Raw genomic sequence first — 57,290 nt, 5'->3', positions numbered from 1 at the left:
CGGCAGATGGACCAGCGAGCGTGGTGAAGAGGCGGCGAGCTTCCACAGCCCGCCGATTTGCTGGGCGGCGTCCTGATCGAGGTAGGCGTCCAGGTGCCGATCGTGGTCGTTGAGCACTGCGTGGACCAGGGGCCGGGCTGGTCGGATGACTTTGAACTTCGTTGATCCCAGCTGTGCTTGGTGGATGGTGATGGGTAGCTTCATCGGTTCTCCGGGACGCGTGGGCTGACATTCGGCGGCATAACAGGCCCAGCCGCCGACTGATGTCTGTGCTCGTTCCGCCGAAGATCGTACGTGCGTCGTACGCACTGCGCCCCTGGTACCGGCGAGCCCGCATCCAGTTCCTGGACGTTGGCGAGCCAGGCGTCGCAGCCGGGGCTCCATACGCCTTGGACGTGCATGTTGCGGCTGGCTACGTGGCGTTGCTGCCTGTGCTCGACGCGGGTGCCGCGGCCGTCGTGGTTGAGTCGGTGCGTGAGGTCGGTGGCCGCTTGCGGCCAGGCCATGCCCAGCACACCGGCCGTCACCGCGGCGACACCTGCGCACGTCTCACTGATCCCGGTGCCAGTTCCCAGCCGGCCGGAGCGCCGCGCCCGCAGCGCCGCCCGTGCTCAGGCCGGCACCACCCTCCTCATCGCCCGCGCCGTCCAGGAAGAGGCGATGTGATGCACTTGTTCGATGAGACCCGGGCTACGGTGCGCTACGACTGCACCGCCTACCCGGGGCTGCCCGACATCCTGAAGAAGCCGTCCAAGATGGACCCCGACCAGATCTGGGAGGCGCGTCCCGAGTTCCACCACCCGGGCTACTCTTTGCGCGCCCCGGGCGATGTCCGGGTGACCGCGCTCGATGTGAACGCGACCTACCTCTCGGCGCTCCAGTGCCGGCTGAGCATCGGGAAGCTGGAACACAGCACCGGCAGTGATCATATCGAGCCGAAGCGCTTCGGGGCCCACCTGATCACCCCGCACCGTGGAAGCAGCACCCGCACTCGCACCTGCCCGACCCGATCGGCGATCGTGATGAACCCGGCGTCCTTCGGGGCACCAATAGCACGCTGCGCCTGCTCCAGCGCCTCTCCGGCCCGAAGTACTGCTTGACGGACGCGTTGTCGCTACCTGCATCCTTTGCGCTGGGTGAGTGCGGTACTCGTGCGTCGCCCGCTCCTCGGCCAGGAGTGCCGGGTTGTTCCGCGGCCCGGCAAGCTGCTGATCCGCATGAGGGCCGAGGCGTTTGAGGGGGCGAGAAGTCCTCATCGCGCGGCGTCCGCAATCCCCCCTCGCGCTGCTGGTACGTACAGGTGAGCCGGCGGCGACTGCTGCGGGCCACGGAAGCCCGGCGGTGACTGCGGGTGTTGCTCACATTCCCCAGTTCGTCAGCGGGGGAGGCCGGCCGGGCGAGGGCTGATCCAGCAGCGACCGTTGTGTGCGCTCGGCCTGCAGGAGATTCTCCGCGGCGTCGGCCGGCTCGGGCGGTGGCGGCGGTCCGGGGGCGGGCGGCGGCCCGGCGGGTGGTCCGGCTCCGCCGGCGGTCCAAGCCGTGCGGGCGAGTACCTCCGCGGACCCGGTGCGATCCGGTGGGTACGGCGAGGGCGTCCTCTCTTGGTCGCTGCCCGGGCTCCCATCCCTGTCCGGACCGTGCGTGCGCTGACCTGTTGACCGCACCTTCGCCGTCTCGGCAGGGGGCTTTCTTCGGTGTCGAAGGGCAACTTCGTCGTCAGCCGGAGAAGGAGTCGGTCTCGCCCGGCTCGGTCTCCATGGCTCGGCGATCGAACCGCAGCATGGCGAGGAAGAACAGGCCGCCCAGGAGGAGAAGACCCACCACGATCACGACCGAGACGAAGGCCTCTTTCGGGGTCACCAGAACGAACAATGCGATGAGTGTCCACAACAGAGCGAAGATGGCGACCGGCAGCTCGAAGCGTCCGAGGTCGAAGGCGCCCTTTCTGCGGCTCAGGCGCTTGCGCACCGTCAGGTAGAGCACGATGGTCGAGCCGTAGGTGACTGCGGGGAGGATCGTCGAGGCCGTGACCAGCTCCAGCAGCGCGGCGCCTGGCAGTGCGACCATCAGCACGATACCGAGGGCGAAGACCAGCACGGTCGCGGGAATCGGTGTCATGGTGCGGGGGTTCACCCGTCGCATCACCTGGTGGGCGGGGAAGCGTCCGTCGCGCGACATCGCGAAGACGAGACGCGAGCACGCGACCATCACGACGATCCCGGCACCGAAGAACGCGATGGTGATCGCGACCAGCAGCGTCCTCTCCATCACCGGACCGAGCTGGTCGCGCATGATGGCCGCGACAGGGGAGCCGTTCGCGCTGATGCGGGGGATGTCGTCGATCGCGACGGTGAGCGTGAGAACAGCAGGCCCAGGACACCGGCTGCCACGACCGATCCCACGATCGCGCGCGGGACGGCGCGGAACGGGTCCTTGGCCTCCTCGGCCAGGTTCGCGGCCGAGTCGAAGCCGACGAGGGTCGCGAGCCCCATGATCATCGCGAGCATCAGACCGCCGCCTACCGCGAAGTAGCCGGGGGTGTGTTCGACGACACCGCGCGAGGTGAGGTTGCCGACCGTGCCGTCACCCGTGACGGCCACGGCGATGACGAGCGCGAGGGCCACGATCACGACGAGCGCCAGTTCGAGCCCTACCGCGATCGTGTTGATCAGACTGACGAGGCGCGTGGAGGCCACGGCCAGCACGGTCTGGACGAGGAGTACCACGAGTGTGATCAGACGTGCGGTGTTCTCGTTCGGCTGGAGACCTGCGAGTGGCATGAACGCCTGGCTCGCGAGCGCGTTGTCGACCGCCACCACGCCGATGGCCAGGTAACAGAAGGTCAACCACCCGAACCACCAACCGATCTTCGGGGTGGCCAGCCGCGAGGCCCACTGGTAGGAGGAGCCGCTGAGCGGGATACGGGCCGCGAACTGCGCGACCACCAGTGCCACCAGGGTCTGTCCTACCGCCGCCACGATCCACAGCCAGATCCCGACCGGCCCGGCAGTCTGCAGGACTTCATCGAAGGTCGCAAAGATGCCGACGGCCACCGAGATGAACGCGAACGAGATCGCGAACACCTGGAAGGAGCCAAGGGTCCGCTTCAGTTCCTGCCGGTAACCTCCAGCCTCGACGGAGCCCGCATCATCGTGGGCATCGGATGACTCCACCATCGAGGCGACCTCACCTTCCAGGGCCCCTCCGGTGCCGAGGGAGGCGCAGGCAGGGGCCGATCAGTGCACCATTTTCACTGGCTTCGATGTGTATCTCCCTTTCGACTCGCGCAAAGCGGCCTTCCGTCGGTCGGCCCGTCCACCGTCACGACGGCGCGGGCGGGCAGTGGTGGCAGCTTGAGGCGCCGCTTGGGCTCATGCCGGCCTTGCCTGCAGCGTTCGACCCGCGGCAGGTGACGAGCGGATCTCGAAAGGCTCGTCCGAAGGTCCGGCTCCCCGACGGGCGGGCATCTGTGGACGCGCAACCGCTGTCTTCCTGTTATTCCGCCGCACAGAGAAGCCGTCGAACGCGAACGTGCTGTCGATAGGCAGTCGGTGGTGAGCAGTCAGTACTTGGATGAGGTCCTTGCGGTGATCGGCTGTGGGGGCGCCCGCAATGAGGTAGCGGTGGCGGCTGTCGCGACGTCCACGCGCCGAGGTGGTCCTCGTTTCCCGCTTGTGGCGCGGTGCGTTTCGTTGGGACCATCTCCGCATGTTCGAGTTGCTCCCCGAAGTCGGTCTTCGACTCCCCGGCCGTGCCGGCACCCTGCGCTTCGGCATCGACGAGCGCACCGCCCAGTGGGCTGTCGCCACGATCGCGGACGTTCGCGGTGGTTGGGTCTGTGGTGCCCGCTGGTCCTTCAGCGCGCAGTACCGGGGCCTGACGCTCGACGCATACGGCGACACCACGGATCGCCGCGGCCGGCACCAGGACACCCCTGGCCTGGCCGGCATCGCCCTCACCCGCGACCCCTTCACGCTCACTGGGCCGTCCGCCTGCCCCGTCGTCCTTGGCGGCGTCGATCTCTTCGGCTACCCGACCGCCGAGGTTTCGGATGTCCTCAGTGACAGCCTGCACCCGACGCTCCGGCTCAGCGGTGACGGTCTCTACCTCAAGGCCGTCTCGGTCCACGCGGAGCCCGTACCCGTCGAGAGCTGACCACGAAGGTGACCCGGACCGACGAGGCCGAGCACACTGCCGACGTCCTCGCCCGAAACCCGGCCCCTGCGACACGGCTCCGCTGTACACCCGAGATGCCACGACCGGCACCGGCCCGAGCAGAACATCGCCTTTCGCGCCGTGAGCGCGCGCGGGTGGAGACGTGTGTGTGGCCTCCATGTCTATCGTCAAGCCGCCTGGGCACCCGCACGGGTCTCCGTGAGGAGCGTCCGTTGCCCGCGGCCTTGTCGGACCGGTGTATTCACAGGTCCAGTCGGCCGAGCCGCCAGGACATGGTGATGAGTGTTCTGAGCTGCGAAAGTTGGCGCTGCACCAGATGAACAGGCTTGCTAACCGTAGGGGCACGAGTGGAACGGATCACTGAAGACCAGGTTGCGCGGCTGGTCGGTTTCGTGTCGGCACGCATCCCCGAAACGGCTTCCCTTCAAGGCGAAGCCCGCCGTACGGCTGCAGCCCTGCGTCTGGCCGCAGACAAGCAGATCGCGGCGGTGCGCTTCCAGCGGACCGCTCCGCCTGTAAGCGGGGGGACGACCGATTTGGCAGCCGCCGCGTGGAACCTTCTGGTCGCCTTCGCTGAGATCTGGCGCGACCACCCAGGGTTCCCTGCTGACGCCGCCAAGGAGACGTTCGAGTTCGACTGCGATTCGCCCCTCTAGCGGATCCCAAGCCACTGTGGCGGGCCGGGATGCGTAGAAGGTTCCGTCGCGGAGCATGGCGAAGAGGACGTCAGCGCGGCGTCCGGCGAGGCAGAGCAGGGCCTGTGTGTGGTGTTGGCCATGGGCGGTTTTCGTGTCGTGGTGGGCACGGGACGCTGGGTCACCGAGCGCCGCGAAACCCGAGAGGAAGAAGGTCCGTTCGAGTTGCTCGTCCCTCTCGGGGAAGGCTGTTCGCCGCGGATCGAGGAGCCTGAGCTCCGGGTTGCCGGGACGAGGGCGGCGTAGGCGGCCGCCATCAGGCGCGCACCGACCTCGGCCGCGAGTTCGGTGTCACCGATGTCGTCTCCGCACGTGCACGAAGGCATTGCGCGGGTGCAGGATCTGGCCGGTGGGTACGGCACGCACGTGGTCCTGGAGTGCGCCGGCGATGTGCCCGCTCACGAGCAGGCCACTGGGATCGTCCGGCGGGGGCAGGGTGGGTGAGGGGCCCGGTAGGGGCGCGTGCGGCACGTGGGGGCGCATTCGGATAGAAGATCTATTCGATTGCGCCCCCACGGGTGACGGGCTCTCATCCATGATCTTGGGGTTGTTAGCGTCCTTGCCGTGACGCATCCCATGCCTTCCGGCCCGGAGCCGGACCGCCTCGCTGTGCCCTCGCCCCGCCACGCGGGCGAATCGTTTCGCCCGGTGCTGTTGGATCTTTCGCAGTCGGCCGACGCAGCGGCCCTGGTCGAACTGCGGGCCTCGGACCGCCTGCGCGAGGTCCACGACCGGATCGAGGACCAGGTCGAAGAACTCCTGCGCTGCCGTACACCGCAGGATCCCTTCGGCGGCCAACCCCGTTCCCGCGCCATCGCCGACACGCTGGGCTCGCGCCCTGAGAACTACGGCAGGTGGGTCTGGTACCCGTGGTCCGGGCGCCTGGTCCACGTGCTGCCCCAGTCCGAGTTCCGCAGGGTCCGCACCGACCGCAACCGGGACAAGATCACTCGCGAGCAGCAGCGGGGTCTTCTGGACCGGCAGATCGGCATCATCGGCCTGTCGGTCGGCAGCAGCGCCGCACTGACCTGCGCCATGGAGGGCATCGGCGGGGCCTTCAGGCTGGCGGACTTCGACCGGCTCGGCCTGTCGAACCTCAACCGGCTCCGCAGTGGCGTCCACGAACTCGGCCTGGAGAAGAGCGTGCTGTGCGCGCGCCGCATGTACGAGCTCGACCCCTATCTCGACATCGAGATCCACCGCGGCGGCATCACCGAGGACAACATCGAGGACTTCTTCTCAGCCGGTGAGGACGGAAGGGGCCTGGAGTTGCTCATCGAGGAGTGCGACACCTCCTGGGTGAAGGTCGCCGCCCGTGAGCACGCGCGCAAGAGGCGGATCCCCGTCCTCATGGACACCAACGACCGCGGCGTGCTGGACATCGAGCGCTTCGACATCGAACCCGACCGTCCGCTCTTCCACGGCCGCACCGGCGACACGACCGCCGCCGACGTACGCGACCTCGACCAACAAGCAGCTCTCCGCCTCCTCCTCGACGTCGTTGACGAGCAGCGGCTGAGCCCGGCCATGGCCGATGCTCTGACCCGCGTCGGCCATACGCTCTCCAGCTGGCCGCAGCTCGCCAGTGGCGTCATGCTCGGCGCAGCACTCGTAACCGACACCGCCCGCCGCATCCTGCTCGGCGAACCACTGCTTTCCGGCCGCTACTCCATCGACCTCGAAGCGCTCGTCCCCGCACCGGCCACGCCTGGAGCCGGCCTGTGAACCGAGTCCCCGAACTGCACGGCGAACACCTGAGACTGCGGGAGCTGCACGCAGGCGACCATGACGCGTTCGCGCGGATCCTCACCCACCGTGTCCTCACCCGCTACCTGGGAATTGACCGCATGGACCCCGTCCAGGCACACGCCGCCTTCGCCCAGAGCCTCGCCCAGCCCCACACCCACCCGCGCCGCAAGTACACCCTCGCCGTCTGCGCTCCCCACGATGACACCCTCGTCGGCACCATGGGACTCCTTGTGGAGGACTACGGCAGCAATGCCATGCTCACCAGCCTCGCCCTGCTGCCCGGCGCCTCCGTCCGCGGCCACGGCCACGAGGCCGGCCGCCTGTTGATGGCCTACGCATTCGGACACCTGGGCCTGCACCGCATCTGGGCCGGGCACCGCAGCGACCACCACCACATGCCGAAAGTCATGCACGCCGCGGGCCTGCGCCCCGAAGCCACCCTCCACCAGCTCTTCCACACCCAGGGCAGCTGGCACGACGTCACCACCTACGCAACCGTCGCGCCCGAATGGAAACGCCAGGCCACCGACAGCGAACTGGCCGTCCTCGACGGAGCACCCCGCCTCGACCGAGTCTGACCCCCCAGCGGTAGGTGGCCGGCGGCGGTCCAGGTCGGCCAGAACATCGACAGGCACCTCGCAAGAGCCCCGGAATGGTTCCGGAAGAGCCGCTGTTCCACCGGCGGTTGTGGAGCACCGGCCGTACGCCCTGACGTGGTTCCCTCGCTCGCTCTCTCCGGGAGGAGGATCCAGAAGAGCACGAGATACGGGCCGTGGCCGATTCCCAGTTCACGGCACGGCTCCGTCCGGGTCCGGACCGGTATCCCGTGGCGGGACGTGTCCGTCGCGTACGGGTCGTAGGGCCGGGTTCATGACCTGTTCCGCCGGTGGTATCCGGCGCCGCGTCCTCACCCGGCTCCACGTCCCTACCCGAAGCGCAAGGCGCGATCACATGGGACTTGAGCGTCGACTCCACGGTCTGCCGCGCCCATCAGCGTGCGGCCGGGGCACGCAAGCAGGGTGACTTGAGGAAGGAACCACCGGGGTGGTGTATCTAATGAGCCCCGAGATCACGGACCGGGACGCTCGCGCGACGGGTTCACGACCAGCTGCACCAAGGGCAGAAGCCCATGGCGCTCGCGGTCACGGCCCGGGCAGCGCGACGACTCGCAGCAGTTCGAGCCCCTGCTGGAGAAGGCTCGCGTGCCTCGCATCGGGGGCCGGGCCGGCCACGCGTCCACCCCGACCGAGTCCGCGCGGACAAGGCGTACGCCTCCCGCAAGGCTCGTGCGCCTGTCTGCGCTGCTGCGGAATCCGCTGCACCATCCCGGACAAGTCTGACCGGGCGCACATCCGGAGAAAGCTCGGATCTCGCGGCGGCCGGCCACCGCGCTTCGACCCGGTCGACCGTCGCGAGCCTCATGCGGTGGAGTGCGGGAGAAACCGCCTCAAGAAGGAACCGCGCTGTCGCCACGCGATACGACCGGCTCGCGGTCAGCAGCGAGGCGACCGTCCTCGTCGCGGCCATGAACGAGTGGCCGTGACCCTCGCCCTCACGCGGTGGGATCCACGTTCCACGTCTCCGGCAGATCGCTGCCGCAGAAGACACAGACGAAGTCGTCTTCGCGCACGATGTTGTGCTCCTGGCAGCCGAGACACCGACGGAACACCACCTCGTGGGTGAAGCCGGAGGGCCGCGTGAGCCCTACGTCGTCCAGAGCGCGAGCGACCTCCGACCAGGAGCCGATGTCGGGGCAGTACCCGGTGGACTGATTGCTGATCTCGCTCACGGCCCACCGGTCCGCCTCGCGCATGAAACCGATCTCGCCGGCACTCAGCACCACGGCTCCGCCGGCACAGGCCACGTGCTCGCTCCGTCGTGGGGCCAGCCGAAGTGCACCGTCCACGCCGACCACGAAGGTGAAGGGCTCGGCCAGCTCCGCCGCCGCTCGCCCCGCGATCCACTCACCGAACTCAGATGCCGAGCTGATCCGGCACCCGCCACTGCCAGGCCGGACCGCAGCTTTCAGCTCGACCGGTCCGACGTATCGGTAACTCCGCCCCCGCGTACTCACATCAGCCAATCCAGAGCACTTGACACACGCCCCTGGAACTCGTCACACGACCGTGCTGGTGTGCACGGCCTGGCCCGGGCAGCTAAGTAGGCCGCTGCTTCTTGTGTCAAGGCCCTCAAACACTTCGCCGGAGTCATGCAGGGATGAAGCTCGGCCACCAGGGTGGGACGTCGGCCGGGCACAGCGGGGCGGGGTAGGAGTCCGGCAGGCCGAGCCATGTGACGAGGAACCAGGCGAACCACACGGTGAAGACGAGCCCTGCAGCCAGGGCTGTCCTGCGATGACGCTTCCCGAGGGTGCCGTGCAGGATCACCCACGGAACTGCAGTGGCGATCCATATGAGAGGCGCAAGAAGCAGCAAAGTCGTGCTGTTGGCTGCTGCGCCGTTACCGATGTCGCAAGCAGCCCAGGCCCTCCCAATGGCAGCAGTGGTCACCACCGCGGTCAGCCCACCGAAGACGAACCCAAGGCCAGTTCCTCTCAGCGGGCGGCCCGGAGGACTCGATGGCTCTGCTCCCACGATCATCTCCCCCGCGTCGCCGTAGATGCGGAGGGTACCAACGTTCTGAAGCAGCCCGTCGGAGCCCTGGCCTGCCCTGACGAGGCGGCCGACCCGCGGACGATCGACCCGCGCCGGGTGGGGGAGAAGACCTCGCGTTCGCAGGGGAGGGCACAGGCACGGGACAGCGCCCTCCTGACGGAGCCCTTGCGCAGAACCCCACCAACCGGAACCTCTGTTTCGCCGATACCTGCGGGCACGCCCCTGGGCGCAGGATCACCGCGGTTTCGGCGGTGGAGCTGATCGACCCTGGAGCCGGCCGACTGCGCCTGGCACCAGGGCCGATCAGAGTCGGGGCCCGAGGGACGGGCCGTCACCGCGACCGACGCGGTTCCCTGATCCCTGCGACGAGCCCCGACAGACGAACATCGTCGATCCTAAGGCGTCGCCCCCCGGCAGGACCGCCTCCGCGAGCCCGATCCGCTCTGCTGCTTCAGCATGATCACGACCAGATCGACGACGGAGAAGAGCACCGGTACCAGCACCCAGTCCGCCCATGTGGGGGGGAGGCCGGGGCCGGTGCGGGGGACGGGCGCACCGGCCCCGCGGCACTCGGCCTGGCCCGGCGGGGCCGGCGAGTCGTAGACCTACCGACTCCCGGCACCCGGCGACCCGCGACGTCGGCTCAACGGCTGTCCGGCACCCGCGACATGTAGTCCTGCCGCAGCGCGTCGAGGATCTGTGCCGCCTCCGGGAGGCCGACCCGCCGACAGCGTTCTGCCGCGGCCGTCAGCCGGGTGATGGCCTCCTGGAACCGGCGCAGCGCGTTGCCCTCGATCAGAGCGGCGATCCGGACCGCCTCGGCGCGCGCCGATTCCCCCTCCTCGCCGCCCTGTTCGTGGGCGGCGACGGCGGCCTCCGTCTCGGCCAGCGCATCCTCGAACCGCTCCGCCTCCGCCAGGACGCGGCCCCGGCGATAGTGCACCGCGCCCCGTTCGAACCAGGGCACGAAGCCCTCCGTACCCTCCGGTACGGATGCCGCCAGCGTGTCCGCCTCGGCGAGATGCTTCAGCGCCGTTTCCAGACCCTCCAAGCCGCGCGTGTTCATGACCAGACGCGAGAACTCGCGCATCATGTGCATGAGCAGGGACGGGTTCGGCGCCTGCGCGTGCGCCGCCAGGGCCCGCTCGTACGCCGTGCCTGCCGCGTCCCAGCGGTCTGCCAGCGCCAGCGCGATGGCCGTGTCAGCAGTCACCATCGTCCGGATGGGGGCGTCGTCGTCCTCCCAGCCGGAGACGGCGTCCGCCAGCCGCAGGAACTCCTCGGCCGACGGCAGGAACTCCTCCAGTTCCCGCAACCCGCGCGCCAGAATCAGCCTGGCCTGGGCGACCGTACGCTCGTCGAGCGCCGCCGCCGCCTCCTCGGCGACCAGCGACTCCAGAACCGCGACCGCGTCGGCCTGCCGGCCTGTCCGCGTCAGGACGTCGACCAGCTGCAGCCGCACGTCCGCCGCTTCCTGGGACGCTCCGGACTGATCGAACCGCGCGGCCGCCTCCGACAGGTGGCGCACCGCGCTCGCGTGGTCGCCCGTGTGCGAGACCGCGTGGCCGAGCATCGCGTACGTCGGAGCCATCGGGAAGTCCGCGTCGTCATACAGCACCGCGTCCGCGATCGTCCGGTGCAGCAGCTCCACCGCCTCCTGAGGCCGCTCCTGAGCCATCAGGATCTGGGCGAGCAGGGCACGCGGGCGTACACCGCGCCAGGGCTGGTCCGAGGCCTCCAGCTCCTTCAGCGCGGTGCGCAGGCCCTCCTCGGCGCGTTCCAGGTCGCCGTGGCGGCCGGCCACGTCCGCGGCGAATTGCCGGGCGTTGGCGACCTGGTGAAGGACGGCCAGCCGCTCCGCCTCGGTGTGCAGGGCCTGGACGCACGCCTCGAAGCGTTCCACGGCACCCGGGGAAGCCTCCGGGCCGCCGCGGCTCAGCTCGCGGTAGGCCGCGTACGTGCGCGCGTAGTGCACCATGAGGTACGCCAGCTTGCGCTCCCGCTCCAGGTCGTCGCAGGCCGCCGCCTCCGCCGCTCCGACGGCCTCACCTGTGAACGGGGCCTCGGTGCGCAGTCGTTCGGCCTCGTGCAAGAGCTCGTCGAGGGCGTTCCGGAGGCTGTCGGAGTCCGGTCTCTCGGCTCTCCGGGCGGGGTCGGCGTCCCCGTCGACCGACGGTTTCGTCCAGGCAAGGGCGCGGGCCCGCGTGGACAACGCCTGCCACGGCATGCCGAGCCGCTCGTACAGCTCCCCGGCCCGACGGACCTCCACCATGGCCTCGTCGTCGTGGTCCGCCGTCGCCAGCTCACCCGCCCGCTGCTCGGCGAGTTCCGCCCGCAGCAGCTCCTGGGGGCCGAGCACCTCGTCGTGCACCGCGCTGCCGTCGGCCAGACGCTCGGCGATCCGGGTCCACAGCCGGGCGTCCCCGGGGTGGCCCGCGCCCGCCATCCGTCGTGCCTCACGCACCAGGGTCACGAAGTCCTCGGGGACCGCGACGGTGGCAGGAGCCGTCACCGGCGCAGCCGCAGACATCGCCGGCCGGGCGACGGAGGTCCTCAGGCCCAGTGGCAGCGGGGCGTCGAGCAGCGGACGCTGCGACAGACGCTCCCGGCGGCGGCCCCCGACCGCCGTCGTCCCGTTGCGGGCGTCGAACGCGGCCGTCAGCTGGTCCGCCTGGGCGCGGACGTGCACGAGCAGTTCGTCCGCGGTCCAGCTCCGCCCCGGCGGGCCCGCGACGGCCGTGCCCGCGTGCCCCTCCTCCACGATCCGGGCGAGCAGCAGCTCGACGCCGGTCAGGAAGTCCAGATGGGCCAGCGGGGCGCCGGTCGCTTCGAACAGCGGCCGGTTCTCGGCGAGGATCTCCAGGCCGCGGCCCTCGTTGCGGGACAGCACGCAGAACTCCAGGTGCCGGCCGACCCAGGCCTGCATGCCGGTGTTGCCGCGGACCCGACGGTAGCCGGTCAGGTGGTGCGATCGGGCCTCGTCGAGCCTGCCGCAACGCAGGAGGGCCCCGAGCGCCAGCGCCTGGCTCATCTGCGGCTCCTCGTTGCAGCCGACCGCCTCGTCGAGGACCGGCCGCAGCGTGTCGAGCGCCCCCGGGTCGTCGCCCCCGTACATCAGGTGCGCGGCGAGGTGCCGGGTCTCGCAGGCCTCGCAGTCGCTCAGCTCGGTGCGCGGTCGGGTGGCCCACAGGTCGTACGCGTCGGCGACCCCCGCGCCCGTATGGGCCGCGAGGTGGTAGCTCAGAGCCGCCACGGGCTGCATGCCGTGCCCGGCCTTCTCGTACCGGCGCCGTGTCTCGTCGATCCAGCCGCGGATCGAGTCAGGCGACACCTCGGGCACCTCGATGAGCGAGGTCGCCACCCACTTGAACCGCCAGTAGATCTGGTGGGCCTCCCACTCGCTGAACTCCTCGGGAGACTCGTCCCACAGTTTCAGCAGTCGGCCGAAGACGACCGGCGACTTGCGGCACTCGCCTGTGAACTCGTATGCCGACATGAGCTCCAGGAGAGCGGTGACCAGGACGTCCGGCTTCTCGAACTGAGCGGCTGCTTCGACGAGTTCTTCGGCGGTGACGGTGTGTTGCGGTCCGTGCGGGCGGCCGTGGTTCTCACGCAGTGCCTCGACCACGGCCTCGGGGGTGTCCAGCATCAGATGTCCTTCCGGGGCCCGGAGCCGTCCGCGTCCGTGCCGGCGTTGTGCATGGCGTGGGTGAGCAGGCCGATGAAGGCCCGGTTCAGCAGGGCGCTCTCGCTCGCCTTCAGTGGTCGGCGGCTGAGCAGCAGGGCCTGCCCGTACAGCGCCTCGGCCGTGGTGACGGCCAGACCACGCTCGGAGATCGTGATCGCCTGGCGCACCAGCGGGTTGAGGTGGTTCAGGACCAGTTGGGCGCGCGGCGTCTCGTGCCGCAGGGAGCCCAGGATGTCGGCCCACAGACCGTCGCTCTCGGCGGCGAGGCCCGACCGGGTCCGCTCGTGGCGCGCCTCCCGGTTGTCGAGCAGCAGTGCCGGGGCGCTCACCGGCTGGAAGTCGCGCAGCACGACGTCGCAGTCGTGCACGCCGATCGTCTCCCGGGCGACGAGCAGGAACGCGGCCGCTCGCAGTTCGGCCGTGGGGTCGACCGCGTCCAGGTGGGCGGTAACCGTGGCCGGGTCGAGGTCGCTGACGGAGGTGCCGGGACGGATCTCGGGCAGCCGCTGCACGAGATCGCGGTCGTAGGTGTAGCCACCGTTGACCACGCCCAGCCCGGCCGCCGCGGCGATCGGGGCGACCTGCCGGAACTCCTCCACACTGCGGGTGACCAGCAGCGTCGGGTGCGTACGTGCGAACTCCTCCAGCGTGACGTTGCCGTCGGTGGTCTCGAACGGCAGCCACGGCAGCACCACCCGCAGCAGCTCGTCGTCGTAGCGTGCCAGCGCCTTCACCGCGAGGTGGTGGGTGTCGATGAACCGGTGCAGCAGTGCCGGGTCGCTGGCCGCGAGACCGGTGAGCCAGTCCCGGATCCGGTCGCCCAGGGCGTCCCGTACGGCGGACAGTGTGCCGTCCTCGTACAGCGACTCCCGCGAGGCCGTCGGTCGCAGGCTCGTGGTGTCGACCACGCAGCGCACGAAGAACGCCCAGTCCGGGAGCAGTTCGGGCGCCTGATCGGTGAGCAGCATGCCCTTCAGGTGCACCCGGTGACCGGCGCGCTGCGCCGGACTCATGGCCGTCGGCAGGACGTACGCGACACCGCGCAGCCCGGCCGCCGGAAGGTCCAGTTCGATGCTGTCGAGCGGCGTGAAGTCGAACCGGTCGCGGCAGTACGCGGTCAGCGCCTCGTGGTGGGCGAGGGGGGAGCGGTGGGACTGCTCCCAAGGCGGCGTGTCGTTGATCCGCTCCCTCTCGCCGTGCGGGTCCACGACGACGACCTCGTGCCGCAGCAGGCTGCCGTAGTGCCGGGCCAGGTCGACGACCCGCTGCGGGCTCGTCCACTCGGCTTTGTCGGCCCGGGGGACGAGCCGCACCGTGGTGCCCGGCTCCGGGACAGCCGAGGACGGCAGCGTACGGATCGTGTACCGGCCGTCGGAGTGTCCGCGCCACTCGACCGCGGGCGCCGCGGGGTCGGCCGCGGACCGGCTGAGCACCGTGATCTCGTCGGCGACGACGAAGCACGCCAGCAGACCGATGCCGAACTGGCCGATGAAATCGCCGCGGGCGGACTCGAGTCCGGCGCCGTCCACGGCGCCTTCGGCGGTCCGCTTGGAACTGCGTCCGATGGTGGCGAGGAAGCGGTGGACGTCGGCCTCGGTCAGTCCGATGCCGGTGTCCGTGACGGTGAGGGTGTCACCGGTGCGCACGGTGATCGTGCCGGGTGAGTCCGGGGCGACGGCCTGACGGGCGGTGATGGCGTCCACGGCGTTCTGCAGCAGCTCGCGCAGATAGACGCGGGGACTTGAGTAGAGGTGGTGGGAGAGCAGGTCGACCAGGCCGCGCAGATCGACCTGGAAGGTGTGGGCGGTCTCGGAAGGGGACACCGGACGAAATCCTTCACTGGCGCGCCCGCGCCGGTGTACGGCACGGACGGGAAGACGGGCGAAGAGGGGGCGGGGGAGGGCGGTGGTGCTCGTGTCGGAGTGCGCGCCCTGCGGGTCAGCGCCCGGCGGCCGAGCGGTGCTTGCGGTAGGCCGCGACGGGGTCGGAGCCGTTCAGGTAGTCCCACGGGGACTCCGTGACCCGCCCCTGCGTGGCCTGGAAGCACTCCCGCGCCGAGGTCCGGTCCCCGGCCAGCGAGAACGCCATCGCGAAGCTGTTCAGCAGTCCCAGCCAGGAACCCTCCGGCACGAAGTCCGGATGCCGGAACGAGTGGTCCGCTGCCTGCCTCAGCGACTCCGCCACCTCGGGCCTACGCATGTACGCGGCGTCAGGGCCCGAGTCGAGCGACAGCCACTCCTCGATGTGAGCGTCCGGCACCAGCCGGCCCAGCGGCGTTCCGCCGGGAGCCTTGAGGACGGAGTCACGGGCGAACGCGTGCATCTCCTCGTGCGACCCGCCCCACTTCTTGCAGATCTGCTGCAACAGCTGCGTGTGCGCCCCCAGGTGGTACGGATCCCTGCGCACGGTCGCCTCGAACCGGCGGCGCGCCATGACCTGCCCGACCTGCAGACCACGGCCGGTGACCTGGAGGACGTACCAGGGCGAGGTCCAGCCCGGCTCGAGCTCCGCGGCCTCGTACAGCCACTCCTCGGCCTGGCGCAGCCGGGAGTGGAAGACCTCGAACTGCTCGCGCGAGACATCCTTCGCGCGCGCCGAGGTCCGGGCCTCCCAGCCCCAGCTGACATAGCGGATTCCCGCCACGGTCAGCGCCAGCGCCGATGCGGGCTCCCTCCTCAGCACGTCGCCGATCCACCGCTCGACGCCAGCCGTGTCGCCGATGGCCCACAGGAGCCCTGTACGGTCCCGGCTCTCCGGTCGCGCCTCCAACAGGTCCCGCACGCAGGCCCAGTCCGCCGCGACGGCCGCCTCACGCACCCGTGCCACGTCCGGATCGCCGGAGTCCTTCTCCAGCCGTGCCCCCGGTCTGCCGGTCCATCGGCCCAGCGTGAGCCCCCGATCACGGAGCAATGCCATGGTCCCCACCCCTTGGTCTCTCTCACAGGGAGGCACGTGATCACCCCCTGGTGGAAGTAGTGAGTATCACGCGCCACTGACATTCGCACATTCGTTTAGTGTCGGCGCGGACCGGACCATGTCCCCTCTGACCTCGCCCTATCGTTGGCCTTAGCTGTTGCGGAGGGTGAGGGGTTGGGGAATGATCCACCGGTGTGACCATCCTTCTCGCCGTCGTACTCGGCGTGTTCCTCGTCGTGCTCCACCGGCTCCTCATCGTTCCCCGCCGCGGCGCAGAGCACTTCGTGGCGTCCGAATACGGCCTTCCTCCCCGTGAGCTGCTCGACTCGCGTCGCCCCGGCCCACCCCCGCCGGCCCACCGTACGGAGGAGCGGCAGGCCGTCGCCGAAGCGGCCTGGGGAGGAGACTGGCAGTCCGCTGAGCGGTACGTCCGGGCGGCGGGCGACGACTGGGACGAGCGCTGGAACCGGCTGGAGCTCCTGCAGCAGGTCGCACGGGAGGATGACGCCTGGCTCGATGCCTGGCGCACCTCGGAGCCCCGGAACTGCGACGCGGCAACCCTTCACGCGAGCATCATGGTCCACCGCGCCTGGGAGATCCGGGGCAGTGGGTATGCACACGAGGTCATGACCTCGGACATGAACCGCTTCGTCGCCATGCTCCTGGCGGCCATCGAGGAGGCACGGCAGGCCGCGCTGCTCGACCCCGCGAACCCTGGCCCCTGGGTGGTGATGGTCACGGCGGCGCGGGGAGCGAAGTACCGCCCCGCACAGTTCAAGCCGCTGTGGGAAGGGCTCGTGGCCCGCGCTCCCCACCACTACGAGGGGCACTGGCAGGCTCTCCAGTACTGGTGCGCGAAGTGGTTCGGCAGCGACCGTCGGATGATTCGGTTCGCCCGCCAGGCGGTCCGCAAGGCCCCGCCCGGCAGTCCGCTGGGCGGGATCTATCTCCACGCGCTGAGCGAGCGGCCCGGCGTCGGCGCGGCTGCCGTCACGCCGATGACGAGAAGCACGCTGAAGCGGATCGCGGCATCCTTCGACCACGTCGCGCCTGATGACGAGCGCCTTCCGGATCTGCGTCACCTGCTGGCCAACTACATGGTCCGGTCGATGATGTACGGGCCCGCCCTGGAGCAGTTCCGCCTGATCGGGCCGTGGTGCGGTGCCCAACCCTGGCGCAAGGACGGGGACCCGGTCGTGGCCTTCGAAACGGCTCGCGGCACGGCCGCGAAACTGTCCCGGGCCCGTCCCGCCCCGCAGCCGCCGGTTCAGAAGATGGGTCGCTAGAGGTTCCAGGCTTGCGCATGGGCCGGTTCGAAGTTGGCGAGGGGAGTGCGGGAGCGAGGAGGAAGCGGACCCGGCGGAGGGCGGGCGCCCGTGGTCTCTGCCGCGATCGCGTGGCTCGGGGGCCTCATCGGTTCTCCTCTCGCCGCAACCGACCTACGGCATGCGCGCGTCGAGTGGGACGCCGACTGGCCGACCGTACGCTGCTGACCATGCCGACCGGGTTCGCGAACCAGTCCGACACAGTCGCCGCTTACGGAGTGGTCCGCCACTGGGAAGACCGGGCATCGTCCGTCGCCCGGTAGAACGCCCTGCTCGAGGCGAAGCTACGCGCAGCCGGCATCGCCGTGCCGTGTCAGTGACAGCCGTTCCGCTCGATCGGTACTCGCGGGCACGGCGGCTTGGGTGAGGGCACCCCGAGCCCGGACGCGCGTTCAGACGCCTTTGGGGGGCCGTGTCGGGCCTCTGGACGAGCAGCTGCCTCATGACTCCGGCCACTCTTACGGTCCTCCAGCTCCCGCAAGTGCCGCGCCTGAGCAATTCCGGCATTCTGAATAGTGAGACGTGGAGTCTTGTTATGCGAGACGCGACTAGGCTTCAGATCGTCTGTAGACGGCGAACGAACGGAAGATGTGTCATGCCCAAGACGGTCATTCATGTGTTCCGTGACGACGATGACGCGCTTGTCACCGGGACGCGGGTGGCGCAGCGCATCCAGGAGATCGCCCCGACCATGGGAGTGGCGTCGAGGTCTTCTGCTTCGAGCCGGCTCAGCGGCGTCTCAGCGGTGAGGGTGGCGGGGAGCCCGTCGCAACCTTCAACCGGCAGGTCGACGAGCTGATCGCAGGCGGTGTCGTTGTGGGGGCCTGCGTCAATGCTGCCCGTGCCGATGGAACCGAAGGTGAGCTGATCAGGTGCGGGCTCAACCTCCGGGTCGCCCGGGACGAGTTCCTGCGTTTCACCCTCGAACAGGCGACTGTCATCACTTTCTGATGCTGCATCAGGGCAGCATCTTCCTGTGCCGATGTGACGCGCTGTTCGGTGCTGGTCCGGGCGGCACGGGGCGGCCCGGCTGGGCGGGTGGGTGAACGATTACGGGTGCGCGAGATCGAGGGCGGCGGGGGCCAGCTGCCTGCTCCAGGTCGTCCTGAAGAGCTCCGGGGCAGTGAGGGGGGATCGCCGAGGTGCCGTTCACCAGCCCACCTCGACCAACCTCCCCGGCCCCGCCCCGCCCCGTTCGTCCTCGGCCTCATCGACGACGAGGTCGACACCCAGCCCCCGTCGCCCCCGCCACCGTCGAATCCGCGGCTCTTCGATCCGGTGATGGGGGACCCACCAGGACAGCAGTGTGGCGCCCGGGGCGCCATGCCGCGTGAGGCCGCTTCAGGCGGCCATCTCCGGAATCGCGGGCTTGCTGGCGCCCTTCGGGTTGCCATAGATCTGGGCCATCTTGCTGGCGTGGTAGGCCAGGCTGATCATCTGGCCCGTGCCTCCCCTGCCTGAGCGGTGGTGCCGGCGATCACGACGTGGAGGGCGCCCAGCTTCGGGTCGAACAGCGGGATCCTCGCGGGGAAGCCGGAGACGCTGGTACATCGAGTTCGAGCGGTGGAGGGGCGCCGCGGTGTGCTCGAGGGCCTTGAGTCACTGTCGTGCGGTGAGCCCGCCTGCGTGCAGGTCATGCTGCACGACGAGGACGACGACCCTTCCGGCTGTGGCTGTTCCGCGGCGGGGCCTTCGTCGAGGTGGGCATCCCTGGCACCCAGCGAGTGCACACTGCTGCCTCGCCGTGGGACGCGGACCCCGGCTTCCTGGTCCGCACCGGCCTGGGCAGGGGGAGGCCGACACTCACCAAAGCACGTACAGGACCTGCGGTTGTGCTGGTGACACGGCCCCGACCCGCGGCCGGACACACGCTGAAGCCGCCGTTGCCGCCCTGAGTGTCGCGAGGTGCGATTGCTGACCGCCCCTCCCGGCCCCGGGCTCCAGCGCCACGTCGGCTCGTCGGCCGAAGCTGGTCCGGGTGCCTGTCGTCGGTGGTGTGTGAACCCGGCTCGGAGCTCTGATGCAAGGTTGTCGGGCGGGGCGCCGGTTATTCCTTGGCCAGGAGAGGTGTGCTCCGCGGACGAGTTGGGCGGGGCCGGGTGTGGCGGGCGCAGGGTGGATGGCCCGTTGCCGGTGCGGCGTCCGGATGTCCCCGGCAGGGCGCGCTGTCAGTCGGGAATGCGGGACAGGGCCGCCTCCAGGCCGAAGGTGAAGCGTTCGTCGAAGTTCTGACGGAGATGGGGCAGGACGCGCTGCAGCGCCGGGTGTGCGCCGCGCTCGACGGCCTGGGTAAGGCTCGCGTCGTCCTCCTCGGCCTCGGCCTGCTCCTCCTGGGTCAGGCCGAGGGTGAAGTAGCTGACCGTCCAAGCGGTCCATGCCGCCTGCCGCTCATCGGCGCCGGCTTCCAGGAACGCGTCGATGAGGCGGTCGGCGAAGCGCAGCGTGTTCGGTTCGGCCGGATAGGTGCCGGTGACCAGGGCGGCGCCGTCGCGACGGGCGAGCAGCGCGTGCCGGTATCGGCCGACGAGTTCGCGGGCGCGTGCCGGAGGGGCGTCGGGCAGGTCGTCGTAGCGGATGCCGGCGAGGACGGCGTCGGCCATCAGCTCCAGCATTCGCGCCTTGGTCTTCACGTGCCACAGCACGGTGTTCATCCGCACCCCGAGGCGGTCTGCGACCGCCCGGGTGGAGAGCCCGTCCAGGCCGCGCTCGTCGAGCACCTGCAGGGCGGCATCGATGACGGCGGCGCGGGTGAGCTGGCTCGCGGTGGGTTCTCCGGCTTGCTTCTTGGTCACTGACCTAGTTTAGTTCATGCCGGTCATTGGTCACCGACCAAGAGTCTGTGTCGAGAAAGAGAAAGATCATGAACTATCAGGTCGTCGTCGCAGGTGCCGGACCCGTGGGCCTTTGGCTCGCCGGCGAACTGCGCCGCGCGGGCATCACCGTCGCCGTGATCGAACCCCGCTCCGAACGCGACCCCCGCTCCCGCGCCCTGACCGTGCATCCCCGCACCATCGAGACCTTTGCCTCCCGCGGCGCGCACCAGCCCTTCCTGAGCGAGGGCATACCGCTGCCCGGCGGCCACTTCGGCGCCCTCGCCTCCCGCCTCGACTTCCACCGCCTGCCCAGCGCCTTCCCCCACACCCTCGCCCTGCCCCAGGAGCGCACCGAGGCACTGCTGGAGGGCCAGGCCCTCGACTTGGGCGCGCACATCCTGCGCGGACACGAGGTCACCGGCTTCACCGAACACCCCGAGCACATCGCCGTGCACACCGCCGGACCGCACGGGCCCTCCACTCTCCAGGCGGCCTACCTGGTCGGCTGCGACGGCGCCCGCAGCATCGTGCGCACCGCGGCCGGCATCGACTACCCCGGCACCCCCTCCACCGTGCTCGGCTGGCTCGGCGACGTGGTCCTGGGCAACCCGCCCGCCCCCGGCTACAGCTACTTCGGCCCTGCGGGCGCCCTCATGGCCGTCCCCATGCCCGGCGGCATCCACCGCCTGGTCGGCATCACCCCCCGCGACCTCACCACCACCTGGCCCGGCGACCTCACCCTGGACGAACTGCGCGAAAACGTCCTCACCATGGCCGGCACCGACTTCGGCCTACGCGACCCGGCCTGGCTCTCCCGCTACGGCAACGCCACCCGCCTCGCCGACCAGTACCGTAAGGGCCGCGTCTTCCTCGCCGGAGACGCCGCCCACCAGCACTTCCCCGCCGGCGGCGTCGGCATGAACGTCGGCATCCAGGACGCCGCCAACCTCGCCTGGAAGATCGCCGCCACCCTCAACCGCTGGGCGCCCGCAGGCCTGTTGGACACCTACCACGCCGAACGCCACCCCGTCGGCGCCGACCTCACCGCCACCAGCCGCGCCCAGGTCGCCCTGATGACCGCCTTCACCCCCGAAGGACTCGACCTGCGCGGCCTGCTCGCCCGGCTGATCACCGCCCTGCCCGACCTCAACGACCACCTGGCCACCCAAGTCAGCTCCCTCGCAGTCACCTACCCGCCCACCACCCCCGGAGGCCACCCGCTGACCGGCACCCGCGCCCCCGACCTCAACCTCGGCGACACCGGCCTGTTCGCGCTGCTGCGCGTCGACCGCCACCTCCTGCTGGACCTCACCGGCAGCGGCCGCCTCACCCGGTACGCGCACCGAAGACTGCACGTCCATACCGCCACGCCCTACCAGCCACCAGCCGAGTTCACCGACGTCCGCGCCGTCCTCATCCGCCCCGACGGCCATATCGCCTGGACAAGCGCAGAGCACGACGGCACCGCCCTCACCGACAGCCTCACCGCGGCCCTCGCCACCACGCACCATGAGTGAGCCAGCCCTGTGTCCGCCCGGCACATCGACCCGCCGGCCTGCACGCTGCCCCGGCCCCATCAGCCAACTCGCCGTCACTACCGGCCACGCGGCTCGTCCACTCCCGCGGGTCAGTCGCCTTCGACAGCCACGACAGCCACGACAGTCCCACCGACAGTGACCCATTGCGCCCAGGCCGCCGTCACCGCGGCCCGCCGGTGAACTTCATCCTCGCTGCGCTGCGCCGCCCCTCGCGTGCGCTGATCACCCGTACGTTCCCGGTAGATGTGGCCAGTCCTGGTGGTTCCGGGAGGTGACCTGGCGGAGTCCCGGTGTCCTGCCGCATTGAAGCCGTCGGATTCTCACCGCTTCTCGTTCGCGGTGTCGGATTCTCATTGCGTCGCATACTGAGCCGCTGTCACCTGATCCTGGGCCTGCCCCCATCCGCCCCGGCCCCAGGACGCTCTACCTGGCAACGACCGCCGAGCTGAGCCGACGATTCTCGCGAAACTACACCCCTCTTGGAACCCAGGACCCTCCCCAGAAGACTTTGCTTCTCTCCGGATCGCGACTGGGCCGGCAGCACACGAGGACGGCGAACAGGCTTTGTTCTTGGAGCAGATCAGCCGAGGGCTGTGTGATCAGAGCAGGGCGCGGATGGCGTCGCGCTGCTCCGGCAGGCCGGCTTCCCTGAGCCAGCGGACTTTATTGCCAACATTTCCCCAGCAATCGTCATTGGCGGCGACGGCCTGCAGAAGCTCTCGTTGCGCGGCTGACAGCTGCAGGCCAGGGCTGTAGCCGACAGGAAAGGCTTTGACGAGCAGCGGACCCCAGTCTCGGTCGACGGAGTAGTCGCTGGCGAGCGGTATCAGGGCCATGGCCGCCGGGGCCAGGTCCTCGAAGGCGTGGACGCGGTCAAGGACAGCCTCCAGGAGGGTGAAGCGGAGCCAGCCGTCGATCTGAGGGAGGGGGTCGGGGAACCAGCGATCGGCCTCGGCCGGATTCTGCAGGGCTTCGAGAAGGATGGCGGTGGCGCGGGGCACGCGCGCGCATCCAGTGGCCAGAGCAGCGCAGGCACGCACGGCTGGGTCAGGATCATTGAGAAGGCCAGTGGTGTCCTGGCCCCAGGCGCCCATGGCCAGAGCGGCGGAGGAGCGTTCTCGGCGGCTGCCGTCTGCTGCGAGAACGCGGCGCAGGCGGTGAGCGGCGCGGGGGACGAACTCGGCAAGGTCGGGTGCCTTCAAAAGGAGGGTGACCGTTCCGAGGGCTGCCTCTCGGGTGTCCGGATGCGGATCGTCGAGGAACGGTTCGACCGCGTCGTAGAGCTCGGGTCGGAGACTCCGGCATGCGCGGATCGCTTCGAGCTCGTCTTCGTCCTCGCCGTCGTACTCTCCCTCGCTGCCGGGGGCCTCGCCGTAGGAGGCCGAGTCGGCAATCCGACCGAGCCAGTCGAGCAGTGCGGCCCGCAGGGGCCGGGTCCGTTCGTCCCAGAGGAAGTGGCTCTCATGCTCGGCCAGAGTGCGGGGGTGGGTCAGGACCGCTGCGACGAACAATGCGGCCGGCGGGGTGGAGCTGTACACGGACCCCTGGTGAAGCACGGACATATCGAGCATCCCCAGCGCCTCGGCCTGTACCTCGGGATCCTCGTTCAGGAGCTGGCACAGGTACGTCGGGGTGTCCTCAGCGCTTCCGTATGCATGCTGCAGGGCGTCCCATTCGGTTGCCACGAGCAGCTCTCTGGCCATCGGAGGCAGCCCGGACCAGTTGGAGGCGCTGTGGTCCTCGTGTCGGTTCGTCACATGCACAGCCTGCCGAACAGGACTGACAACCGGTTGCACCGGCGTGCCGGAGGTTCCTTCATACCTGTCTCACCTGCTGTGGCCTTGGACAGTTCTACGAACCACCCTCCAGGATAGCCAGGGCGGTTGAGAATCCCGAGCCCCGTCCTCTCCATGTGCCTGGCATCCCAGCAGGTCGACGGCTCGCCAACGGACAGATGCGATTCGACGGGACACTCGGAGAAGCCGGCCCCCTGCCTGTCCACTGCATGGTTGACGCGTTCGATGTGGCTCGAGCTCTGCGCGGTGGGATACCCGACAGGGCGCGGGCCTGGGCCTTCGTCCGGGACTTCGCCGCAGCGTGGGCGGAGCCGCTCGCCGACGGCGCGGGCACGTGAGCGGAGGAGCTGGAGCAATCCGAGGAGACGCTGAAGCTCACGCTGCCATCGCCACCTCCCTCGACGCTGCCGCGGTCGACGGCGCGCCGACGAAAAGAACTGCTCCCCTGAGAACCGGCAGAGCCACGGGGCTGTGGGCGGCGTGCCCTCATGCGCATACGTCCCGTCTATCGAAGCAGCGCAGTGTGTGTCTCCTCCTGTGCCGTCGAAGTTGAGCGATATGGAGAAGGGGGGCTGGGTGGGGGATGGCGTGGCGCCAGGGTCTCTGGGCAGCGGTTGCTCAGGCGTGGGTTCAGTAGGTGACGACGATCCGGCGTGCCGGGCCGTCCACCCGTATTTGTCCTCCGACGGGAATCACGAGCTGCGGGTCGGTGTGGCCGATGTCGACGTCGAACACGGCCATGGTGTCGGGCGCGTACTGGTGGAGAGCCCGTAGGACGGCGTCTCGCTGTTGCCGGCGGAAGTGTGCCCTGTCCTGGGTGCTGAGCTGCTTTTCGAACGACCAGCTCTTCGCTCTGGCCATCAGCAGGGCGGGGAACTGTTGCAGCAGTCCGCGTTCGCCCATGCTCCGAAGGATCCAGTAGACGTCCTGGGCGCTCGGCATGTCCTCCGAGGTCTCCAGGAAGAGCACGTTCCCGGCGTAGTCGTCGACCGGTTGCACTGCGCGGTCGGCCATCAACAGCCAGGAGATGATCTCCAGGTTGCCGCCCCAGCTTATTCCTTCCACTACCCGGTCGCCGTTGTGCCAGCTCCAGCCGTCGGCGGGTTCCATCTCCGGTTCGGACTCGAAGGTGTGCGGGTCCTGCCAGGGGCGGTCGATGTCTCCGTAGGTGCTTGGTGGTGTGATCTCGTACTCGCCCGAGGTGAACAGCGCTGCCCGGAGGGAGTCCGCGGTCAGCGGATTCATCGCGCCGGGCCGTCCGAGCTCGACCATGACCGAGCCGCCGTGATAACCGACGATGCCCAGCTTCCGCAGGTGCAGCAGCAGGTTGGTGTTGTCGCTGTAGCCGAAGAACGGCTTCGGGTTGGCGCGGAGGATGCCGGGGTCGAGGTGGGGGAGGATGGTGATCTGGTCGTCGCCGCCGATGCTGGCGATCACTGCCTTGATGTCGGGATCCGAGAAGGCCGCGTGGATGTCCGCGGCCCGTTCCTCGGGCGTCGCACCCATCTTCCGGGTCGTCGGGTACTCGACTGGCTTCAGTCCGAAGTCGTCCTGGAGTCTGCGCAGCCCCCATTCGTAGGGCAGAGGTAAGAGGGCGGGCAGACCGGATGAGGGTGACAACACCGCGACCCGGTCTCCGGGGCGGGGCTTGGCAGGGTAGAGAGGGGTTGTCATCTGATGAGCGTAGAAGCCGGCGGGCCGGTGCCGCAGCGAATATTTCGGGGCCCCCGCAAGCTGCCCCACTGTCCATCCCGACGCCCACCACTCCGTCGGTCGAGCTTCGTTGGCCCAGCACAGGGCGACTGGGGAGGACCAGCGACCGGCCTCGGCACAATCAGGTTGTCGCCCTCGCGCAGAAGGACGTGGGTGTCGAAGACGGATTCTGCGAGTGGTTCCGGTGTCATGGTCCCTGGAATGGTGTCGACTGCGGTGAGACAGCCGACGCTATGGCCGAATCGGGGATCGCGTCGGGGATGCGTTCTAGCCGAATGGCGAAGGCACCGCGACGTACGCGGTCTCCGAGGTCATGGTGCGCCCGCAGTGGCGGAAGCAGGGCGTCTCGGACCGTCTGCACGAGGCCCTGCTGACGGAGCGGGGCGAGGACCTCGCGGTGCTCCTGGTCGACGTGACTCACCCGAAGGTCCATGCACTCTACGAGACGTGGGGCTACGAGAAGGCGGGCGAACAGCAGCCGTTCGCCGACTCACCGGTGTACGCGGTGATGGTGAAGCGGCTGCACGCCCGAAAGTGCACCGCCTGGCGCGAAGGCCGCGGGCACGTGGTCAAGGGCCGTTGTCAGAAGCGATTGGCAAGATTGCGGCCATGAACGTCACTCCTGTCACTCCGCCACGGCCGATCGACGTTGCCGCGGTCTTTCCCCAACTGGTGCCGCTGGCCCGCACGGCGACCCGCCTCCATCCCCGGCCTGGGGCGCCGACGTGGCACGACAGCTCGATCGGCGGGCCGCTGCTGTGGCCCGCTGAGGAGCCGTGGCCGCACTGCGAGGACCCGCATGTGGTGCATGGCAGCAGCCCAGCCCGGTCCCCGGCGGATCTGCGGCTGGAACGACGGATCTTCGCCGCCTCGCACGGCCGGGACCTGACTCCGGAGGAACGGGAGACTCTTGAGCGGATCCGACCCCCTCGGACGTATCCGGTGAGGCTGACGGTCCAGGCGTACGACGGCCCCATGGCGATGCTGCCTGTCGCGCAGCTGTACGTGCGGGATGTGCCCGATCTGAGTCCGCCGGAGGGCAAGGACCTGCTGCAGGTTCTGTGGTGCCCCTTCGATCATCCGATCATGCCCAGGACCCTGCTCTTCTGGCGTTCGGCAGCCTCCGTCACAGACATTCTTGACACGCCCCCTGAGCCGCCTGCAGTGGAGTTCGACGGTTATCTACCGGAACCGTGCGTGCTCGAACCGGAGCAGATCACCGAGTACCCCGACCATCTGGACCTGAGCGAAGAACTGCGGGAGCAGCTCAAGCAGTGGACTGTGCCGCAGGCAGCAGAGGAAGACATGGACCCGGACACGTACTACGACTGTGCGCTGTCCAACGCACCCGGCTGGAAGGTCGGCGGCTGGCCCGCTTGGAACTCCACCGACCCCAGCCCGCGGCCCTGCTCCGCGTGCGGCACCGGCATGGAGGTCCTGATGACCGTCGCCACGTTCGAGGAAGGGGACGACGCCGGGAACAGTTGGTCTCCGCACCCCCACCCAGGTGCTGGACCGTACCCCGGCCACCGCGGCTACAACGCGACCGGTGTCCAGATAGGCAGCGGCTACCGGCAGCACCTGTTCGTCTGCCCGGCGGAGCCCGAGCATCCGCACATCGAGTTGATGACGTAGGCGTCCGCAGTGTGCAGCCGGGGGCGTCACGGTGAGGGCATGCCCTGACGCCGGGCGGCCGCGAGGCTCAGGGTGCCTGCCTGCGGCCTGACATCCGAGAAGGTAGCGGGCCATCCCTGACACGACTGCGACGCATCGCCCCAGGTTGAGCGCGTCCCGGTGAGCTCGCCCGTCGGTAGGAGCGGCGAGCTGAAACGGTCAGCGCATCACGCCCCCACCACCGCGATCCACACCTGCCTCTCCTCCGACTTCCGAGCCCGCTCCCTGCGACTTGTCCTGGACGCGACCGTCGAGGCCTCTCTGCGGCCAGGAAGGCACTCCTGATGCCACGCCAGATCAGCTACCGGATGGCGCCTGCGCGACCTGATGGCCGCCTGCGGCATGTTCTCCGTCGCCGAGTTCATGCCGTACCTGACCGAATGCGGCATCACACTGTCCTCCTCCCAGGTCCACCGCCTGGTCTCCGGCACTCCTGAACGGCTGTCCCTGCCGGTGCTGGCGACGCTCTGCCACCTCCTCGACCGCACGCACACCGACCTGATCGTCACCTCGGCCCAGAACCTCCCGGCCCGCTGAGCAGCCGGTCAAGAGGCGCCGATCAACCTGGCCGCCCGCCGCCGGCCCATGCGGGTCCGGCTGACGCCGCACAGGGCGACGTCGAGCGGCCACAGGGCGGCGATCTGGTTCTCCGCGAGAGCCCTGGTGCGGTCGGGCGGTGCCGGCCGCCGCTCGATGCCGATCGTGGGATCGTCTTCGATCCAGCCCTGGCGCTGCCACCAGCCGACCCTCGCGGGCGATGGACGGTTCACGGATGACGGTGTCGGCGTCCATCTCGTCCGCCCGCGCGGCGGTGCACAGGCCGCGGCCCGGGAGATCAGTCCACGAACGTCTACCGACCGTGGCCCTCGTCCGGCGGCTGCGGCGCCGCCTCCGCGGCCCTTCGGGACCACGCCTGCGCCTGACGGGAGTGCCCCTGCCGCTCCAAGAGATTCGCCAGCCGGGCCATCGCACCGAGGTGCCCGGTCCCGGCGGCCTTCTCATACCACCCCTGCGCCGCTTGCAGATCACCCTCCCGCTCTCTGGAACGCCCCAGCGCGAGCATCGCGTTGACGTCCCCCTTCAGGGCGCGCTCGGTCATCCATGCGTCGAGTTCGGCGGCCAGCTCAGCGCGGCTGAGCAATTCCGCGAGCCGACGGGCGCCCTCGTCGTCGCCGGCCCTGGCCGACTTGCGATACCAGGACTTCGCCGCCTCCCGGTCGCCCTGTTCCAGCGACAGAGCGCCCAGGGCGTTCATCGCGGCGGTGGAACCCCCGTCCGCCGCCCGCCGGGCCCACCGTGCAGACTCGTCGACGTCACCCCGGCGGTACAGCAACTCCCCAAGGGCGTAAGCCGCGTCGGCGAGACCCGCCTCGGCGGCCCGGCGGAACCAGTTCTCGGCCTCGGGCTCGGCGCCCTGCTTCTGACTCAGTTCGCCGAGGACGGCCATCGCGTGAGGGTTTCCTCCCTCTGCCGAACGCCGGTACCAGCGAACGGACTCGGTGTGCTCGCCACGCAGCCTCAGGAGATACCCGACCATCTCCATCGCGCGCACGTGCCCGCCACCGGCGGCCTCACGCAGCAGACCCTCGGCCTCGACGTGCCGCCCCCACTTATGCAGCAGCACCCCGAGCGTTGCGGTCGCATCGGGGTGCCTCATCTCGGCCGCCAGACGCAGCCATCGTTCACCGCCCGCCTGGTCGTCGTGCGTACCGACGTAGAGGCCGTACCGGAACATCGCCTCGGCGTCCCCTGCCTCGGCGGCTTCACGAAGCCGACCGGTCCCGTCGCCGACCCGCTCGTCCCTCGAACCCTCCTGCATGAGCGTCCCCCTCCGGATTCCCGGCACTCGACTGTTCGCCACCGGTTCACGGCGACAGCACGAGCATGCCGCGCCTGGATGGTTACCTGACTGCCCAACAATCACCGTTCGGTAAGCAACAGTCGAACTCGTTTCGCTCCTGCGAGGTGAAGATGGGGTCGCGAACTGTGATCGTGCTTGTGGCGCTGGTCTGTGCACTCCTCGTCAGCGGTGCGCCGATCGTGCGGGCCAAGCCCGCCTGGGCGGCGCGCAGGGTGCCGAGGCCGAGGGAGGCGTAGGTCGCCGAAGACCGTCACCTGGTCGCGATTGCGGGCCCACTCCACGAGCTCGCCGGAGTCCGTGGTGTTCGGGAAGGACGCCTCCTCACCGCGCAGGGAGGAGACCCGATGACGGGGCCGGTGCGGCCGCTGTCCCGCCAGGCCTGCTCGGTCTGGGTGAGCAGATCCAGGGACGGGACGAGGATGAGCAGGCGGTCGGCCTCGAGCTCATCCGCACACCGGGCGGCGACATAGGCCTTGCCCGACCCGGTCGCAGTGATGACCTGGGTACGCAAGCCGCGGGCAGGGATCCTCGCACCGGGCGGCAGCTCCAGGGCGCGCAGGACCGCATCCACGGCCTCACGCTGATGAGCACGCAGTCGAATCTTCGCAAGGGTGGAACGCTCCATCGGCAAGAGGTCTCATGCGCGCACAGTCCGGCGCTCGATCTCCCCAGCCACGAACAGGGCCCACCGGTCGGCCCACGCCTGGTGGGCTTCGCCGCCGGCGGGGATGTCGACCAGGTTGTCCGGGACTTCGACGACGGCGGCGTCGTACTCGGCGGGATCGAAGAGGGAGACCTCGGACGAGCCGCGAAGAGCCCTTCGCGAAGCCGTTCTTCGACCGGTCGGTGCCCGCGGGCTGTAAGAAGCGCTCGGGTAGGGCTGTCGACGAGCGCGTACTTACCAACCCTCGCCACCACAGGTCTCTGAGCCGTGCGCTCTATCCCGCACAGAGCCATCCGCGGATCGCGGCTGGGTGCAGATCTCGGAGACCCGCTGAGGTCAAGGCGTAGACAATGCCAACAACACGGTGACTTCGATGGCCAACAAGAGGGTCCCCCACAGAAGAATGTCCACAACTGGTCGGACCGGCCGTCCTGCGTCTTCACGCAGCACGGTCATGTGGACGGCAAGGGAAGCCGGCGCCGAAATGGTCCAAAGCACACCCGCGAACAGCAACCCATCCATGGCGAGCTGCCGCCACTCATGGACCCCGCCCTGCAGCAACCGGACCACGGTGAGCAGGCCGACCGCGGGCAGAAGCCCCAGCGCTGTGCTGACCGCCACCCACCACCACCTTCTCCCGTGCCCTGCGCGCCGCCCGAACCAATGCCCCAGAACCACAGCCGGCAGGACGTACACGGTGGTCAGCAGCGCGCTCGCAGCCACCAGCACGGGCGGCCCGATCACCAGTATGAAGAGGAGGAACGGGAGCACGCCGTCGGAGGCGCTGACAAGCCATTCGGCCGCCGCCACTGTCATTGCGGTAGTGACCACGCACAGCACGGCGATCGAGACCGACCAAGGTGCCGCCCCCACCCGCTCGGCCACGCGTCTGCCTAACAGTTGCACCGTCTCGCCCCCTGATCGGCCCGCGTAAGCCGCACTACGAGGCATGCGGGCCCTCGACCGCCATCGTAGGCCCCTTACTGAACACGTTCAATGAAGGGGTGGAAGCTTGTGCCCGGCATCCGGGGGAGAGCTGGCCCGCTCCCGGAGCGTCACCTGCCCGGCGCCGTCTCAACAGCGGCCGCAATGTTCCATGCCCCCATCCACGGACTCCCGGCGCACGTACCGTAGAGGCATCAACCTCCCGGTTGGGACAAGCCGATGAGCGCGCAGCCTGACCACACCCCCGTGACGCCCTACGCCGCCACCCCAGGAGCTCAGGCCGAACTGCTCGCCCAGCTGCGCGCCGACCGCCGCTCCACGCAGTGGGTGCCAGCATTTGAGCGGAAATGGGCTGCAGCCCTCGAGGAATCGCGGCGGACGTTCTCCCTGGCCGGGCTGTACGCGGCCCATCCAGGACTGGATGCGCCGCCTCGCCTCCGTCCCTGCGGTCGACGCGTACGTCGCTTCCGGCTACGACGACAGCGAGTTCATCGACGTGCCCGAGCTCCGGGAAAGGTGACGGCGCCGCCGGTGACCGGACAGCAGCTGTACTCGGTTCGCCTATCCGCCCCGGCCGCAGAGCAGATCCGGCCCTGCTCTGCTGGGACCAAGCCGACCTTGAAGGCGGAGCTGTTCCGCCTCGGTAGGAGCCTCGGGAAGGCGGAGGGTCCAGCCAGCGATCGTACGAAGCGAAGGCGATGGTGCAGCGACCCGGCTATAGCCTATTGCTTGAGGGCAACGCCACCAGCGATGCACCGCTGCGCTACGTTGAGCGACTTGATGTGCGGGCCCTCGGGACGCCAGTCGACGCATCGCACCAGGCCTGGTGCGATCAGCTTCAAGCCGTTGAACAGCCTTTCGAGTTCAGCCGTGGTGGAGAAGGTGCCGCTGCCCATCATGCTGTGCAGGAATACCTCCTCCATCCTTCGGGCAGTCGCGCTGTACTCGTCTTCCGGGTCCAGGAAATGGCTGATCGCCACGTAGGAGCCAAGGGGTAGAGCGTCGATGTAGGAGCGCATGATGTCCTGGCGAGTCCGCGCGTGTTCGCCGTTGTAGTGGTGCAGGGTGCCCATGTGCAGCAAGGCGATGGGCGCGTCCCAGTCCAGCTGAGACCGCACAGTGTCGTTCTGCAGCAACGCCTCGGGATCGAAGATGTCTTCAGAGACGATCGCGGCACCTTTGACCTGCTCAAGCAAAGCTCGGCTGTGGGCGAGCACCAGCGGGTCATTGTCCACGTAGACGACCCGTGAGTCCGGAGCGATCCTCTGCACCACGGTATGGGTGTTCTCCGCTGTCGGAAGGCCGGATCCGCAGTCCAGGAATTGTGTGATCCCTGCTTGCTCGGCCAAGTACGTGCAGGCGCGGATCAGAAAGCGACGGTTTTCTACTGCCAGATCCGCAGCCTCGGGAGCCGTCTTCAGCACACTGCGGACAACCTCGCGATCCACCTCATAGTTGTCGGAACCGTTGAGGAAGCCGTCGTACACCCTGGCGATACTTGGCTTCGTCGCATCCACATACGGGGGAGCGGGCCTACCGGACGGCGCACCAGACATAGCGTCCCTCACAAGCGGTCTCGACACAGAGGACGGGCACCGGCACCGCAGAGCACTCCAGTCTCGCCGACTGCATACAGGGCCGGTCAGTTAAAGGACCCTATGCCCTCGGAGCCCTCAACGCTGCAGTCGCCTGCACCGAGGCGGCACGCGTCACCCATGTGTGCGACCTTGCATGCTGATCAAAGGAGTTGAGCCAGGACCTGAGATAGAGCAGCGGTTTGAAGCGGTTTGGGAGGCACCTGCGTACCGCGGAAGCAGCTCGGATGTTCCGCGAGTCCCGTCAGCAAGTATGAGCAGCCGCCTCTGTGGCAGCCGGTCAACCTCATGTCGATGGGACGGCAGCAGTCACTTGGTCACCACGTGACAGCCAACTGTCCCGGCAGCACGACCTGCCGCCAGGCACCAAGCACCCGCGCCGCTGAAGCCCATCGGCTGTCCTCGGCAGCCCCACTGACACAGACACAAGCGGCGGGGCGCAGGAGGGCTTGGGTCACGCGATTCCACTCTCGGTGGAAGCTACCCCGGAACGGGAAACGATGTTCGTGTCGGGCGCCGGCCTGGTGTCGGCGAGCCGAGGCTCGCATGGTGTGGCGTACATGGTCAGGCCCTTGGGCGTCGGCGTGAGCTCCAGGCTCACGCGGATCTTGCGGCCCGGCCGCGCCGGGCGCAGCGTGCGCGAGCTGGCCAGGGTCGCCAGGGCGACGGGCAGCATGACATCGGCCGCGGCTGCGCCGGGACAGTATCGAGGACCCAGGCCGTAGGCGAGCAGCGCGGCGGGGGCCGGTGGCGGCTCGGCGTGGGGGAGCCAGCGCTGCGGGTCGAACACGTCCGGGTCGGGGTAGCGGTTCCTGTCGCGGCGCAGGGCCCCCAGGGGCAGGGTGACCACGGCTCCGGCTGGGATCCGTACACCCCCCTGGCGGGTCTGGTGGCGGGTGCGGCGGACCAGGAACGGGATGCCGTGGAGGCGGGTGACTTCTTGGATGAAGGCGGTCGCGAGCGGGAGCTGGTGTGCTTGGAGGCGGCTCGTATCGGGCGCGGCGTCGGCTTCGTCCTGGAGCGCTTGCTGGTAGTGCGGGTGGCGGCCTAGTTCGTAGCAGGTCCAGGCGAGGGTGGAGGCGCTGGTCTCCAAGCCGGCGATCAGCAGAGCGCGAACGTCGCGCTGCACCACGTGAGGGTTCCCGGGAGCGGCAGCTTCGAGCAAGGAGATCAGGTCCTTCCCGTCCGGGTCGGGCCGGTGGTGGGCTTGCATCTGGTAGACGGCCTCGTCCAGTTCGGCGAGCGCGCGGCGGCAGGCGCGGCGCCGGGGCACGGGAACCCAGGGCCAGGGTGCGAGGGCGTAGCGCCAGAAGATACCGCTGGACAGTGTGGAGCGGGCGGCCGCGATCTTGGACAGGGTGTCGGGAGCGAGCTCGCTGTTGAGGACACAGCTGACGAGGAGGCCACAGGCGAGCCGGCTCATCTCCACTTGCATGTCGAGCGGTCGGTCCGAGGGCAGGTCAGCGAGAAGCCGCCGGGTACGGGCCTGGACGCTGGGCCCGAGAGCGGTGAGCCGGGACGCGGTGAACGCGGGCCTCATCACGGCGCGCCGCTTCCGGTGGGCGGCTCCCTCGAGGCCTACCACCCCGTTCTCGGCGAAGTCGCGCAGGCTCGGGTCCGGGCCCCAGAACCGGAAGGTTTCCTCATCACTGCCTACCTTGCGCAGCAGTGCCGGGTCGTTGACCTGGAAGGCCGTCGCCGGGCCGGTTCTGGTCCGGACGACCGGGCCCGCCTCGTCGAGGAGGGCCGCGAGGTTGGCCGGGTCCAGCCAGAACCGAAGGGCGCGGGAGTGGGCGAGTGCTCCCGCGCCGGGCGGCACGGGCGGTTGCCCGGGGCAGGCTGTCCTGTCCATACTCATCAGCTTCGCCGTCCTGTCCACGTTCGTTGGCCTCCGCGGCTCCGGCCGCCGGTACGCGTGGGCAACGATCAGCTGCGGGGGGCGGTCACGGGTGGGCCGGCCCTGTCCGTCGCGGAGTTCGCTCCGGCGATGATGGCCCGCACGGTGCCAGCACCGGCTGGGCTTGGCCGGCCCCGGGCCGTCATGCCGCCGCTGGGTGTTGCGTTCGCTCGACAGGGTGGGTTTTCCGGCTCCGTCGTCGCCGATGATGCCAGCCCTTTCGCCCGGCTTGGTACTGAAGGACGCGTCGTCCGGCACGCCGTGGTCGTCGTAGCGGCGGGTGACGTTCTGCAGAGACAGCTGTGCGGTAAGCATGGAGACCCCTGTTAGTCGGCCGGGTCGATCGGCACGGTGGACGGACGCGTCCGCGCACACCGGAAGCACTCCGGCGACGGCCATCCGCGACACCGCGTTTCCCGCGCGCGGCCAATCGGACGAAGAACTCACTTGCCCAGCCATTGAAGACTCTCTGCCACAGTCGGCCCGGGGGCAACAGAATCGCGCCTCGGCCGCGGTCGATGACCTGTCAGGTCATGGACCCCGCGCGCCTCTCAATGCCACGATCATCCGCGTACGAAGCCCGACCGACCGGAAGGACCCCCGTGCCCGCCTACGCCATAGCTCACCTGCAAGAGGCCGCACCACACCCGGAGATCGTCGAGTACATCGAGCGCATACCCGCCACCTTCGAGCCGTACGGCGGCCGCTTCCTCGTGCACGCCACGCCGCACGAGGTGAAGGAGGGCGTCTGGCCCGGGCACGTCGTGCTGATCGGCTTCCCCGGGATCGCCGACGCGCGGGCTTGGTGGGACTCGCCCGCCTACCAGGAGATCGCACCGCTGCGCTCACGGCACATCGAGGGCGACATCATCCTGGTCGAAAGCGTCCCCGAGGACTACGACCCGACTGCCACCGCAGAGGCTATGCGGGAGGCGCTGCCTGCCGATTGAGCCCGTGCCCGACGGTCTTGTCCTGGACGGCGAGTTCGCCGTCCTCGACCCCCAGCAGCTCAGGCGGCCGAGATGCCCGCCCGCTTCGTTGTGTTCGACGTCCTGCAACGCAATGGCCAGGGGCCGCTGGACGCCCCGTTCGCGCGTCGCCGCGAGGTCCTGGATGCCGTGTTCGCCGACCACCAGCTCGGCCCGCCGTGGACGCTGTGCCCGCGACCACGGACCCCGCGGTCGCGGGGAGTGGCTGCGCGAGTGGACCGACGTGCCCGATGTCGAAGTCGTGGTGGTCAAGAGCCTGACGGGCCGCTACCGGCCGGGCTTGCGAGGCTGGACCAAGGTCTCGCAGGAACACCACCGAAGCCCTCATCGGCGGTATCACCAGCTTCCTGCCCTACCCCCAGGTCCTGCTCCTGGGCCGCTACGACCCCACCGGCCGCTTTCGCCTGGTGGGTAGGACCACCCCGCCAAAATCCCGCCCGCGAGCTCGCCGACCGCCTCACCGCGGCCGGCCCCGGTCACCCATGGACCGGCGTCCGCTTCACCACGTCCTGGAACAACCGCCCCCTGAGCCGGTCCTCGTCGCTCCGGTCCTCGTCGCGGAGATCAGCGCCGACGTGTCACAGGACCACGGCGTGTGGCGCCACCCGCTGCGGTACGAACGGCTCCGACTGGACGCTGCCGAAGCTGATGTTCCGCTGTTCGGCGAGCAGGGAAGCCCAGGAGCGGGAGTGCCAGGAGCGGGCGCGGGCGGAGATGTCGTGGAAGATCCAGCCGCAGCGCTCCTCGTCGACGGCCCTGCTGCACCGGGGAGGGTGCGCCACCTATCCGGACCAGGGCGGGCTGATCTCCCGCGAGAACGCGATGGTTGCCCTGGCACAGCCGGACGTCGAGTCGTGCGAGGTCTGCCGACCGCAGACCGGACTGCAAGGCTGAACCGGCAGAACCCGCGCCGCACTCACCCCGCCACGCTCTACGCCGCCACCTACGTATGGCGCCCCGCTCGCCCCGCTGCGTACGGAGACCTCGCCCCAAGCGACTCGCCGGGATCGCCCAGGACCAGGGCGTCGCGGCGTTCCTGCGTCAGGCGGGGCTACGGACGCGGAGCGCGGCCGGCCCCGCGCAGTGGATGCCCACGGACGCCGCCTACCACTGCACCTACACCGCGACCTGGGGCGCAACGAAACTCCGCTGGGATCTCGCCGTGGACGACGCCGAGCGCCAGGCCCCGCTCGGCGCGGCCGAGAACTGCTCCAGCACCACCGTCACGTACGAAACTGCGCCCTGACGACCTCGTGCACGATAGGCATCGCTTCAGGTCAGTAGCTTACTTCTTTTCAGCCCACGAGCCGTTGACCTGCAAGGATGCACCGACGGCTCCTGTCGTACGCGAGGTCGTCAGAGGGCGTTCACCAGCATGACCACCGCTACGACCAGGAAGACTGCGCCCACGGCCCGGGTCATCGCGTAGCCGGCCGAGCTGGGCTCCGTGGCGTCATAGTTTTTGACGAATGGCGCCTGCAAGGGGCGGTTCATCTTCCAGAGGAGCTGCGGCCTGATGACCTGCACCAGCCCCATCACCACAAACAGACACAAGATCACGATGGTCATCGGTAATGCGCCCCTCTCCTGAAAGCCCCCACCACCTCGGGAGGATGAACGAACTTGTGCCCGCGAATCGCTCGCGCAGGCCTGAGGCAAGGTGCGCAGGACGTGGGCTGGGCGAGGGAGGTCGGGCTGTGTGGCGTTGAGATGCAGCTGGGCAGACCCGAGTACGACGTTCTGAGTCGCGGCCGGTCACGCGGAGACGAACACCAGGAGGTATGAGCGAGGAACAGACGATGTGGCACCCGGGCGAGACCGTCCCCAGGAGCGGGATCTATGAGTCTGACTGCGAAGCGGCCCACCACTGGAGCACCGATGTGAAGGGCCACCGCTTCCCACCGGTCCCCGCGGGCTGCCCGGGCAGCGCCTGGGCCCTGAAACGGACGCACACCCGGATACCTGACCCCGCCCTGGGACTCCTCGTCCTGTCCCGGCAGCAGCCGCCAGGCCGTCGGCCGGTGGGTGGATGTCCTGCATCACGTTTGCCTGGAACAGCGGGGCGTTCAGGTTCGCCTCCTGACCCTCTGCAGGGGACTGCAGACCGTCGGCGCCCGGTGTCTGAAGGGCGTGGACGGTGATCGTGCCGCCGTCCGACGGGCCCTTGAACGTGCAGACTCACTGATCGTTTCAGAATGAGTGGAGCTGTAGGTCTTGTGCTGGACGATCCTGGTCGGCAGGGTGTCCGGGGTGCGCGCTGATCCGGTCTCGGCAGATCGGCGGGTAACCCGCTCTGCACGAGCGGCTCGGCGGGACGGTGGAGTCCCGTGCTCCAGACAGCCTGCCCTCCCTGGCATTCACCGGGGAGGGCCACGTTCGCAGTTCAGTGCGGGGCCTGCAGGGCGTCGAGGATGCGCTGGGAGGCAGCGCCGAGATGGCTCTGTTGCGCTTTGGTCAGCGGGTCGAAAACCAGACGCCGCACCTTGTCGATATGAGTGGGAGCGGCGGCCCTGACCTTGTTCCGACCCTCATCGGTGAGTGTGGCCAGGGTGTATCGGCCGTCGGCGGGGTCGGGGCGTCGACGTACCCAGCCACGTGCTTCCAGAGACGGCTGACGACATTCGGCAGCCGTGAGAGCGTAACGCCTGCATGGTGAGCGACTTCGCTCATCCGCAGCGTGCGCTCTGCGGCCATCGACAGCGTCGACAAACCACGAAGTCGAAGCGGCTTATACCCGTGTCGCGCCGCATGGTGGAGCCCAGTGCAGTCGGCGACTGTGAGAGCACATGCGCGAACGTGTACCAGCAGTCTCCTCAGTAGAGTCGAAGCAACGCGGCTCCGTGCATTCCTGTCGATCTTCTATGCATCCACCGTATGCAAGAGTGAGGTGATTCCTGAACACTTGCATAGGTAAATGCATCCTCGTGGGCGGACGCTCGCTGGTGGGCAACAGTCGCAGAGGCTGCGGAATGGGCCCCCGGGACGTTACTAACTTCCGCGGCTTCTTCTGCGACGGTCCATTCAGCCTCTCCGCCACCTCAATGGCTGGAGTGGGCACGGGATTCAGCATCGACCCCAGGTCGCGCTGAATTCCGTGCCCGCAGGGGAAGAACAACCACTCGAAGTCTCTTTCCGGGGCGCAACCGCTCTCCCGCGGTCATACGTCATTAACGGCCGCTTCTGCGTCCGTATCTCATAGCGGCATCCCGCACGATCTACCGACGGTGCACGATACGAGCAGCCTGATCGCGTACCGTCACGCACAGCGCTCCACGGGTCTCCTCGCTCTGCACGTTACGTGCACGGCCGGCGCGCTCCGCCCGAGCCGAAAGGTGGACGCTGAGTCGTGTGGCCCCGCTGCCCGAGGCCGCCCGCCTGCGTCGGGCCTTGCTGGGCTCGACCTGGCGCGGTCCCTGCTCGCCTCCGGTCAGGTGGATTCCGCCCCGGCCGGTGGTCTGGTTCAGCTCGGAAGGGAGGGGCCGCCGACCCCCTTCCGGGCGGCCGGCGGCCAGGCATCAGGCCTTGTGCTGCATTGACGAGCGGGCCGGGTTGCCCTGCTCGCCCGCCTTCGGGTCCTTCTCACCGGCCTTCGCGCGGACGCCCTGCTCGACGCGCTTGCCGAGCGTGCTGTCGACGTTCGACCAGTACTGGAACGCCCGCTGGAGGACCGGTTCGCTGACGCCGTTGAGGAGGTGGCCGACGATGTTGTCCACCAGCCGGTCCCGCGCCGCGTCGTCCAAGACCTCGCGGACCATCGTGCCCGCCTGGCCCCAGTCGTCGTCCTGGGCGTGGTCGACGTACGCCGCCCGGGTGATGTCGCCGTCCGCGTACCAGCTCGGGGGGGAGCCGTAGCGCTCCGTGTCCGCCTCCGGGCCCCCCTTGGAGTTCGGGGCGTATACCGGGTCGGAGGTCTTCCGGTATGCCATCGCCCCGTCCTTGGAGTACGTGTACACCGGGACGACGGGGGCGTTGACGGGGAGCTGCTGGTAGTTGGCGCCGATGCGGTAGCGGTGCGCGTCGGCGTAGGAGAACAGCCGTGCCAGGAGCATCCGGTCCGGGCTCGGGCCGATGCCCGGCACGAAGTTGTTCGGCTGGAAGGCCGCCTGTTCGATTTCGGCGTGGTTGTCCGTGGGGTTGCGGTCCAGCGTCATCCGGCCGACCTCGATCAGCGGGTAGTCGCCGTGCGGCCACACCTTCGTCAGGTCGAAGGGGTTGAACCGGTAGTCCTTCGCGTCCTCATACGGCATGACCTGAACCTTCAGGGTCCAGCTCGGGTACTCGCCGTCGCGGATGTGCTCGAAGAGATCACGCGTGTGGTAGTCCGTGTCGGCGGAGGCCATCTGGTCGGCCTCGTGCTGGGTGAACGTCTCGATGCCCTGGTTGGTCTTGAAGTGGTACTTCACCCAGAACCGCTGGCCCTGCGCGTTGATCCACATGTACGTGTGTGAGGTGTAGCCGTTCATGTGGCGCCAGGTGCGCGGGATGCCACGGTCGCCCATCAGCCAGGTGACCTGGTGTGCCGACTCGGGCGAGAGGGTCCAGAAGTCCCACTGCATGTCGTGGTCGCGCAGGTTGTTGTCCGCCCGGCGTTTCTGGGACCGGATGAAGTGCTGAAACTTCATCGGGTCCTTCACGAAGAACACGGGGGTGTTGTTGCCCACCATGTCGTAGTTGCCTTCGCTGGTGTAGAACTTCACCGCGAAACCGCGCGGGTCCCGCCAGGTGTCCGGGCTGCCCCGCTCCCCGGCGACGGTCGAGAACCTGATGACCAGGTCGGTCGTGGTGCCGGGCTGGAAGAGCGCGGCCTTCGTGTACGCGGACACGTCCGCAGTCACCTCGAACGTCCCGAAGGCGCCGCTGCCCTTGGCATGCGGCTGGCGTTCGGGGATGCGTTCGCGGTTGAACTGGGCCATCTGCTCGATCAGGTAGGAGTCCTGGAGCAGGATCGGTCCACCCGGGCCGACGGTGAGGGAATGCTCGTCGCTCTCTGCCGGGGCGCCGGAGTCGGAGGTGGTCGGTTTGCGCGAGGTGTCGGTCATGTCGTCGTTTCCTCTTGTTTGTTTTCTGCAGACGCGTCGGCGATGCCTCCTGCTACGGCTGCCCTACTGGACCTATACCAATGTAGGCAAAAACGGTCGAATCGACTCGCCGAGAAGTTGATGGCGCGGACCGCCCGAGGGCGTGGGCCGGGTCGGCGTGAGCGCTGTACCGCGACCAGCCGGTAGACCGGCAGGACGAGGACCGAACCGACGACGGCGGCGATCCGCGTCGACAGGCTGAAGAATCCGTCGATGGAGTCGACGCCGAAGGTGGCCTTGCCGAGCCAGCCGCCGAGCAGCCCGCCCACGATGCTGATGGCCATCGTGACGAGGCAGCCCCCGGGGCCCTTGCCGGGGTCGGCGCCTTGGCGAGGAGCCCTGCGAACAGGCCGATGAGGATCCAGGCGATGATGCCCACGAGAGTCTCCCTTTTATATTGCCGACGCCTGGGGCCCACCACGTTACCGAGATAGCGAAGGCTTTCCCGTCCTTCAACGTGCCTCAATCTGAGATTGGAAATACCTCAGTGTCTGCGCACTCGGAGAGAACTCCGGCACGTGCGGTTAGCGGGCCGGCGGGAAGGCAAGAAGCGTTCCCGCCGACCCGCTAACCACACGGTGTCGAATCAGACACGCCGGTGGCGGCCGTAGTACTCGCCAGTCGTGCGGTGGAAGTCCGAATCGCCAATATGCTTGTCTTTGTCAAACTCGGGAGAGTTCTTTATCTGGTCCTTCGTGAGGTCGAGACGGACCTTCTTGTCGTCACTGTCGATCCGGCTCACCGTGCCCGCGGGAAGCAGAACGTGCTTTCCGAAGATCCATACGCCGGTGTCGACCACCAGATACGAGGAGGTGACGTCGTCGGAGTGCTTGTCGACCTTGCCGATGCTGCCGTCCGTCGCCTCGACCTTGTATCCGATCAGGTCGGTTCCGACGGTGTGGCCGACGCTCGGCTGGTAACCCCACAGGTTGTCACTCATGAAAGCTCCCTTGTTCGTATGGAAAGACAGGACTTATTTGAGGTGACCCCAAGGAGCGCTAGAGCCTTCCGCTCTGTTCCCCGCCCGGGCAATCCTTTCCTCGGTAATCGCTGACAGCCTCGTGCCCTGCCTCGTCCTGCCTATGCCCGCGGAATCGATTGCTCAGCGGTTTGCTGAAGAGATGTACAGACGAAGACGAAGCGCCCGTCTGTGCGCGGCGCGGACCTGAACGCTGGCGGTTCGAGTGCTTCGTGGATCCTGCGCGCGGCTGCCCACATGGTGCAGTCCAGGCAGGGCGCCCCGCTGGGACGCCGAGTTCTGTCCGCACCACGGAACCGCACGGACCGATCCAGCTTGAGCAGGTGTTCCGGTCGCGGACCCACCCCACCTTGGAGGCAGTCGATGGATGAACAGTTGCTGCCCGGCACCCACTGCGGGTCCGGAGATCGATGCCTCGACGAAGAGAAGCAGATCGACATGAGGATGCGGACGAGCACAGAGCCGCGATCCTGCGACGCTCTCCAGCGGTGTCCAGTCCCAGTGCGGTCGCTCCTGCTCGGCTCGTACGGGCCACCTCCCCGGGTGCGGCGGCTCGTCGCTTCCCACGTGCCGACCTGGACCGAACCGTGTGGACGTTCCAGCATGTCGAACAACCAGAACACCCAGTCCGATCGAGCGCTCCGAGCACGGTGAAGGCGAGTACGAACTCACCCGGGCCGAGTGGGAGCAGCCTCGCTGAGACTCGCCGCGCGGGCGACGCGGCCGGACTCCTCCCGGAGGCACGCTATGCGACCTGGGAGCGGAGCCCGTTCACGGGCGGGACTACGCGGGCTCGGTGCACCGTATGCCCTGAGACCGTGATCGTGCGGGGCGGAGGCCGACGGAACGGCCTTGGCCCCGCACGGTTCAGGTCGTCAGGAGCAGCTGACGCCGTTCAGGGTGAACCCGGTGGGCGCGGAACCGGGTGCCCCCGATCCCTGGAAGCCGAACGAGGCCGAACCGCCCGGCGGAACCTCCCCGTTGTGACCGGCGTCGGTGACGGTCACGACAGCTCCGGACTGGGTGACGGTGGCATTCCAGGCGCCGGTCACCTTCTCGGAACCGCTGAAGGTCCAGTTGAGGCGCCAGCCGTCCACAGCTGTGCTGCCGGTGTTCTTGACGGTCACGTCGGCGGTGAACCCGCTGCCCCACGACGAGCCGACCTTGTAGGTCACCGAGCAGCCGGCACCGGCGGACGGAGTCGAAGTCGGCGTAGGCGTCGGGGTGGGGGGTGCGGTCGGCGTGGGAGTGGGCGTGGGAGTCGGGGAGGGGGACTCACCGGGATCGCCGTCAGGCAGCTCACCCCACTGCTGTGACGTTCCGTCCAGCAGCACCAGCCTCGGCGCGTCCACCGGGGTGGAGCCCGGTGTCGTCGGCAGGCCCGCGTACGACCAGTCGTTCGACGGGTCCCAGGCGCCCGAGGAGGCGACCCGGAACTGCACCTCCTTGCGGTAGGCCGACTGCCCTGCCGGGGCGATCACGGTGTTCGAGCAGTCCACACTGATGTAGTGGACGTCCCCCTCGTACTGCTTGGCGCCGGAGGCCGCGCCGCACTGGTTGTAGTTGGTGGTCACCGTGATGTCCGCCGGCGAGACCCCAGGCTCCAAGGTGAAGTAGTAGCGCAGCGAGGCCTTGGCCAGCGGCCTGGCCGGCCAGGCCGACTTGTTGACCAGGTACGCCTTGATCTCGGTGAAGTTCGCCCCGGACGCGTTCACCGATGCCTGGGCCAGCACCTCGGGCCCGTCCGGTGTCTCGGCCCGGGGGAACGAGGCGAGCGGGGGACCGCCGTACTCGGCGTACAGCCGGGCGAGGGCACCGGTGAAGGCGGCGTTGTAGTCGGTGGCGACCTCGTTGTTGACGTAGTTCTGCCGGTCGTCGGTGTAGGAGTCGTCCGCCGCGCCCGGCCCGCCGACGAGTGCGCCGTACAGGACGTGGCGAGTCTCGACGGGGTTGGTCATCTGGTCGGTCCACGACCCGTGCGCGGTCCGGTGGTGCGGCTTGGTGGGCGGGGTGGCGCCGAAGCCGACGACATAGCTGGCCTTGCGCGGGTTGTCCCCGAGGGCGTAGTTGATCTGGCGTACCGCGAAGTCGTGGTAGCGGGCCTTGCGGGTCGCGTCACCGGTGAGCCAGTCGCTGTAGGAGAGCGCGGCGAAGGCCGTGTTCGCCGCGTAGCGCAGCGATCCCCAGGAGTCCAGCACGGCCTGGCCGCCGGGGGAGTACGCCACCTTGGCGCCGTTCACCCCGGTCGTCCACCAGTCGAGCCAGCGGTTGGAGTCGTCGATGTACCTCTGCTTCCCGGTGAGCTTGGCGAGCATCACGTACGAGCCGTACGAGGTGTCGTCCCAGGAGAGCGTCCACCGGTATGAGCGGGTGGAGGTCTGCTGTTCTGTCGACAGGCCGTCGTAGTAGGTCTCGGCCTTGGCCAGGTAGGTGGCATCACCGGTGGCCTTGTGGAGCCAGATCGCGCCCCACACCAGCTCGTCCTGGTAGCCGCTCCAGGAGTTGTAGTACGACTTAGCGTCTGTGATGCAGTCGCTGTACTTGCCGCGGTAGGTGTCGGCGAACGAGTAGAGCTGTTTCGCGTGGGTGAGGAGCTTCGCCGCGTACGCCGGGTCGTCGTCGGCGAAGAGCATCGAGGAGGACGCCATCGCGGCGGCCGTCTGCCCGGCGAGGTCGGTGCCGGGGCAGGACGCGTCGATCTTGTACGCGGGCCGGGGCATGGACATCACTTCGGCGGGGCCCCACCACTTGTGGTCGTCGCCGCCGTTGCCGACCTGTCCGTAGAGCACGTTGGCGGAGGGGTGGGCCTTGACGAAGTAGTCGTTGACGAAGCGCAGGTTGTCCTTCAGGCGAGCCAGCTGCCCGGACGCGGCGTAGGCGTCCCTCTGCTCGATACCGCCCCAGGCCAGCACCGTGGCGCTGTAGGCCATCGGGAGGCCGAACTTCACGTGGTCGCCGGCGTCGTACCAGCCGCCGGTCAGATCGAGCCCGACGTCCTTGCCGTCGTCCATGCCGGAGTCGCCACGCCAGGAGACACGGTTGTCCTCGGGGAGTTTGCCCGAGCGCTGGGCCTCGTAGAAGAAGAGCGACTTCTGCAGGGCCTCGCCGTAGGCGAACGCCGGGGCTGCCTGGGCCGGGGTGGCGGCCAGGGGCATGAGTCCGCCGGCGAGCAGCGCGGCCACGCCGGCGAGGGTGACCCCCAGGCGGGAGCGGCCGGTGGTGCTCGGCGGAGAGTGGCGGGATATCGATCTGTGGAACGCGCGGGGAAGGGAGGGCAGTCGCAACGGATCGTCCTTCGGTGCGGCGGGCGGCGTGTGGTGCCCGTGGTCGTACCGGACCGGCGGATGACATGCCGGACCGGGCCGACGGGGCGGTGGTGCGGCTCGTGCGGAAGTGCGGCGTGCGGGTGCTGAACGGTGCAGATGCGCGGCTCGTGCGACGGAGCCGGTGCGGGGTGACACCGGCCCACGCGGAAGCGTCGGCAGCCCGGAGTGACGTCCGGCGCGACGGGCGTGGGAGCGCTTCCACGGACGTGCTCATGAAGCCAGCACGGGCCCGCCCTGTCAACGGGGCGCGTAGCAAGAGAGTGGAATTGCGGGGGCGGGGCGCTCTTGGCCGGAGCTCGGCGGGCGTGGTTCGAGCGGGGTCCGGGGCGGCGGGACAGGGGGCGCCGGACGCCGGGGCCCGATGTCAGGAGTTCAGGATGCGAGCCTTCTCGGCGGCGAACTCCTCCTCGCTGAACACCTCTTGCGCAGTGAACTCGGCGAGCCGGGTGACCCGGTCTGTACCGGCCGCCGGTGCGGCTGCCTGCTGCGGAGCGGGTGCCGCAGCCGCGGCCGGCCAGGCGTACGTCTCACCGCTGTCGGTCGGAACCCGGTGATGCAGTGAATGCGGCCAGGCACCGTCGGGGGAGGCGCTGCCGGGCCGGGGGCCGTGCAGAGGCACGGACGTCAGTGGGTGCGGTTGCCCCCTCGCGGGGCAAGCATGTCATCGCTTGGCGTCGGAACATCTCCGGCACACAGATCGGTGAGCAGCTGCAGCGCGGCTGCGGAGGCCGACCCTTGTTCCGCCATGAAGACAGCGACCCGCTGGCCTTCGGTATGCGGCAACTCCAGGAGCTCGTTGTGGAGAGTGATGGTGCCGATGAGGGGGTGGCGGAATTCGCGGGTGCGGTGGGGGACGCACGGGTGTACTGGGTGTGCCGCCCACAATGAAGCGAATTCCGCGCTTTTCAGGGTCAGCTCCCTGATCAGTGCGGTGAGTTCAGGGTCATCGGGGGACCGCCCTGCAGTCAGTCGCAGGTCGGCCACTGTGTCTTTGGCCTTGCCGCGCCAGTCCGCGTACAGCTCACGCGTGTGCTCATCGAGGAACACCAGCCTGGCGACGTTGGGCCGCTGCCCGGATCGCGTAGGAGCATCGAACGGTAGCTGTCCGGCGATCAAGGCGTGCGCCGGCCGGTTCCAGGTCAGGATGTCGCTGGAGCGGCCGATGACCAGCGCCGGCGTGTCACGGAAGGAGTCGATCAGCATCTGCGCGCTGCGGTCCAGGTGTTCGGGGCGCCGGCTTCTGCGCGCCTTGGGCTGGGGGCGGGCGAGACTGCGCAGGTGTGCACGTTCGGCTTCGTCAAGCTGGAGAACACGGGACACAGCGTCCAGTACGGCGTCCGAGGCGTTGGGGCTCTGGCCCTGCTCCAGCCGCGTGTAATAGCCGGCGCTGACGCCGGCGAGCTGGGCCAGCTCCTCGCGGCGCAGGCCAGGGACCCGGCGGCGGCCCCCGTAGTCGGGCAGCCCCACTGCCTCCGGCCGAAGGCGTGCCCGCCTGGTCCGCAGGAATTCTCCCAGTTCGGATTTCCGCTCCATGGTTACCAGCATGCCCCTCGTGGTCGTCGCGTGCCTGCCCCTGTCAGATGCAGGGTCAGCCGACAGCCTCGACCAGTCGGTCGGTCCACTTCTCGAGGAGCTGCTGCAGTCCCAAGAGGGGGTATTTCTTGGCCGGTTGACGGAGTGAGCTCCTGGCCCGTGCACCGGACAGCTGGTCCTGCACCTGGCAGGGGTAGGCACGGCAGGGGTACTCCGGACAGAGGGCTGGGTGCGGGCACCCGCATGTCACAGGCTGGCCGCAAGCCGACTGACCGCAAGGCGAGGCGGCCACTTGGACGACTCGTAGAAGTGAGCGCCGTGCTCCGCCGCGATGTTGTCCGAACCAAGGGTTTCGCGTTCGCTCCGCAGCAGTGGCTCAGGCTGGCGCACCTGCGCGTCCCGCATCCAACTCACCCCGTGAGAGGCATTCCATGGCAGTAACCGAGAACCGGGAAGCGGTCCCTGGCGAGGAGGTCACGGACAGGCTCGGCGCCAAGGGTTGGCTCATCCTGTTCACCCTGTGCGGTGCCACTTTCATGACCGGTGTCGACTTCTCGGTCGTGACGGTGGCCCTGCCGGAGATCGGGCGCGACCTCGGCTTCGCCAGTACCGGCTCCCTGCAGTGGGTGGCCACGGCCTGTCTGCTGCCCACAGCAGGCCTGCTGCCGCTGTTCGGACGCGTGTCCGACCTGGTCGGACGTCGCCGGTTGTTCCTCATCGGCGTCACCCTCTTCAGCCTCTTCTCACTCGGCGCCGGTCTCGCCGGCTCCCCAGGTCTGTTGATCGCTGCACGCGCCGGTCAGGGGGTCGCGGCCGCGATGATCGCGCCGACGGCGATCGCACTGATGACGACAACATTCCCGGACGGTTCGAAGCGCACCCGTGCGCTCGGCGTCAACGGAGCCGTGCTGTCGCTCGGCTTCGTCCTGGGTACCCTCGGCGGAGGGGTGATCACCAGTGGCCTCAACTGGCGCTGGACCATGCTCATTCTCGTGCTCATCGGAGCTGTCGTGCTCATCGGCGCCCTGTCCGTGCTGCCGAAGAACGACACCCGCGTCCCAGCCACCTTGGACATCCCAGGTGCTGTACTGGCCAGCGTGGGCCTGTTCGCCCTGGTCTACGGGATCTCGACCGGGGCCGATGCCGGCTGGACCACCCTTGCCTCCCTCGTCCTGGCAGTTGTCTCGCTCGGTTCATTCCTGCTGGCGGAGAAGCGGCACGCAGCCCCTCTCGTTCCGCTGGGACTGCTGAATCGCCCCACCGTGAAGTGGAGCGGTCTCATCGGGCTCATCACCCTCGGCATGTGCGGCGGGACCACGGTTCTGCTCAGCCTCTACATGCAGGACGTGCTCGGATTCTCCGCCCTCGCCACCGGAGCAGGCTTCCTGGCTGAAGGCATCACCGCCCTCGTGGGCGGCATACTCGCCGCCCGCCTGATCACCGCCTGGGGCAAAGTGGGCGGCATGGCGACCGGGCTGACCATCCAGGGCCTGGGGACCGCCGCGATGTTCTTCCTGCCTGCCGAGGGCGGCCTCGCCCTTCTCCTCATCACTTCCGGCGTCATGGGCTTCGGTCACGTCTTGACCGTCGTCTCCTTCATCACCACCATGACCTCCGGTGTCAGCAATGAGGAGCAGGGAGTCGCGGGCGGGCTGTCCCAGCTCCCCCAGTTCGTCGGTGCCATCGGCACAGCCGGTCTCGCAGCCATCGTGACCGTCCGCACCGAGACTCTCTCGGCCACGACCAGTCCCACCCTCGCCACCCTCGGCGGCCTCCATGCGGCCGTCCTCACCGCAGGCATCATCTGCCTCGCCGGAGCAGCCATTGCCGTCGCGTTCCTGCGCCGCCCCGTCGCACAGGCCGGCTGACGGCACCCCAGGCCCGAGCCCCCGACCGGGCCCCACACCGGGTTCTACCTCGACTCTTGTAAGGGGAGCGATCACGTCGATCGCAGGAAGCGTCGAATGCCGAACCTGATCGGTGCGGGCATTCGGGAGAGGTTCCGCCAACCACGGGGGCAGTCAAAGAACCTGTGCCCCTGTAACGACTGACCTCAGCCATGGGTCACGGTCGGGCCAACCCGCCAACCCGCCAACCCGCCAACCCGCCAACCCGCCAACCCGCCAACCGCTGGGCCTCGTGCGCGACAGCGCGGAGAGCTGGCCGACGGACGCGTAGCGCACTTCCTCGCCCTCGAGGTCCTCCGCGTTCCACTGCCGGAAACCCCACGGGTCGGCGGCGGCGCCCAGGACGTCCCACACGGTGTCTTCGACGTGCTCGGGCAGGGTGTCGACCGACCCCGCACACCAAGAGGCCCTCGCCGAGCGTCAGGCGCCGAGCAAACCAGCCGTCTGCGGGCCGCTAGTAATCCGCGTCATCGGCCCCACAAGGCCCTGACGACACTCTCACACGCATCGTTGCAGGCCGGCGCGAGAACGCGCTGAGCCGAGTCGAACCGGGCCGATCTTGTGGCCGGGAAGTGCCCTGTCGACCAGGTCGGTCGCCGGGCATCCTGACGACACCGACCGGATATCTTCTCAGGAGGAACCTGTGCGAGTTCCTGGAAAAGTCTCAATGGTAAGGATTTTCTTCGCGGCCTCTGCGGCCTTCACCCTCACTGTCCCCGTCGCCAGTTCCGCCTCGGCGACGCAGAATCCCGTGGCGGATGCCACCGGACAGTACTGCGCGATCGACCTCACCGCGCAGAAAAAGTCCTGCTTCACCTCCGAGCAGGCCCTGACCGACTACAGCTCCACCCTGGCGTCACTCCCGCTCGTCGCGGTCTACAACTGGATTGACTACAACCGATCCGGCGGCTACAGCATCTGGTACGGCGATCGCTCATGTACGGCCACCACCACGGACGTCGATTACACGCTGCCCACCCTCGTCGGAGAGGCGTACGACTACAACAATCCCAGCGGGATCAGCGAGAACGACACCTATAGCTCGGTCAGCACCTACACCGCACAGTCCTGCGACATCAAGTTGTTCGACGGCACGAACAACAGCAGCTCCTCCTCGCCGTGGATCGACAGCTGTACCCATCTGGGCGGATCAGGAACCGGCAACTGCCCCTCCACCAATTGGTACGACCGAGCAAGCTCATTCCAGCTCAGCTGACACCGTCGTGCTCGCAGCGCCCGGCCGTCAGTGCCTGCATCTGGATCAGGGTCACCGAAGGCGGGCAGGACTACGCACCCTGCCCGCCACACATCTCCCCCGACCCCGAACGACGCGCCGCCTGGACCTGGGAGCGACCCCACGTCCTCTACAGCCCGGAGATCGTGATGTCGAGGGTCCGAAGCCCGGGGGAGGTGGGCTGTTCGTCCGATGCGTGGAGGGCCTCGTCGAAGAGCCGGGCGGTCACGCGGGGAGCCTTGGGCCGGATCAGCTCGATGAGCCTACGGCGGCCTCCCAGTCGCGGATTCGGTTGTCCTCGGGCTCGGTTCAGCAGCCGCCTCTTGAACGAATTCTTGATGGGGTGTGTGAACACCGTGTCGCCGGGCACAAGGCTATTGCACTGAGGTCTTGGCACTCGGAGCTGGTTGGGGTCTACCAACCAAATGGAACTTAGGCCGTTGTGAGGCTGTACGCGCCAACGTCTAAGTCGGATTGACGATAGGGTCTTGAAATGATCATTCTTGGTCTGATTTTGCTGATCATCGGCCTGCTGGTCGGTATGGGTCTGTTGACGACGATCGGCGGCATTCTCATCTTGGTGGGCGCCATTCTGTGGATCCTGGGTGCGACCGGTCGCGCGGTCGGTGGGCGTAAGCACTTCTTCTAAAGTCGGGGTAAACGGCCACATAGGAAAGCCCGGTGATAGACACCACCCTGGGCGCCTGATTACCGCTTATCGATTCGAATGGCAATCGATTTCGCGGACATGCGTTACCGCGGCACAGTGAACCGGGTCGACAGCGCCGAAAAGAAGGTCTGCTAGACCTCACCATGGGGCAGATCAAGGAATCACCCGAGTTCGACAAGGACAAGCACATCGGCGATGCGGACTTCCACCGCACGACTGGCGAGTACTACGGTCGCCACCGCCGTGTCTGACTCGGATCATCCGTGTGGACGGTGGGCGGGCGGAACGCCAGTAGCGTTCCGCCCGCCCACCGTCCACCCGTGACAGAGCTCCCTCAGACCGTCACCGGCTTCCGGGTGCGATCTCTCGGTTTCGCGCGAGGTCGACCCCTGCTCAGCTCCGACTCGGTGGTCATACGATCACCGCCGGCGTCGCCCTCCAGCTGCCGGGCAGCAAGCTCGGGAAGCCGGTCCAACCATGATGCGGCCGCGGGCTGCTCGGCCCGGGCGGCAGCCTGCTCACGCAGCTGCTCCAGCCGCGTCGCGAGCGGGTACTCCGCAGCGCGCGCCCGGGCGGAGTCGGCTGCCTTCGTCGCCGCGGCGACGGCATCCGCCCCGTTCGGGTTGTGCTGGAACCAGCGGCGGTTGTGCTCAGTTCTGTATGCCCGCCGAGCTTTCGCGTCAGCTTCCTCGGTCCGGCCCAGCCGGTGGGGGCGCTGTGGCGGAACTCTGGCAGTGCTTCCTCGACCGTCTGGAGCGCACCGTAGGCGAGGGCCGCAGCAAAACCGGTGGGGTTCTCGTTCTGAGCGTCCTGGTCCATGGCGTTCAGGTAGCGGGCGTGACCGGCGGCGACCTCGTGTTCCAGCGCCGCGCGCACGTCCGTGGTGACGGTGGCGATGGCGTCTTGGTCGGTCAGGTCGGCCGACCAGGTGGCCGCGACCATTCCGGCCTCTGCGATCAGGGCCTCGGTTCGGCGCCGGTAGCCGCACGCCTCGCACAGCCCGGCCGCCTGCTGCTGTCCGCAGTCCTCGCACGCCTGCGCCTGACGGACCTCGTCAGCGGCAGTTGCGGCCGCGCGCTCGCGCTCCGCCCGCTTCTGGTCGGCCGCACGGGCCTCATCGCGCCGGGACTGCTGCACGTGGGCCTCCTCCTGGCGCGCCGCGGAGTCTCCGCGGCGCGGGCAGCCTGATCGCGCAGCCGCTCCTCGATGACGCGACGGCGCTCCTCGTCGTTCAGTCGGGCAGCTCCCGGGCGAGCCGCGCAGTGGTCTTCGCCCGCCGGGCTCGCCGGATGTGCACCACGTTGCCGCAGTAGTTTGGATGCTGGTGGGCGGTAACGCTACGGGGCCGCCCCGTGCGGCCGTAGTCGCACGAGGCTGCCCGGGCGGTTCAGCTGAGGTGTGCCTCAGCGAAAAGCGGCGATGCTACGGGCGACCCAGTTGCTGAAGGGGCGCGGAGCGCGACCCAGGACTCGTTCCACGTCCGAGCTGATCCGCAGTTCGGCGGGGTTCGGGGCGGAGATGATGTCCAGGGTGTCGTCGGCGAGCTCCGGCGGCACGAACTGGGTCATCGCGGCTTTGGCCTCCTCGCGGCTGAGTTCGTGGAATCGCACCGGCGAGCCGAGCGCGGCGGCGATGGCCTCCGACTGCTGACGGGGCGTGATCACCTCGGGCCCGGTCAGCTCGAAGATTCTGCCGGTGTGCCGGTCGTCCAGCAGGCAGGCCGCCGCGACCTCGGCGATGTCCGCCGGGTCGACGATCGGAACCCCGACATCGCCGAAGGGTGCGGCGATCGTCCCTTGCGTGCGGACGGACTCCGCCCACGCCAAGGCGTTGGAGGCGAAGCCGCCCGGTCGTAGGACCGCCCAGTCCAGGCCTGACTCTCTCAACGCGTCCTCCACCGCGCGCATCGCGATCCGCGACGGGCCGAGCGGCCTGGTCGCCACGCCCTGCGAAGACAGCAGGACGACTCGGCGGACCCCGCTGGCAGCAGCAAGATCGATAATGCCGGTCGGCCTGGCTTCGGGGGCGTGCAGGTCGCCGGACAGCAGGAGGAACAGCGCCTTCGCCCCGTCCAGAGCGGGGGTGAGGCCCTGCGGCTCGGCCAAGTCAGCCGGCACGTGCCGGACGCCGTCCGGCATTGCCGCCGCATGCCGTGACACCGCCGTCACCCGCTCGCCCGCCTTGGCCAGGGCCTGCGTCAAAGGCTGGCCCACATTCCCGGTAGCCCCGGTCACCACGATCATGTTCAGCTCCTAGTCCGTTGTGCGCTGCGGCAATTGACGCTAGGAGGCAGGCTTACTTTTCGTAAGAACATACCCAGAGGTAAGCTCCAGATATGGGGGAAGGTGCGCAGCTGACGCAGGCCGAGGCGGGCCATCGGTATGAGGTGTTTCACACCGACTGCCCTGCGCGCGACGTGGTCGACCACGTGACCAGCAGGTGGGGAATCTGGGTGCTGATCTCCTTGCGGAGCACCGACCTTCGGTTTTACGAGCTGCGCGACAGCATCCAGGGCATCAGCGAGAAGATGCTCGCTCAGACACTGCGCGCACTGGTCCAGGACGACCTGGTCTGGCGGAAGGTCGAGCCGACGACGCCACCCCAAGTCACCTACGGGCTGACTGAGTTCGGCCAGGACGTCGGTGGGCCGCTGACGGACTTGTTCGACCGGATCACACAGCGGCTGGCACCCAGCGGGGCGTCCGCCACGGAGCGGCTGAGCGCAACAGGTCAAGCGAAGCAGCCGACCACCCCAGGCCCTCAACAGCTGCATCATCTCGACGACGAACACGGATCGTGACGGCGGAAAGGTTCGTGCGTACCCCCAGCACGGGCCAGTGGGAGAAAGGCCGCGCCGTCAGGACACTGTCCATGGAGAACCTGTCCCGGGTGTGGCTCACTCCAGCGAGTGAACAGGCTGCCCAGCCAGTCTAAGGGCGTGGCGGCGTCCATCCTGGAACCTCTGTCTCGTCTCGTACGGGATGGGTAGCCCAGGACGGCCGTCGGCCGGCAAGCAAGGCGGCTGTCCCGGGGGCACTACTGCCAGGGATTCGGTTGAGGACGCTCAGGACCTGGCGGTGCCGACACACCCGCAACGCGGTGCAAGGAGCGCGGTCCGGTGCCGAGCCCCTGGATCCTGACCCTCCGCAGGCGCGGCACAAGGCGTCGGCGCCCGGATCGAGGTCCCACGAGTGGCTGCAGTGGGTACATCGAGCGCGATCGAAGACATCGCCGGTTTCGGGGTTGCGAACCTGGTACTCCTCGGTGCGGCCGCCGTCCTGAGGACAGCGGAGCGTAGGTGCCGAAGCGGGAGCTGCCGGCCCACCCTCCGGTTCGGTGCCGTGGGCGCGGTCGCGTCGGGCGTCCAAGCGGGAGCAATGCGTGTGGACCTGGCCGTTGGCGCGGCGCACGGTGATCTGCCAGATCTGCCAGATCTGCCAGATCGGCCAGGACGGGCGGGGACCGGGGTCGACGTCGAGGACCTCGTAGGCAGTGGCGTCGTCACCGTAGTCGTAGTGGCCGCCGACGATGCGGGGACCGATCGGGGTGTTGATCCATTCCGCCCAGGTCATCTCGAAGCCTTCCTCTCCGTCTCCGAGGAGCTCCGCGGGCGTCGTGCCGCCGCATTCGTCGCACTCGCTGCGACCGACGGTGGTGACGGTGCGGCAGGCGGCGCAGGTCCACGAGGGACGCTGGCAGGCGTGGCAGCAGTCGTAGGTGGGCGGGTTGTCGGTGCCGCAGGTACATCCCCAGGCGCGGCCGGTGCGCTTGGCCTCGGAAAGATCGGTCTCGTAGGTCATGCGGTGCTCCTTGCCGGCGTCGGGTCGGTCTGCTCGGCCGCGAGGGGCGGTCGCGGCCAAGGGATGTCGGCGAGGTGGTGCCGGCCGTCCTGGAGGGGTGTTTCGAAGCTGTCGTGGTCCTGGTCGGCGTGGCTGGCACATTGGATGAGCAGCCGGTGGTCGCAGGTGGCGGGGGAGCCCGGGGCGGTGTCCAGGTCGTCCAGCGCCCTTGTCCGTCGGGGTGCCGGGCTTTCCGGTCTTGCGCACCGCCCCTGGCCCTCGTCTGCTCGGGCCGGGGACGGCACAGGGCCGTCAGGCCGGGTGAGGGATCAGAACGCCGGCCCGTTGGCGGTGGCCTCGGAGGGCATCGACACGGGCAGTGCACTCGCCTCCCCGGGCGCCTCCCTGGCCAGGGCTGCCCGGGCTCGGGCAGCCGCCTTCTTCTGGCTGATGAGGTACGGGAGGACGTCGCGGACGGTGAGTACATCCGCCGGGTCATCCGCGTCGCCGGTGAACAGGGTGAACTCGGGCTGGGCGCGGCGGTCGTCCTCGAGGCGGGGCCATCCTGATCGAGGCTGAGAAGTCCGCTACTCGGTGTGCTGAAGGCGTGTCACGCCCTCTTCACCCCCCCAGTGATCCTCGGGTCCCAGCCTGAACCACTACACCGATCGGGCGGATGGCCCGGGGCCTGCTGGTGAGGCGGAGCGACCCTGCGGCTTCAGCCCTGTCAGGTTATGGATTCCGGAATCGGGATGATGTTGTCCGAGACAACTGACGCCTCCCCTGACGCTTGAACACGCCCAATCATCAGGGAAGTGGCGCCCACGATCGTGGTCCGGGCTCGGGAGAGTCGCGCCTCCAGAAGCAGGTTCTGGATCTCGACGGCGACCGGTGTGGCGGATTGGTCCATCTCGTCGTCTTCCCCGTTGGATCCACGTGTTGAAGCGGATCGAGCAGGGGTGAAGGCGCGCCGGGTTGGCGTACGGTCTGGGTGCCGCGGGACCGCCGTGTGGTGGGGGACCGGGCGGATGTTCTGGCCAGTTGGGAGGACTTGGCCGTACGTGAGGATCGGTGGCCCCTGCGGCACGGGGAGCCGGCGGGGGCGGCGCAGGTGAACATCGGGGCAGGCATGCGATTCCACGAGCTTGAAGTAGACGAGATCGACCCGTGCGACGACGCAGCGCAGCAGTCGGCCGCAGCCAGGAACTGAACTGCTGCAGCGCACGTCTCCCGCACCATGATCTCAAGCGAGCGCCAAGAGCACGCGATTTCCACCAAGCTGGTCTCGCCGTCCGCAGTGAGTGTGGATCCGCCGAAGACCAGCGACTACAACAGCTTCGCCGAGGCGTACACGGCCGCAAACGAAACCAACCTGGTCAATGCCTACTACGAGCGGCCCGCGATGCTGGCCCTCGCTGGAGACGTGGGCGGCCGGCGGATCCTCGACGCCGGCTGCGGCTCGGGGGCCCTGTTTGCCGCGCTGCGCGACCGTGGCGCCATGGTGAGTGGCTTCGACACGAGTGCTGGGATGCTGGAGCTGGCCCGGCAGCGGCTCGGCGACGGTGCGGACCTGCGGGTGGCGGACCTGGGCAGCCCGCTTCCTTACGCTGATGACACGTTCGACGATGTAATGGCGTCCCTGGTGCTGCACTACCTGGAGGACTGGGGGCCGGCGCTGGCCGAGCTGCGACGCATACTCAAGCCCGGCGGTCGGCTGATCGCGTCTGTCGACCATCCTTTTGCCGTCAACCTCATACACCGCGAGGCCGGTCGCGAGGCTGAGTACAACTACTTCGACACCACCAAATGGACCGTAGAGTGGACCGTGGGCGGCCAGACCGCTCTGGTGAGCAGATGGAACAGGCCGCTGCACGCGATGATCGAGGCTTTCAGCGGGGCCGGTTTCCGCATAACGGTCATCAGCGAGCCGGATCCTGATCCCGCTGCCCGCGAGATGTTCCCCGAGGCGATCGCGGCCGAGCCGCGCTTCCTGTGCTTCCTGTTCTTCGCCCTGCAGGCCGAGTAGCAACCAGAACGACCTGACCGCTGGGAAGCGGTCAGCTGTTCTCGTCGTCGGCCGCTTTCTCGATGAGGCCGCGGACCTTGCTGATCATCTCAGTTCAACACCCTGAACTTGACAGAGAAAGTCGTCCGTGGCGAGCTCATGACATCGGTCCGGACACATGCGCCAGCTGTCCGGCCAGCGTGCGGCGAGAGTGGACTTGCCGCAGACAGGCGGCCCGACCAGGACGCACGAGGCGCTGGCCGGGAAGGTGCGGGAAGTACATCGGGTCGTCCTTTCGTCCGGAGCGGGCAGCCCCAGCCGGTCCGGCTGGGGCTGCCCGCGATTACGGCTTCTGAGGCACGGCGCGGGGGCAGGCACCGGTGGCCTCCCGGGTCCGGCGGACGTAGCCGATAGCGCCGGCGACGCGGCTGTTGCTCATCGGGCTGCCGCCGTCGTCGATCTGGTCCCTCAGCGTCTCCAGCCGGGCCAGGCCATCGTGAGATGCTCGGTCAGCCACACCTGGTCTCGTCGTCCGCGGCGCAGTTCTTGATCGCGGCGAGACGGTCGGTGTCCGGGAGGCTTACGGCCGGCTTGCCTCGATCCGGCGCACCTCGAAGGCGGTGAACTCCTCCCGCATCCGCGGTTCCACCTCCGCTTTCAGGATGCCGCCGTAGCGCGCCCCGCTGCGGATATCGACGGCCAGGCGGGCGAGCTCCCAGTCGCTCCAGCCGTCCTTGCTGGTGTACTCGCGGTAGGTCATCGGCTTCCGTCCGCAAGAGCCAGGAACTCCGCAGCAAGATCCGGCGCGGAGAGGATGGTGCGCAGGATCGAGGCAATCCCGTCGCGCTCGGCGGGGTCGAGCGGTCCCACACCGCGTGGGTGGCCGGGGCCGGGGGAGTGGAGTAGGCGGCGCGGGTGGCTTTGGTGCCGTCGAGGGTGAAGTCGTCGTGCACCTGCTGGAGGGCCGGAGCGGCCATGCCGGTCCGTAAGGGACCGCGGTCCAGGCGGGTAGGGGAGCGGCTGATCACCAGGTGGTCGCCTTGGGCACTGTTTCTCGCATCTCCTGACGTGGGTCGGGCGTTGGGGCCAGGCTGGCTTCATAGGTCGTGGGGATCTGACGAATGCGGAGTGGGATCGGCTGGAGTCGTTCTTGCCTCCTGGTGGTGCGCGTGGTGGCCGGTGGACCGACCACCGTCGGGTGATCAACGGGGTCCTCTATCGGGTGCGGACCGGTGTGCAGTGGCGGGATCTGCCGGAGCGGTTCGGGCCGTGGGAGACGGTCCACAAACGACATCGTCGCTGGTCAGCGGGTGTGACCTGGCAGATGCCACTGTCTCGCATTCAGGCAGCTGAGGATGCGGCGGGCAGGAGCGACAGGGACGTGTCGGGGGACTCGACAGCAGTACGAGCCCACCAGCACGCCGCCGGCGCGAGGAAGGTGTCCCCGGCCGCCGTTGCTCAAAAGGGGGCCGGGCAGGGGACGAACCAGGTCGATCCGGTACTTCCGGAAACTGGCCGCCCGCCTGGAGGAGGTGGTCAGATCGGCGAATGCCTGGGACGTTCCCGCGGCGGATTCACCACCAAGATCCACCTCGTCGCCGGCGGACGATGCCGACCCCTCGGTTTCGTCCTGACACCCGGACACTACGGCGACGGACCCCAGCTCGAGCAGGTCCTGGAGCAGGTATCGGTGCCCCGCACCGGAGTCGGCCGGCCCCGCACCCGACCACGTCCTGGCGGACAAGGCCTACTCACCCCGCAGAAATCACCGCTACCTGCGACGACGCGGCATCCCGCGCACGATCCCCGAACGCCTCGACCAGCAATGACACCGCAACATCCGAGGCTCCCGGGGCGGTCGACCCACCGGCTTCGACATCGAGCGCTACAAGAAACGCAACACCGTCGAACGCACCATCAACCGCTCAAGGTCCTCCGGGCCGTCGCCACCCGCTATGAGAAACGCGCCTACATCTACCTGGGCACCGTGACGCTCGCAGCCCTCGTCATCTGGCTCCGCACATGATCCGAGAAACAGTGCCTGGGGCCTCTCGTCTGGATCATGCCGGGCCCGTGTCCCGGGGCGGGAACGGCTGCGTCCGCGTCCGGGCGGCGGTTCAACCCGCCCGG

49 protein-coding genes and 6 pseudogenes (2 of these 55 only partly in view) are annotated in these 57,290 nt (G+C 68.7%); 23 read left to right on the top strand and 32 right to left on the bottom strand.

What is annotated here, in order from left to right; all coding sequences use genetic code 11:
* A protein-coding gene (locus OG488_RS01105; protein ID WP_329224977.1) for a hypothetical protein crosses the window boundary here: on the bottom strand, positions 1–204 show its 5' end (the start). 450 nt of this gene lie to the left of the window's left edge; the window shows 204 of its 654 coding nt (coding positions 1–204); the start codon lies at positions 202–204; the stop codon falls past the left edge of the window.
* A 300-nt stretch (positions 205–504) separates the two neighbouring features.
* Between OG488_RS01105 and OG488_RS39200 the strand changes: the two genes are divergently transcribed.
* Positions 505–666 (top strand): hypothetical protein, encoded by a 162-nt coding sequence (locus tag OG488_RS39200; RefSeq protein WP_405697617.1) that lies wholly within the window; start codon positions 505–507, stop codon positions 664–666.
* Positions 666–1,100: a hypothetical protein gene (locus OG488_RS01100; protein ID WP_443074196.1), complete on the top strand. Its 435-nt coding sequence runs from the start codon at positions 666–668 to the stop codon at positions 1,098–1,100. Before OG488_RS39200 ends, OG488_RS01100 begins: the two co-directional genes overlap by 1 nt.
* Before the next feature lie 616 nt (positions 1,101–1,716).
* On the opposite strand, the pseudogene OG488_RS01095 reads toward OG488_RS01100, so the two are convergent.
* Positions 1,717–3,176 (bottom strand): annotated as a pseudogene (locus OG488_RS01095) (APC family permease).
* 532 nt (positions 3,177–3,708) lie between these two features.
* Between OG488_RS01095 and OG488_RS01090 the strand changes: the two are divergent.
* Complete coding sequence (locus OG488_RS01090) at positions 3,709–4,155, top strand: hypothetical protein (RefSeq protein ID WP_329224975.1); 447 nt, start codon at positions 3,709–3,711, stop codon at positions 4,153–4,155.
* A gap of 368 nt (positions 4,156–4,523) precedes the next feature.
* A complete protein-coding gene (locus OG488_RS01085) occupies positions 4,524–4,832 on the top strand; it encodes a hypothetical protein (protein WP_329239326.1) in 309 nt (102 codons plus the stop codon).
* A 33-nt stretch (positions 4,833–4,865) separates the two neighbouring features.
* On the opposite strand, the pseudogene OG488_RS01080 reads toward OG488_RS01085, so the two are convergent.
* Positions 4,866–5,155, bottom strand: a pseudogene (locus tag OG488_RS01080) (transposase); the annotation flags it as partial.
* Between the two features lie 364 nt (positions 5,156–5,519).
* Between OG488_RS01080 and OG488_RS01070 the strand changes: the two are divergent.
* Positions 5,520–6,596, top strand: coding sequence for a ThiF family adenylyltransferase (locus OG488_RS01070; protein WP_329224973.1), 1,077 nt, complete (start codon positions 5,520–5,522; stop codon positions 6,594–6,596).
* On the top strand, positions 6,593–7,198 hold the full coding sequence (locus tag OG488_RS01065; protein WP_329224971.1) for a GNAT family N-acetyltransferase: 606 nt from the start codon (positions 6,593–6,595) through the stop codon (positions 7,196–7,198). Before OG488_RS01070 ends, OG488_RS01065 begins: the two co-directional genes overlap by 4 nt.
* A 974-nt stretch (positions 7,199–8,172) precedes the next feature.
* On the opposite strand, the gene OG488_RS01060 is transcribed toward OG488_RS01065, so the two are convergent.
* The gene (locus tag OG488_RS01060; RefSeq protein ID WP_329224969.1) at positions 8,173–8,694 is read right to left on the bottom strand and encodes a hypothetical protein; all 522 of its coding nucleotides are present in this window, start codon (positions 8,692–8,694) and stop codon (positions 8,173–8,175) included.
* Positions 8,695–8,827: 133 nt separating this feature from the next.
* Entirely contained in the window at positions 8,828–9,007 is a 180-nt protein-coding gene (locus tag OG488_RS01055; RefSeq protein ID WP_329224967.1) for a hypothetical protein, read from the bottom strand.
* Between OG488_RS01055 and OG488_RS01050 the strand changes: the two genes are divergently transcribed.
* Positions 8,975–9,496, top strand: coding sequence for a DUF6009 family protein (locus OG488_RS01050; protein ID WP_329224965.1), 522 nt, complete (start codon positions 8,975–8,977; stop codon positions 9,494–9,496). The genes OG488_RS01055 and OG488_RS01050 overlap by 33 nt on opposite strands.
* A 382-nt stretch (positions 9,497–9,878) precedes the next feature.
* Here the strand turns inward: OG488_RS01050 and OG488_RS01045 are convergent, their stop codons facing one another.
* The 3 genes from OG488_RS01045 to OG488_RS01035 form a co-directional block, all read right to left on the bottom strand.
* A complete protein-coding gene (locus tag OG488_RS01045) occupies positions 9,879–12,884 on the bottom strand; it encodes a hypothetical protein (protein WP_329224963.1) in 3,006 nt (1,001 codons plus the stop codon).
* Positions 12,884–14,746 (bottom strand): HSP90 family protein, encoded by a 1,863-nt coding sequence (locus OG488_RS01040; protein ID WP_329224961.1) that lies wholly within the window; start codon positions 14,744–14,746, stop codon positions 12,884–12,886. Before OG488_RS01040 ends, OG488_RS01045 begins: the two co-directional genes overlap by 1 nt.
* Before the next feature lie 115 nt (positions 14,747–14,861).
* Positions 14,862–15,839 carry a hypothetical protein gene (locus tag OG488_RS01035; RefSeq protein WP_329224960.1) on the bottom strand — a complete coding sequence of 326 codons (978 nt, stop codon included), beginning with the start codon at positions 15,837–15,839 and terminating at the stop codon, positions 14,862–14,864.
* 194 nt (positions 15,840–16,033) lie between these two features.
* On the opposite strand from OG488_RS01035, the gene OG488_RS01030 reads away from it, so the two are divergent.
* Positions 16,034–17,125: a hypothetical protein gene (locus OG488_RS01030; RefSeq protein ID WP_329224958.1), complete on the top strand. Its 1,092-nt coding sequence runs from the start codon at positions 16,034–16,036 to the stop codon at positions 17,123–17,125.
* 2,207 nt (positions 17,126–19,332) lie between these two features.
* On the opposite strand, the gene OG488_RS01025 is transcribed toward OG488_RS01030, so the two are convergent.
* On the bottom strand, positions 19,333–19,956 hold the full coding sequence (locus tag OG488_RS01025) for a TetR/AcrR family transcriptional regulator C-terminal domain-containing protein (protein WP_329224956.1): 624 nt from the start codon (positions 19,954–19,956) through the stop codon (positions 19,333–19,335).
* Positions 19,957–20,024: 68 nt separating this feature from the next.
* Here OG488_RS01025 and OG488_RS01020 point away from each other — a divergent pair, with 68 nt between their 5' ends.
* The gene (locus tag OG488_RS01020) at positions 20,025–21,494 is read left to right on the top strand and encodes an FAD-dependent monooxygenase (RefSeq protein WP_443074195.1); all 1,470 of its coding nucleotides are present in this window, start codon (positions 20,025–20,027) and stop codon (positions 21,492–21,494) included.
* 620 nt (positions 21,495–22,114) lie between these two features.
* Here OG488_RS01020 and OG488_RS01015 read toward each other — a convergent pair.
* Positions 22,115–23,218 carry a HEAT repeat domain-containing protein gene (locus OG488_RS01015; protein ID WP_329224954.1) on the bottom strand — a complete coding sequence of 368 codons (1,104 nt, stop codon included), beginning with the start codon at positions 23,216–23,218 and terminating at the stop codon, positions 22,115–22,117.
* 302 nt (positions 23,219–23,520) lie between these two features.
* Between OG488_RS01015 and OG488_RS01010 the strand changes: the two genes are divergently transcribed.
* Positions 23,521–23,649, top strand: coding sequence for a hypothetical protein (locus tag OG488_RS01010; protein WP_329224953.1), 129 nt, complete (start codon positions 23,521–23,523; stop codon positions 23,647–23,649).
* A gap of 292 nt (positions 23,650–23,941) precedes the next feature.
* On the opposite strand, the gene OG488_RS01005 is transcribed toward OG488_RS01010, so the two are convergent.
* Positions 23,942–24,985: a S66 family peptidase gene (locus tag OG488_RS01005; RefSeq protein WP_329224951.1), complete on the bottom strand. Its 1,044-nt coding sequence runs from the start codon at positions 24,983–24,985 to the stop codon at positions 23,942–23,944.
* Between the two features lie 310 nt (positions 24,986–25,295).
* Between OG488_RS01005 and OG488_RS01000 the strand changes: the two are divergent.
* The 3 genes and pseudogenes from OG488_RS01000 to OG488_RS00990 all read left to right on the top strand — a co-directional run.
* Positions 25,296–25,550, top strand: a pseudogene (locus tag OG488_RS01000) (GNAT family N-acetyltransferase); the annotation flags it as partial.
* 83 nt (positions 25,551–25,633) lie between these two features.
* On the top strand, positions 25,634–26,659 hold the full coding sequence (locus OG488_RS00995; RefSeq protein ID WP_329224950.1) for a hypothetical protein: 1,026 nt from the start codon (positions 25,634–25,636) through the stop codon (positions 26,657–26,659).
* A 366-nt stretch (positions 26,660–27,025) separates the two neighbouring features.
* Entirely contained in the window at positions 27,026–27,235 is a 210-nt protein-coding gene (locus tag OG488_RS00990) for a helix-turn-helix domain-containing protein (RefSeq protein WP_329224948.1), read from the top strand.
* An 8-nt stretch (positions 27,236–27,243) separates the two neighbouring features.
* Here the strand turns inward: OG488_RS00990 and OG488_RS00985 are convergent, their stop codons facing one another.
* The 6 genes from OG488_RS00985 to OG488_RS00955 all read right to left on the bottom strand — a co-directional run bounded on the left by OG488_RS00985 (position 27,244) and on the right by OG488_RS00955 (position 33,621).
* Entirely contained in the window at positions 27,244–27,468 is a 225-nt protein-coding gene (locus tag OG488_RS00985) for a hypothetical protein (protein WP_329224947.1), read from the bottom strand.
* A gap of 80 nt (positions 27,469–27,548) precedes the next feature.
* Positions 27,549–28,517, bottom strand: coding sequence for a tetratricopeptide repeat protein (locus OG488_RS00980; RefSeq protein WP_329224945.1), 969 nt, complete (start codon positions 28,515–28,517; stop codon positions 27,549–27,551).
* Positions 28,518–28,809: 292 nt separating this feature from the next.
* The gene (locus tag OG488_RS00975; RefSeq protein ID WP_406460368.1) at positions 28,810–29,184 is read right to left on the bottom strand and encodes a DEAD/DEAH box helicase family protein; all 375 of its coding nucleotides are present in this window, start codon (positions 29,182–29,184) and stop codon (positions 28,810–28,812) included.
* Between the two features lie 375 nt (positions 29,185–29,559).
* Positions 29,560–30,108, bottom strand: coding sequence for a hypothetical protein (locus OG488_RS00970; protein WP_329224943.1), 549 nt, complete (start codon positions 30,106–30,108; stop codon positions 29,560–29,562).
* A gap of 782 nt (positions 30,109–30,890) precedes the next feature.
* Positions 30,891–31,724, bottom strand: coding sequence for an SAM-dependent methyltransferase (locus tag OG488_RS00960; RefSeq protein WP_329224942.1), 834 nt, complete (start codon positions 31,722–31,724; stop codon positions 30,891–30,893).
* Positions 31,725–32,217: 493 nt separating this feature from the next.
* Positions 32,218–33,621: a cytochrome P450 gene (locus OG488_RS00955; RefSeq protein WP_329224940.1), complete on the bottom strand. Its 1,404-nt coding sequence runs from the start codon at positions 33,619–33,621 to the stop codon at positions 32,218–32,220.
* Between the two features lie 641 nt (positions 33,622–34,262).
* Here OG488_RS00955 and OG488_RS00950 point away from each other — a divergent pair.
* Positions 34,263–34,610 (top strand): DUF1330 domain-containing protein, encoded by a 348-nt coding sequence (locus OG488_RS00950; protein WP_329224938.1) that lies wholly within the window; start codon positions 34,263–34,265, stop codon positions 34,608–34,610.
* Positions 34,611–35,227: 617 nt separating this feature from the next.
* On the opposite strand, the gene OG488_RS00945 is transcribed toward OG488_RS00950, so the two are convergent.
* Positions 35,228–35,431, bottom strand: a complete 204-nt coding sequence (locus tag OG488_RS00945; RefSeq protein ID WP_329239323.1) for a hypothetical protein — start codon at positions 35,429–35,431, stop codon at positions 35,228–35,230.
* On the opposite strand from OG488_RS00945, the gene OG488_RS00940 reads away from it, so the two are divergent.
* Positions 35,364–35,543 carry a DUF6233 domain-containing protein gene (locus OG488_RS00940; protein WP_329238331.1) on the top strand — a complete coding sequence of 60 codons (180 nt, stop codon included), beginning with the start codon at positions 35,364–35,366 and terminating at the stop codon, positions 35,541–35,543. The genes OG488_RS00945 and OG488_RS00940 overlap by 68 nt on opposite strands.
* 55 nt (positions 35,544–35,598) lie before the next feature.
* Positions 35,599–35,895, top strand: a complete 297-nt coding sequence (locus tag OG488_RS00935; RefSeq protein WP_329224936.1) for a hypothetical protein — start codon at positions 35,599–35,601, stop codon at positions 35,893–35,895.
* A 110-nt stretch (positions 35,896–36,005) separates the two neighbouring features.
* Here the strand turns inward: OG488_RS00935 and OG488_RS00930 are convergent, their stop codons facing one another.
* The 7 genes and pseudogenes from OG488_RS00930 to OG488_RS00900 all read right to left on the bottom strand — a co-directional run bounded on the left by OG488_RS00930 (position 36,006) and on the right by OG488_RS00900 (position 45,577).
* Positions 36,006–36,218: a DUF6199 family natural product biosynthesis protein gene (locus tag OG488_RS00930; RefSeq protein WP_329224935.1), complete on the bottom strand. Its 213-nt coding sequence runs from the start codon at positions 36,216–36,218 to the stop codon at positions 36,006–36,008.
* Positions 36,219–38,164: 1,946 nt separating this feature from the next.
* On the bottom strand, positions 38,165–39,688 hold the full coding sequence (locus OG488_RS00925) for a catalase (RefSeq protein ID WP_329224933.1): 1,524 nt from the start codon (positions 39,686–39,688) through the stop codon (positions 38,165–38,167).
* Positions 39,689–39,849: 161 nt separating this feature from the next.
* A pseudogene (locus OG488_RS00920) lies at positions 39,850–40,106 on the bottom strand (GlsB/YeaQ/YmgE family stress response membrane protein); the annotation flags it as partial.
* A gap of 207 nt (positions 40,107–40,313) precedes the next feature.
* Complete coding sequence (locus OG488_RS00915; RefSeq protein WP_329224931.1) at positions 40,314–40,667, bottom strand: PRC-barrel domain-containing protein; 354 nt, start codon at positions 40,665–40,667, stop codon at positions 40,314–40,316.
* Positions 40,668–41,581: 914 nt separating this feature from the next.
* Positions 41,582–43,990, bottom strand: coding sequence for a glycoside hydrolase family 9 protein (locus OG488_RS00910; RefSeq protein WP_329224929.1), 2,409 nt, complete (start codon positions 43,988–43,990; stop codon positions 41,582–41,584).
* A 406-nt stretch (positions 43,991–44,396) separates the two neighbouring features.
* Positions 44,397–44,651: a hypothetical protein gene (locus OG488_RS00905; protein WP_329224928.1), complete on the bottom strand. Its 255-nt coding sequence runs from the start codon at positions 44,649–44,651 to the stop codon at positions 44,397–44,399.
* Positions 44,652–44,656: 5 nt separating this feature from the next.
* A complete protein-coding gene (locus OG488_RS00900) occupies positions 44,657–45,577 on the bottom strand; it encodes a helix-turn-helix transcriptional regulator (RefSeq protein ID WP_329224926.1) in 921 nt (306 codons plus the stop codon).
* 419 nt (positions 45,578–45,996) lie between these two features.
* On the opposite strand from OG488_RS00900, the gene OG488_RS00895 reads away from it, so the two are divergent.
* The 4 genes and pseudogenes from OG488_RS00895 to OG488_RS39195 form a co-directional block, all read left to right on the top strand.
* Positions 45,997–47,433: an MFS transporter gene (locus tag OG488_RS00895; RefSeq protein WP_329224924.1), complete on the top strand. Its 1,437-nt coding sequence runs from the start codon at positions 45,997–45,999 to the stop codon at positions 47,431–47,433.
* A 706-nt stretch (positions 47,434–48,139) separates the two neighbouring features.
* Positions 48,140–48,688, top strand: a complete 549-nt coding sequence (locus OG488_RS00890) for a hypothetical protein (RefSeq protein ID WP_329224923.1) — start codon at positions 48,140–48,142, stop codon at positions 48,686–48,688.
* Between the two features lie 511 nt (positions 48,689–49,199).
* A complete protein-coding gene (locus OG488_RS00885; protein ID WP_010059700.1) occupies positions 49,200–49,355 on the top strand; it encodes a hypothetical protein in 156 nt (51 codons plus the stop codon).
* Between the two features lie 111 nt (positions 49,356–49,466).
* A pseudogene (locus OG488_RS39195) lies at positions 49,467–49,627 on the top strand (PRC-barrel domain containing protein); the annotation flags it as partial.
* 160 nt (positions 49,628–49,787) lie between these two features.
* On the opposite strand, the gene OG488_RS00880 reads toward OG488_RS39195, so the two are convergent.
* Complete coding sequence (locus tag OG488_RS00880) at positions 49,788–50,513, bottom strand: hypothetical protein (protein ID WP_329224921.1); 726 nt, start codon at positions 50,511–50,513, stop codon at positions 49,788–49,790.
* A gap of 266 nt (positions 50,514–50,779) precedes the next feature.
* Positions 50,780–51,619, bottom strand: a complete 840-nt coding sequence (locus tag OG488_RS00875; RefSeq protein WP_329224919.1) for an SDR family oxidoreductase — start codon at positions 51,617–51,619, stop codon at positions 50,780–50,782.
* Between the two features lie 92 nt (positions 51,620–51,711).
* Between OG488_RS00875 and OG488_RS00870 the strand changes: the two genes are divergently transcribed.
* Positions 51,712–52,176 (top strand): winged helix-turn-helix transcriptional regulator, encoded by a 465-nt coding sequence (locus OG488_RS00870; protein ID WP_329224918.1) that lies wholly within the window; start codon positions 51,712–51,714, stop codon positions 52,174–52,176.
* 130 nt (positions 52,177–52,306) lie between these two features.
* Here OG488_RS00870 and OG488_RS00865 read toward each other — a convergent pair whose 3' ends face one another.
* Positions 52,307–53,176, bottom strand: a complete 870-nt coding sequence (locus OG488_RS00865) for a hypothetical protein (protein ID WP_329224916.1) — start codon at positions 53,174–53,176, stop codon at positions 52,307–52,309.
* 1,216 nt (positions 53,177–54,392) lie between these two features.
* Between OG488_RS00865 and OG488_RS00860 the strand changes: the two genes are divergently transcribed.
* Positions 54,393–55,181 (top strand): class I SAM-dependent methyltransferase, encoded by a 789-nt coding sequence (locus tag OG488_RS00860; protein ID WP_329224914.1) that lies wholly within the window; start codon positions 54,393–54,395, stop codon positions 55,179–55,181.
* Between the two features lie 322 nt (positions 55,182–55,503).
* On the opposite strand, the gene OG488_RS00855 is transcribed toward OG488_RS00860, so the two are convergent.
* From OG488_RS00855 to OG488_RS00845, 3 genes are all read right to left on the bottom strand, one after another.
* Positions 55,504–55,677, bottom strand: coding sequence for a hypothetical protein (locus OG488_RS00855; RefSeq protein ID WP_329224912.1), 174 nt, complete (start codon positions 55,675–55,677; stop codon positions 55,504–55,506).
* A 63-nt stretch (positions 55,678–55,740) separates the two neighbouring features.
* Positions 55,741–55,920 carry a hypothetical protein gene (locus OG488_RS00850; RefSeq protein ID WP_329224910.1) on the bottom strand — a complete coding sequence of 60 codons (180 nt, stop codon included), beginning with the start codon at positions 55,918–55,920 and terminating at the stop codon, positions 55,741–55,743.
* Entirely contained in the window at positions 55,917–56,261 is a 345-nt protein-coding gene (locus OG488_RS00845) for a hypothetical protein (RefSeq protein ID WP_329224908.1), read from the bottom strand. The genes OG488_RS00850 and OG488_RS00845 overlap by 4 nt, the downstream gene beginning before the upstream one ends.
* On the opposite strand from OG488_RS00845, the pseudogene OG488_RS00840 reads away from it, so the two are divergent.
* Positions 56,260–57,186 (top strand): annotated as a pseudogene (locus OG488_RS00840) (IS5 family transposase). The gene OG488_RS00845 and the pseudogene OG488_RS00840 sit on opposite strands and share 2 nt — an antisense overlap.
* Positions 57,187–57,277: 91 nt before the next feature.
* On the opposite strand, the gene OG488_RS00835 reads toward OG488_RS00840, so the two are convergent.
* Positions 57,278–57,290, bottom strand: partial view of a pyridoxamine 5'-phosphate oxidase family protein gene (locus OG488_RS00835; protein ID WP_329224907.1) — the 3' end only. Its footprint extends 668 nt past the window's final position; the window shows 13 of its 681 coding nt (coding positions 669–681); its start codon lies beyond the right edge, outside the window; its stop codon occupies positions 57,278–57,280.

Source organism: Streptomyces sp. NBC_01460 (genome assembly GCF_036227405.1).
Classification (GTDB): domain Bacteria; phylum Actinomycetota; class Actinomycetes; order Streptomycetales; family Streptomycetaceae; genus Streptomyces.
The sequence above is the reverse complement of the archived record's forward strand: the minus strand, read 5'-3'. Positions and strand labels throughout refer to the sequence as shown.

Coding starts and splice junctions, on each gene's coding strand:
- OG488_RS00915 (WP_329224931.1), bottom strand. CDS start 40,667: ATGAGTGACAACCTGTGGGGTTACCAGCCGAGCGTCGGCCACACCGTC.
- OG488_RS00930 (WP_329224935.1), bottom strand. CDS start 36,218: ATGACCATCGTGATCTTGTGTCTGTTTGTGGTGATGGGGCTGGTGCAG.
- OG488_RS00940 (WP_329238331.1), top strand. CDS start 35,364: ATGTCGTGGAAGATCCAGCCGCAGCGCTCCTCGTCGACGGCCCTGCTG.
- OG488_RS00870 (WP_329224918.1), top strand. CDS start 51,712: ATGGGGGAAGGTGCGCAGCTGACGCAGGCCGAGGCGGGCCATCGGTAT.
- OG488_RS00845 (WP_329224908.1), bottom strand. CDS start 56,261: ATGAAGCCAGCCTGGCCCCAACGCCCGACCCACGTCAGGAGATGCGAG.
- OG488_RS01010 (WP_329224953.1), top strand. CDS start 23,521: ATGGTTGACGCGTTCGATGTGGCTCGAGCTCTGCGCGGTGGGATACCC.
- OG488_RS00980 (WP_329224945.1), bottom strand. CDS start 28,517: ATGCAGGAGGGTTCGAGGGACGAGCGGGTCGGCGACGGGACCGGTCGG.
- OG488_RS00990 (WP_329224948.1), top strand. CDS start 27,026: ATGGCCGCCTGCGGCATGTTCTCCGTCGCCGAGTTCATGCCGTACCTG.
- OG488_RS01090 (WP_329224975.1), top strand. CDS start 3,709: ATGTTCGAGTTGCTCCCCGAAGTCGGTCTTCGACTCCCCGGCCGTGCC.
- OG488_RS00875 (WP_329224919.1), bottom strand. CDS start 51,619: ATGATCGTGGTGACCGGGGCTACCGGGAATGTGGGCCAGCCTTTGACG.
- OG488_RS00925 (WP_329224933.1), bottom strand. CDS start 39,688: ATGACCGACACCTCGCGCAAACCGACCACCTCCGACTCCGGCGCCCCG.
- OG488_RS00975 (WP_406460368.1), bottom strand. CDS start 29,184: ATGGAGCGTTCCACCCTTGCGAAGATTCGACTGCGTGCTCATCAGCGT.
- OG488_RS01020 (WP_443074195.1), top strand. CDS start 20,025: ATGAACTATCAGGTCGTCGTCGCAGGTGCCGGACCCGTGGGCCTTTGG.
- OG488_RS01100 (WP_443074196.1), top strand. CDS start 666: ATGCACTTGTTCGATGAGACCCGGGCTACGGTGCGCTACGACTGCACC.
- OG488_RS39200 (WP_405697617.1), top strand. CDS start 505: ATGCCCAGCACACCGGCCGTCACCGCGGCGACACCTGCGCACGTCTCA.
- OG488_RS01050 (WP_329224965.1), top strand. CDS start 8,975: ATGACGCTTCCCGAGGGTGCCGTGCAGGATCACCCACGGAACTGCAGT.
- OG488_RS00860 (WP_329224914.1), top strand. CDS start 54,393: ATGATCTCAAGCGAGCGCCAAGAGCACGCGATTTCCACCAAGCTGGTC.
- OG488_RS00995 (WP_329224950.1), top strand. CDS start 25,634: ATGAACGTCACTCCTGTCACTCCGCCACGGCCGATCGACGTTGCCGCG.
- OG488_RS00890 (WP_329224923.1), top strand. CDS start 48,140: ATGGTAAGGATTTTCTTCGCGGCCTCTGCGGCCTTCACCCTCACTGTC.
- OG488_RS00885 (WP_010059700.1), top strand. CDS start 49,200: ATGATCATTCTTGGTCTGATTTTGCTGATCATCGGCCTGCTGGTCGGT.
- OG488_RS01035 (WP_329224960.1), bottom strand. CDS start 15,839: ATGGCATTGCTCCGTGATCGGGGGCTCACGCTGGGCCGATGGACCGGC.
- OG488_RS00960 (WP_329224942.1), bottom strand. CDS start 31,724: ATGTCTGGTGCGCCGTCCGGTAGGCCCGCTCCCCCGTATGTGGATGCG.
- OG488_RS00865 (WP_329224916.1), bottom strand. CDS start 53,176: ATGACCTACGAGACCGATCTTTCCGAGGCCAAGCGCACCGGCCGCGCC.
- OG488_RS01015 (WP_329224954.1), bottom strand. CDS start 23,218: ATGGCCAGAGAGCTGCTCGTGGCAACCGAATGGGACGCCCTGCAGCAT.
- OG488_RS00935 (WP_329224936.1), top strand. CDS start 35,599: ATGGCGCCCCGCTCGCCCCGCTGCGTACGGAGACCTCGCCCCAAGCGA.
- OG488_RS01005 (WP_329224951.1), bottom strand. CDS start 24,985: ATGACAACCCCTCTCTACCCTGCCAAGCCCCGCCCCGGAGACCGGGTC.
- OG488_RS00900 (WP_329224926.1), bottom strand. CDS start 45,577: ATGCTGGTAACCATGGAGCGGAAATCCGAACTGGGAGAATTCCTGCGG.
- OG488_RS00955 (WP_329224940.1), bottom strand. CDS start 33,621: ATGAGTATGGACAGGACAGCCTGCCCCGGGCAACCGCCCGTGCCGCCC.
- OG488_RS01045 (WP_329224963.1), bottom strand. CDS start 12,884: ATGCTGGACACCCCCGAGGCCGTGGTCGAGGCACTGCGTGAGAACCAC.
- OG488_RS00895 (WP_329224924.1), top strand. CDS start 45,997: ATGGCAGTAACCGAGAACCGGGAAGCGGTCCCTGGCGAGGAGGTCACG.
- OG488_RS00850 (WP_329224910.1), bottom strand. CDS start 55,920: ATGACCTACCGCGAGTACACCAGCAAGGACGGCTGGAGCGACTGGGAG.